Source organism: Halapricum hydrolyticum (assembly GCF_025517535.1).
In the GTDB taxonomy this organism is placed as follows: domain Archaea; phylum Halobacteriota; class Halobacteria; order Halobacteriales; family Haloarculaceae; genus Halapricum; species Halapricum hydrolyticum.
In genome coordinates, this window is record NZ_JAOPKC010000016.1 from 1 (window position 1) to 56,170 (window position 56,170).

54 protein-coding genes (1 of these 54 cut by a window edge) are annotated in these 56,170 nt (G+C 64.0%); 23 read left to right on the forward strand and 31 right to left on the reverse strand.

What is annotated here, in order from left to right:
* Nucleotides 1–105: 105 nt before the first annotated feature.
* From OB916_RS12295 to OB916_RS12310, 5 genes are all read right to left on the reverse strand, one after another.
* The gene (locus OB916_RS12295; RefSeq protein ID WP_315909590.1) at nt 106–882 is read right to left on the reverse strand and encodes a DUF7089 family protein; all 777 of its coding nucleotides are present in this window, start codon (nt 880–882) and stop codon (nt 106–108) included.
* Entirely contained in the window at nt 882–974 is a 93-nt protein-coding gene (locus OB916_RS17110) for a hypothetical protein (RefSeq protein ID WP_449267326.1), read from the reverse strand. The genes OB916_RS12295 and OB916_RS17110 overlap by 1 nt, the downstream gene beginning before the upstream one ends.
* A gap of 86 nt (nt 975–1,060) precedes the next feature.
* Complete coding sequence (locus OB916_RS12300; RefSeq protein WP_315909591.1) at nt 1,061–1,915, reverse strand: transcription initiation factor IIB; 855 nt, start codon at nt 1,913–1,915, stop codon at nt 1,061–1,063.
* Between the two features lie 68 nt (nt 1,916–1,983).
* The gene (locus OB916_RS12305; RefSeq protein ID WP_315909592.1) at nt 1,984–2,409 is read right to left on the reverse strand and encodes an HIT family protein; all 426 of its coding nucleotides are present in this window, start codon (nt 2,407–2,409) and stop codon (nt 1,984–1,986) included.
* 368 nt (nt 2,410–2,777) lie between these two features.
* Nucleotides 2,778–3,005, reverse strand: a complete 228-nt coding sequence (locus OB916_RS12310) for a DUF7860 family protein (protein ID WP_315909593.1) — start codon at nt 3,003–3,005, stop codon at nt 2,778–2,780.
* A gap of 93 nt (nt 3,006–3,098) precedes the next feature.
* Between OB916_RS12310 and OB916_RS12315 the strand changes: the two genes are divergently transcribed.
* On the forward strand, nt 3,099–3,311 hold the full coding sequence (locus tag OB916_RS12315) for a hypothetical protein (RefSeq protein WP_315909594.1): 213 nt from the start codon (nt 3,099–3,101) through the stop codon (nt 3,309–3,311).
* A gap of 156 nt (nt 3,312–3,467) precedes the next feature.
* On the opposite strand, the gene tatC is transcribed toward OB916_RS12315, so the two are convergent.
* The gene (gene tatC / locus OB916_RS12320; RefSeq protein ID WP_315909595.1) at nt 3,468–4,793 is read right to left on the reverse strand and encodes a twin-arginine translocase subunit TatC; all 1,326 of its coding nucleotides are present in this window, start codon (nt 4,791–4,793) and stop codon (nt 3,468–3,470) included.
* A gap of 149 nt (nt 4,794–4,942) precedes the next feature.
* Here tatC and OB916_RS12325 point away from each other — a divergent pair, with 149 nt between their 5' ends.
* The 3 genes from OB916_RS12325 (at nt 4,943) to OB916_RS12335 (ending at nt 8,114) form a co-directional block, all read left to right on the forward strand.
* Nucleotides 4,943–7,150: a twin-arginine translocase subunit TatC gene (locus OB916_RS12325; RefSeq protein ID WP_315909596.1), complete on the forward strand. Its 2,208-nt coding sequence runs from the start codon at nt 4,943–4,945 to the stop codon at nt 7,148–7,150.
* 96 nt (nt 7,151–7,246) lie between these two features.
* Nucleotides 7,247–7,426: a ribbon-helix-helix domain-containing protein gene (locus OB916_RS12330; protein ID WP_315909597.1), complete on the forward strand. Its 180-nt coding sequence runs from the start codon at nt 7,247–7,249 to the stop codon at nt 7,424–7,426.
* On the forward strand, nt 7,413–8,114 hold the full coding sequence (locus tag OB916_RS12335; protein WP_315909598.1) for a queuosine precursor transporter: 702 nt from the start codon (nt 7,413–7,415) through the stop codon (nt 8,112–8,114). Before OB916_RS12330 ends, OB916_RS12335 begins: the two co-directional genes overlap by 14 nt.
* A gap of 202 nt (nt 8,115–8,316) precedes the next feature.
* Here OB916_RS12335 and ileS read toward each other — a convergent pair whose 3' ends face one another.
* The 3 genes from ileS to OB916_RS12350 form a co-directional block, all read right to left on the reverse strand.
* Entirely contained in the window at nt 8,317–11,577 is a 3,261-nt protein-coding gene (gene ileS, locus OB916_RS12340) for an isoleucine--tRNA ligase (RefSeq protein WP_315909599.1), read from the reverse strand.
* 78 nt (nt 11,578–11,655) lie between these two features.
* Nucleotides 11,656–11,991, reverse strand: coding sequence for a cupin domain-containing protein (locus OB916_RS12345; protein WP_315909600.1), 336 nt, complete (start codon nt 11,989–11,991; stop codon nt 11,656–11,658).
* Entirely contained in the window at nt 11,991–12,389 is a 399-nt protein-coding gene (locus OB916_RS12350; protein WP_315909601.1) for an Hsp20/alpha crystallin family protein, read from the reverse strand. Before OB916_RS12350 ends, OB916_RS12345 begins: the two co-directional genes overlap by 1 nt.
* A gap of 357 nt (nt 12,390–12,746) precedes the next feature.
* On the opposite strand from OB916_RS12350, the gene gap reads away from it, so the two are divergent.
* Nucleotides 12,747–13,757 (forward strand): type I glyceraldehyde-3-phosphate dehydrogenase, encoded by a 1,011-nt coding sequence (gene gap / locus OB916_RS12355; protein WP_315909602.1) that lies wholly within the window; start codon nt 12,747–12,749, stop codon nt 13,755–13,757.
* Between the two features lie 60 nt (nt 13,758–13,817).
* Nucleotides 13,818–15,032, forward strand: a complete 1,215-nt coding sequence (locus OB916_RS12360) for a phosphoglycerate kinase (protein ID WP_315909603.1) — start codon at nt 13,818–13,820, stop codon at nt 15,030–15,032.
* A gap of 43 nt (nt 15,033–15,075) precedes the next feature.
* Here the strand turns inward: OB916_RS12360 and OB916_RS12365 are convergent, their stop codons facing one another.
* From OB916_RS12365 to OB916_RS12400, 8 genes are all read right to left on the reverse strand, one after another.
* A complete protein-coding gene (locus OB916_RS12365) occupies nt 15,076–16,137 on the reverse strand; it encodes a methionine synthase (RefSeq protein ID WP_315909604.1) in 1,062 nt (353 codons plus the stop codon).
* On the reverse strand, nt 16,134–17,129 hold the full coding sequence (locus tag OB916_RS12370) for a 5-methyltetrahydropteroyltriglutamate--homocysteine methyltransferase (protein ID WP_315909605.1): 996 nt from the start codon (nt 17,127–17,129) through the stop codon (nt 16,134–16,136). Before OB916_RS12370 ends, OB916_RS12365 begins: the two co-directional genes overlap by 4 nt.
* Before the next feature lie 55 nt (nt 17,130–17,184).
* Complete coding sequence (locus OB916_RS12375) at nt 17,185–19,125, reverse strand: restriction endonuclease (RefSeq protein ID WP_315909606.1); 1,941 nt, start codon at nt 19,123–19,125, stop codon at nt 17,185–17,187.
* Between the two features lie 94 nt (nt 19,126–19,219).
* Nucleotides 19,220–19,810 carry a HemK2/MTQ2 family protein methyltransferase gene (locus OB916_RS12380; RefSeq protein ID WP_315909607.1) on the reverse strand — a complete coding sequence of 197 codons (591 nt, stop codon included), beginning with the start codon at nt 19,808–19,810 and terminating at the stop codon, nt 19,220–19,222.
* Nucleotides 19,807–20,988, reverse strand: a complete 1,182-nt coding sequence (locus OB916_RS12385; protein WP_315909608.1) for a mechanosensitive ion channel family protein — start codon at nt 20,986–20,988, stop codon at nt 19,807–19,809. The genes OB916_RS12380 and OB916_RS12385 overlap by 4 nt, the downstream gene beginning before the upstream one ends.
* Nucleotides 20,985–21,830 (reverse strand): 16S ribosomal RNA methyltransferase A, encoded by an 846-nt coding sequence (locus OB916_RS12390; protein ID WP_315909609.1) that lies wholly within the window; start codon nt 21,828–21,830, stop codon nt 20,985–20,987. The genes OB916_RS12385 and OB916_RS12390 overlap by 4 nt, the downstream gene beginning before the upstream one ends.
* Nucleotide 21,831: 1 nt before the next feature.
* Nucleotides 21,832–22,407 (reverse strand): DUF655 domain-containing protein, encoded by a 576-nt coding sequence (locus tag OB916_RS12395; RefSeq protein WP_315909610.1) that lies wholly within the window; start codon nt 22,405–22,407, stop codon nt 21,832–21,834.
* A 41-nt stretch (nt 22,408–22,448) separates the two neighbouring features.
* Nucleotides 22,449–23,453, reverse strand: coding sequence for a succinylglutamate desuccinylase/aspartoacylase family protein (locus tag OB916_RS12400; RefSeq protein ID WP_315909611.1), 1,005 nt, complete (start codon nt 23,451–23,453; stop codon nt 22,449–22,451).
* Between the two features lie 158 nt (nt 23,454–23,611).
* On the opposite strand from OB916_RS12400, the gene OB916_RS12405 reads away from it, so the two are divergent.
* The gene (locus OB916_RS12405) at nt 23,612–24,973 is read left to right on the forward strand and encodes a putative ATP-dependent zinc protease (RefSeq protein WP_315909612.1); all 1,362 of its coding nucleotides are present in this window, start codon (nt 23,612–23,614) and stop codon (nt 24,971–24,973) included.
* Between the two features lie 30 nt (nt 24,974–25,003).
* Here OB916_RS12405 and OB916_RS12410 read toward each other — a convergent pair whose 3' ends face one another.
* From OB916_RS12410 to OB916_RS12425, 4 genes are all read right to left on the reverse strand, one after another.
* Complete coding sequence (locus OB916_RS12410) at nt 25,004–25,360, reverse strand: RNA polymerase Rpb4 family protein (protein WP_315909613.1); 357 nt, start codon at nt 25,358–25,360, stop codon at nt 25,004–25,006.
* A gap of 3 nt (nt 25,361–25,363) precedes the next feature.
* The gene (locus OB916_RS12415) at nt 25,364–25,654 is read right to left on the reverse strand and encodes a 50S ribosomal protein L21e (protein ID WP_315909614.1); all 291 of its coding nucleotides are present in this window, start codon (nt 25,652–25,654) and stop codon (nt 25,364–25,366) included.
* 93 nt (nt 25,655–25,747) lie between these two features.
* A complete protein-coding gene (locus tag OB916_RS12420; protein ID WP_315909615.1) occupies nt 25,748–26,014 on the reverse strand; it encodes an elongation factor 1-beta in 267 nt (88 codons plus the stop codon).
* Between the two features lie 2 nt (nt 26,015–26,016).
* On the reverse strand, nt 26,017–26,196 hold the full coding sequence (locus tag OB916_RS12425; protein ID WP_315909616.1) for an HVO_2753 family zinc finger protein: 180 nt from the start codon (nt 26,194–26,196) through the stop codon (nt 26,017–26,019).
* Nucleotides 26,197–26,398: 202 nt separating this feature from the next.
* Here OB916_RS12425 and OB916_RS12430 point away from each other — a divergent pair, with 202 nt between their 5' ends.
* Nucleotides 26,399–26,839 carry a metal-dependent transcriptional regulator gene (locus tag OB916_RS12430; RefSeq protein WP_315909617.1) on the forward strand — a complete coding sequence of 147 codons (441 nt, stop codon included), beginning with the start codon at nt 26,399–26,401 and terminating at the stop codon, nt 26,837–26,839.
* Between the two features lie 51 nt (nt 26,840–26,890).
* Here the strand turns inward: OB916_RS12430 and OB916_RS12435 are convergent, their stop codons facing one another.
* From OB916_RS12435 to OB916_RS12445, 3 genes are all read right to left on the reverse strand, one after another.
* Nucleotides 26,891–27,892 (reverse strand): cytochrome d ubiquinol oxidase subunit II, encoded by a 1,002-nt coding sequence (locus OB916_RS12435; RefSeq protein WP_315909618.1) that lies wholly within the window; start codon nt 27,890–27,892, stop codon nt 26,891–26,893.
* The gene (locus tag OB916_RS12440) at nt 27,885–29,306 is read right to left on the reverse strand and encodes a cytochrome ubiquinol oxidase subunit I (RefSeq protein WP_390884084.1); all 1,422 of its coding nucleotides are present in this window, start codon (nt 29,304–29,306) and stop codon (nt 27,885–27,887) included. Before OB916_RS12440 ends, OB916_RS12435 begins: the two co-directional genes overlap by 8 nt.
* A gap of 211 nt (nt 29,307–29,517) precedes the next feature.
* Nucleotides 29,518–30,015, reverse strand: a complete 498-nt coding sequence (locus OB916_RS12445) for a DUF367 family protein (RefSeq protein WP_315909620.1) — start codon at nt 30,013–30,015, stop codon at nt 29,518–29,520.
* A 203-nt stretch (nt 30,016–30,218) separates the two neighbouring features.
* Here OB916_RS12445 and OB916_RS12450 point away from each other — a divergent pair, with 203 nt between their 5' ends.
* The 5 genes from OB916_RS12450 (at nt 30,219) to OB916_RS12470 (ending at nt 34,383) form a co-directional block, all read left to right on the forward strand.
* On the forward strand, nt 30,219–31,244 hold the full coding sequence (locus OB916_RS12450; protein ID WP_315909621.1) for an NAD(P)/FAD-dependent oxidoreductase: 1,026 nt from the start codon (nt 30,219–30,221) through the stop codon (nt 31,242–31,244).
* 12 nt (nt 31,245–31,256) lie between these two features.
* Nucleotides 31,257–31,718 (forward strand): nucleoside deaminase, encoded by a 462-nt coding sequence (locus OB916_RS12455; RefSeq protein WP_315909622.1) that lies wholly within the window; start codon nt 31,257–31,259, stop codon nt 31,716–31,718.
* A 90-nt stretch (nt 31,719–31,808) separates the two neighbouring features.
* The gene (locus tag OB916_RS12460) at nt 31,809–33,065 is read left to right on the forward strand and encodes a peroxiredoxin family protein (protein WP_315909623.1); all 1,257 of its coding nucleotides are present in this window, start codon (nt 31,809–31,811) and stop codon (nt 33,063–33,065) included.
* A gap of 55 nt (nt 33,066–33,120) precedes the next feature.
* Entirely contained in the window at nt 33,121–33,450 is a 330-nt protein-coding gene (locus tag OB916_RS12465; protein WP_315909624.1) for a nuclear transport factor 2 family protein, read from the forward strand.
* 60 nt (nt 33,451–33,510) lie between these two features.
* Nucleotides 33,511–34,383, forward strand: coding sequence for a universal stress protein (locus OB916_RS12470; protein ID WP_315909625.1), 873 nt, complete (start codon nt 33,511–33,513; stop codon nt 34,381–34,383).
* 36 nt (nt 34,384–34,419) lie between these two features.
* On the opposite strand, the gene glgP is transcribed toward OB916_RS12470, so the two are convergent.
* Nucleotides 34,420–36,123 carry an alpha-glucan family phosphorylase gene (gene glgP / locus OB916_RS12475; protein WP_315909626.1) on the reverse strand — a complete coding sequence of 568 codons (1,704 nt, stop codon included), beginning with the start codon at nt 36,121–36,123 and terminating at the stop codon, nt 34,420–34,422.
* Nucleotides 36,124–36,278: 155 nt separating this feature from the next.
* Between glgP and OB916_RS12480 the strand changes: the two genes are divergently transcribed.
* Nucleotides 36,279–36,770 (forward strand): metallophosphoesterase, encoded by a 492-nt coding sequence (locus OB916_RS12480; RefSeq protein ID WP_315909627.1) that lies wholly within the window; start codon nt 36,279–36,281, stop codon nt 36,768–36,770.
* Nucleotides 36,771–37,115: 345 nt separating this feature from the next.
* The gene (locus OB916_RS12485) at nt 37,116–38,066 is read left to right on the forward strand and encodes an aminopeptidase (protein WP_315909628.1); all 951 of its coding nucleotides are present in this window, start codon (nt 37,116–37,118) and stop codon (nt 38,064–38,066) included.
* Here OB916_RS12485 and OB916_RS12490 read toward each other — a convergent pair.
* Nucleotides 38,063–39,133 carry a TrmB family transcriptional regulator gene (locus OB916_RS12490; RefSeq protein WP_315909629.1) on the reverse strand — a complete coding sequence of 357 codons (1,071 nt, stop codon included), beginning with the start codon at nt 39,131–39,133 and terminating at the stop codon, nt 38,063–38,065. The two genes, OB916_RS12485 and OB916_RS12490, sit on opposite strands and share 4 nt — an antisense overlap.
* A 444-nt stretch (nt 39,134–39,577) precedes the next feature.
* Here OB916_RS12490 and OB916_RS12495 point away from each other — a divergent pair, with 444 nt between their 5' ends.
* On the forward strand, nt 39,578–40,081 hold the full coding sequence (locus OB916_RS12495) for a LabA-like NYN domain-containing protein (protein WP_315909630.1): 504 nt from the start codon (nt 39,578–39,580) through the stop codon (nt 40,079–40,081).
* Nucleotides 40,082–40,102: 21 nt separating this feature from the next.
* Here the strand turns inward: OB916_RS12495 and OB916_RS12500 are convergent, their stop codons facing one another.
* Nucleotides 40,103–40,279, reverse strand: a complete 177-nt coding sequence (locus OB916_RS12500; RefSeq protein ID WP_315909631.1) for a hypothetical protein — start codon at nt 40,277–40,279, stop codon at nt 40,103–40,105.
* 105 nt (nt 40,280–40,384) lie between these two features.
* Here OB916_RS12500 and OB916_RS12505 point away from each other — a divergent pair, with 105 nt between their 5' ends.
* The gene (locus tag OB916_RS12505; RefSeq protein WP_390884083.1) at nt 40,385–40,858 is read left to right on the forward strand and encodes a PUA domain-containing protein; all 474 of its coding nucleotides are present in this window, start codon (nt 40,385–40,387) and stop codon (nt 40,856–40,858) included.
* Nucleotides 40,859–40,909: 51 nt separating this feature from the next.
* On the opposite strand, the gene OB916_RS12510 is transcribed toward OB916_RS12505, so the two are convergent.
* Nucleotides 40,910–42,205, reverse strand: a complete 1,296-nt coding sequence (locus tag OB916_RS12510) for an O-acetylhomoserine aminocarboxypropyltransferase/cysteine synthase family protein (protein WP_315909632.1) — start codon at nt 42,203–42,205, stop codon at nt 40,910–40,912.
* A gap of 124 nt (nt 42,206–42,329) precedes the next feature.
* Nucleotides 42,330–44,045 carry a DNA-directed DNA polymerase II small subunit gene (locus tag OB916_RS12515; RefSeq protein ID WP_315909633.1) on the reverse strand — a complete coding sequence of 572 codons (1,716 nt, stop codon included), beginning with the start codon at nt 44,043–44,045 and terminating at the stop codon, nt 42,330–42,332.
* Between the two features lie 104 nt (nt 44,046–44,149).
* On the opposite strand from OB916_RS12515, the gene OB916_RS12520 reads away from it, so the two are divergent.
* Nucleotides 44,150–45,007: a S26 family signal peptidase gene (locus tag OB916_RS12520; protein WP_315909634.1), complete on the forward strand. Its 858-nt coding sequence runs from the start codon at nt 44,150–44,152 to the stop codon at nt 45,005–45,007.
* A 57-nt stretch (nt 45,008–45,064) separates the two neighbouring features.
* Here the strand turns inward: OB916_RS12520 and OB916_RS12525 are convergent, their stop codons facing one another.
* A complete protein-coding gene (locus OB916_RS12525; protein WP_315909635.1) occupies nt 45,065–46,639 on the reverse strand; it encodes a Cdc6/Cdc18 family protein in 1,575 nt (524 codons plus the stop codon).
* A 1,390-nt stretch (nt 46,640–48,029) separates the two neighbouring features.
* Here OB916_RS12525 and OB916_RS12530 point away from each other — a divergent pair.
* The 5 genes from OB916_RS12530 to OB916_RS12550 all read left to right on the forward strand — a co-directional run bounded on the left by OB916_RS12530 (nt 48,030) and on the right by OB916_RS12550 (nt 54,548).
* Complete coding sequence (locus tag OB916_RS12530) at nt 48,030–48,677, forward strand: Era-like GTP-binding protein (RefSeq protein ID WP_315909636.1); 648 nt, start codon at nt 48,030–48,032, stop codon at nt 48,675–48,677.
* A 5-nt stretch (nt 48,678–48,682) separates the two neighbouring features.
* Nucleotides 48,683–49,075 carry a DUF2073 domain-containing protein gene (locus OB916_RS12535; RefSeq protein WP_315909637.1) on the forward strand — a complete coding sequence of 131 codons (393 nt, stop codon included), beginning with the start codon at nt 48,683–48,685 and terminating at the stop codon, nt 49,073–49,075.
* Nucleotides 49,075–49,839 carry an OapC/ArvC family zinc-ribbon domain-containing protein gene (locus tag OB916_RS12540; RefSeq protein ID WP_315909638.1) on the forward strand — a complete coding sequence of 255 codons (765 nt, stop codon included), beginning with the start codon at nt 49,075–49,077 and terminating at the stop codon, nt 49,837–49,839. The genes OB916_RS12535 and OB916_RS12540 overlap by 1 nt, the downstream gene beginning before the upstream one ends.
* Before the next feature lie 81 nt (nt 49,840–49,920).
* Nucleotides 49,921–50,343 carry a PPC domain-containing DNA-binding protein gene (locus OB916_RS12545; protein ID WP_315909639.1) on the forward strand — a complete coding sequence of 141 codons (423 nt, stop codon included), beginning with the start codon at nt 49,921–49,923 and terminating at the stop codon, nt 50,341–50,343.
* Entirely contained in the window at nt 50,340–54,548 is a 4,209-nt protein-coding gene (locus tag OB916_RS12550) for a DNA-directed DNA polymerase II large subunit (protein ID WP_315909640.1), read from the forward strand. Before OB916_RS12545 ends, OB916_RS12550 begins: the two co-directional genes overlap by 4 nt.
* A gap of 510 nt (nt 54,549–55,058) precedes the next feature.
* Here OB916_RS12550 and OB916_RS12555 read toward each other — a convergent pair.
* On the reverse strand, nt 55,059–56,170 hold the 3' portion of the coding sequence (locus OB916_RS12555) for a tyrosine-type recombinase/integrase (RefSeq protein ID WP_315909641.1). 193 nt of this gene lie beyond the right edge of the window; the window shows 1,112 of its 1,305 coding nt (coding positions 194–1,305); its start codon lies off the right edge, out of view; it ends in the stop codon at nt 55,059–55,061.

Here is a 56,170-nt window from a genome sequence, read left to right on the forward strand (position 1 = left end):
TGTCGAACACGCGCGTGCACGACAGAAAGTCCGTAATCGGCATCATCTGTCCTTGCTACCGCCTACGTCACGCTCCTACTTCAACGTGCAAAGCTGAGCGTAACGTCATTCCAGCGTCTTTTCCGCCCATTTCAGCGCGTAGTCGGCCCCATGTTCGCGGTAGGCGTCGGCGTTCAACGCCCCGAACGGCGTCGGTAGCTCGAGATCGTGTTTGATCGCGCTGCAGGCCAGTTCGGCGGCGTCGCCGAACGCCGTCCGGCCGCTGGCGACGTCCTCGGAAAGCGAGGACAGGCGCGGCTGGAGACGCTGGCCGGCGTCGACCCAGGCGTCGTACAGCGGTGGCTGCTCGTCGGCCCAGTCGGCGAACACGGGCCGGGTGTGCAAACCGAGGTACCCCTCGTAGAGTGCGGCCGCGAGCTGGTACGTGTCGGCAGGGTCGAGCCGTCCGGAGACGGCCCCGGCGAACTTCCGGTAGCGGTCTTCGAAAAAGCCGAGGAACTGCTCGGGGACGCCGAGTCCGACCTGCACCAGCGCCTCAGCGAGCAGGAACTGGACGAACGCGTCGGGCAAGCCCGACAGCCGCGGCTTGACCAGCACGATCGGCGGGTCCGTCTGGCGCGTCCAGGCGACGCCGCCATCACCGGGTGCGCCGACGGTGAAGGTGTCGCTCGCGTATTCGGCGAGCACCTCCGGGGCGTCGGCCGGCACCCACGACCGCGGATAGCTCGCCGGGTCGAGCGACTCGACGAACAGCCCGAGTTGTTCGGCACTCGCCGGCGGGAGCGTCTCGAAGTCCCGCTGGACGTCCAGCACGAGCGCTTCGGGCGCGTGGACAGCGCGCACCTGTTCGACGGCGTCGGACAGGGGTCGCTCGGCGAACATCAGGCTGCAAGCGCGGTGTTGACGATCAGGGCGACGGCCAACAACGCCGACAGCCCGATCGTCCCCAGAACGATTTTGGTCGCTGTACTCATGCCCCGTTCTTCCGGGGCAGGCGAGTTAAATACACCGCAGTGACTGGTGTCCGGAGACCGCACTCACCGCAGCCGGTGGGCCACACTCACCGCAGCCGATGGTACGTCTCTCTGAGCGTCGCCGCCGCGACGTCTGCCACGTCGGCAGCCTCACGCTGAGTGAGTGACGCGTCGGATTCGCGCGCAGCCGTGTACAGGCAGGCCGCGGCCACGCCGGCCGGGTTGCGCCCGCTCGCGATCCCCTCGTCTCCGGCCCGGGCGGCCAGTTCCCGAGCACGGCGTTCGACCGCAGTGTCGAGACCGAGTTCGGTCGCGAACCGGGGCAGGTACTCCGCGGGATCGACCGGCCCGGTTTCGAGGTCGAACGCGCGATTGAGCACCCCATAGCAGTTCTTGAGTCGGCCACGGTCGATCCGCGAGACCGCTGCGACCTCCGACAGCGTGCGAGAGATCCCCGCGATCCGACAGATGGCATACAGTGCCGCCGTCGCGATCCCTTCGATCGAGCGACCGCGGAGGAGGTCGTCCTCCTGTGCACTGGCAAAGAGGACACACGCCCGATCGCGGATCGCGTCCGGAAGCGACAGTCGGCCCGCCATCCGCCGGATCTCGATGAACGCCTCCCGCCGGTTGCGCGCGACTTTCGAGGGTGCGTTCGCCCGGTGGTGTTGTGTGCGAAGCCGCGCGAGTCGGCGTCGTTTTTCCGCGGGCACGCTGCGGTCGCGACCGATCTCGGTCGAAAGCCCCATGTCGTGGCGGGCGGGCGTCAACGGCGCGCCCGTACGCTCACGCTCGTCCTCGTCGAACGAACGCCACTCCGGCCCGCGGTCGATCCGGTCCGTCTCGACGACGAGACCGCAGTCGGTACAGACCGTTTCCTGTTCCCCCATCCGGAGCGTCCCCCGACACTCCGGACACAGCTGCTCGCCGCTCGCTTGCATCAGTCCGATTCGATCGAAGGGTCTACTTAAGTCTCGGTAGAGGTGTGTCGACAAGGGACACGTCCCGATCAGAGCCGGTCGGCGATCGCGTCAGCGACGTCGTCGAGTTCCGAGTCGGACGGATCGGGACGGGACTCGAAGAGAGCGTGGATCGGGGTGGCCCCGTCGTCTGGAGAGCGCGGGATCACGTGGGCGTGGACGTGTGGGACCTCCTGGCCGGCGGCCTCGCCGTTGTTGAACGCGACGGTCGTGGCGGGCGCGCCCACGGCGTCCTCGACCGCGGGGACGACCTCGTGCAGCGCGGCGTAGAGGTCGGTCGCTTGCTCGGCGGGCACGTCCTCGAGCCGCTCGTAGTGGTCTTTCGGGATGACCAGCGTGTGCCCCATCGTCAGCGGGTTTGCGTCGAGAAACGCCAGCGCGGCGTCGTCTTCGTAGACGGTTCGGCTCGGAATCTCGCCGTCGACGATTCGACAGAAGATGCAGTCCTCGCTCATGTGCGTATCTGTGACGGCGAACCAGATAATGGTTCGGCGTGCTCTGTGGCTACGAGGACCGCTGCGGCAACGACGATCACTGTGATCGCGACTGGAAACATGTATCTTCCGCTGGTAAATGGAATATTTTAAGTGACGCGGGAGAGCACAGCCGATGCGTTCAGTGGTGGGGGTATCCGTTGTGCGCCGCGGAGGCAATCGCGCAACAGTCCCCGCAACGCCGCTGTACGCACGAATGTCGCTTCCCGACACCACCTGCCAACCGCTGCCCTCCAAGACCCATCGTCCGCGACTACCGTCGGTCCCCGCGTTCCGCTTTTATCGCGAATACAAGCCGACGGATACGTGTTGCAGGTCGAGCGCGCCGATCACTCAGTCAGCGGGAGCGCGATGCCGAACACGAGCGGCGCGAACAGGCCGACGAGGATCCCGAGCATTTCGAGATCGAGAAACAGCGTGTGCCCCCACGTTGGCAGCGAACCGACGACGGCGGGGCCGAGCACTTCTCCGAGCAGGCCGACGACGAGCAGGCCGACGCCGAGGGCGAATCCGCGCCGGGTCAGTTTCGGATAGTCCAGATCTCCGTATCGTCCCATACCCACTTGGCGACGAGAGAACGAAATAAGCCTTTCTACTTCGTCGACGGCGAAATGAAAAGAGTCATAATGACGCCTGGGAGAGGACTGGATATGATCGAAGGACTCACAGAGGTGCTACCGGAGCTATTTTATACGGTTCTCGCAGGTGGACTGACCGGGCTGGGCGTGCTCGCCGAGACCGCGAGTATGCAGACGATCACGGGCGGAGAAACGACGGTCGGCCTATGGATGGCCGCGATCGGGCTCGTGGCCCTGTATGCCGGGTTCAAGCTGGCCCGAGAGAAAGGAATGCTGACCGCCTGAGGAACTCGACACAGCTATCTCGCCTGGTTTTCCCGAGCATATGGCATAGCAGGGTCTTGATATCGGCGCCCAGCAGAGTGATCGACCGACTTCTCTGGAGACATCGAACCATCGTTTCCGATCGGCACTGAGAGGGGTGCCGACCGGCACCGACGATCACTGCCCGGGTCGTCGCCAGCGCCAGATCGCCAGCCCGAGTTCGTACAGCACGATCACGGAAACGACGATCGCCGCGACCTCGCCGGTGGGAAGCCCGATCGCTTCGGCTTCACTGACCAGCGGCGGGTCGGGATTCGCGAAGTAGCCGATCACGATCGCGCCGAGCAGGACCGGGATCCGGGCGCGGCGGAGTCGCAGGAACGCCTGGTAACTGCGTCGCGTGGCCCGCCCTTTGAGCGCCAGCAGCGTTCCCTGGAAGAGGCCGACGATCAGGAGCGCGACGAGCACGGGAAGGTATCCGAGTACCCCGACGCTCTCAAGCGCGTCGACGACCGGGGCCGGGATCGCGCCGAAGTAGCTGCCGGGCATCGGGAGCCGGCTGAGCACGTAGCCGACGAGTGCAGTCGTCCCCCAGACGTACGGACGGGCCGCAGTGGCGTTCGAAAGCGTCGGCGCGAGCGACCCCTCACCAGTCCAGTACAGCAGGGCGAGCGTCCCCTCGAACAGGGCGATCATCGTCGCCGTGACGATGAACGGCGCCATCCCGGTCGGGTCGGGGTTGAAGATGAACGCCACTGTCGCGAAGCCGGCCCAGAAGTACAGCCGCCGGTCGGCCAGCCAGCGCCGGGAGGTGACGCCCATCATGATCGCAAGCATGATGAAAAGCGGAATCTGGAAGACGAAGGCGAAGAAGCCGAGCATCAACACCATCAGCTCGAACGTCTGGCCGAGGCTGAACGCGATCTCGGCGGCGCCTTCCGAGTAGAACAGGAAGTACGTGAAGATCGCCGGCAACACGATGACGTGCGCGAACAGGAGGCCGACGACAGCCAGGATCAGACTCGTCGGCACGGAGGCCAGGTAGTACCGCCGTTCGTGGGGGTATAGCCCGGGTCGCATGAACAGGTAGCTCTCGTAGACCAGCACCGGAAGCGCGATGACGAAGCCCGCGAGCGTCGCGACTTTCAGACGTGCCAGGATGAGTCCGAGCGGATGGTACACCCTGGGACAGGCGCTGCCCTTGGCCACGTCGGCGGCCTGGGCGCACGCCTCCGCCGAGGCCGGCTGGAGGTACGAGTACCAGAGGAAGTTGATGATCCACTCCGAGAACGGGAAGACGACGCCGCTGACGACCGCCATCACGAGGAGCACCCGCAGCAACCGGCTGAACATCTCCTCGATGTGTTCGGTCAGCGGGAGTTCCTCGTCGTCAGGTGCGCCTTCGAGGCCGCCCGGTGGGCCGGGCTCGGGGTCGTAGGGCTCGGCCGGTGGCGTCGGCTCCTCGCCGGGCACGTCGGCACCGCCGGTCTCACCCTCGCCCATAGTGGACGGCGGTTTGTTCCCACCTATTGTAAGCCTTCTTTTCTCTGGGAAGCCGAGATGAGACGGGTCGGGATGGATCGAGCGGGGCGAGCGGCCGTCGTCGATGAATAAATTGATAATAGCGAGTCGGTAAATGCCCCCGAAGAGCTATGGCCGGCGCAATCGACGAGGACACCCGTCGCACTATCGCTGGCGGTCGAGAGGCACTCGGTGCAGCACTCAAGACCGTCCAGCGACACCTCCAGGTCGTCTTTGTCGTCTTCGTCGTCACGCTCGTCGGCACGATCGTCGCACTGCAGAACTACATCTGGGAAGCGCTCAAGCAGGACCTGCTGACAGAGGGGGCCGAAGTCGTCACGATCACGCCCTTCGAGGTGATCCTCCTGCAGTTCAAGATCGGGTTGATCGTCGGCGCGATCGTCTCCGTGCCCGTACTCCTGTATCTCTCCCGGGACGAACTCCGGCAACGGGGGTGGCTGCCACAGGTGCCACTGGCCAAATGGAAGTTCGCCCTGCTACTCGGCGGCGTGCTGACGCTGTTCGTGCTGGGCATCGCGTACGCCTACCTGTTCTTCTTCCCGCTGATGTTCGACTTCCTCATCAGCACGGCCACGAATTCGGGGTTCAATCCCACCTACTCGATCACCAAGTGGATGGAGTTCATCGTGCTGCTGGCGCTGTCGTTCGGGATCGCAGCCCAGCTACCGCTGGTGATGAGCACCCTCGCGTACGCCGAGATCGTCCCCTACGAGACCTTTCGAGACTACTGGAAACACGCGATCGTCGGGCTGTATGCCGGTGGGGCACTGTTCACCCCGCCCGACCCACTGACCCAGCTAATGTGGGCGACACCGCTGGTGGCGCTGTACGCGGGCAGCCTGAAGTTTACCCGGATCGTCGTGACTGTCAAGCGAAGCAGCGAACAGTTCGATTTCCGTGATATCGCCAGACAGAACTGGAACCGGATCGCCGGCATGGCGCTGCTGTCGTTCGTGATCATCTACGTCTTTTTCACCACGGGCGGGCTGACGACGCTGAACGATCTGTTCGGGTCGTCGTCGCTGTGGCCGACGCTGACGCCGCTGCCGGAATCGACCGGGCTCTCCCGTCGAGCGATCGGCGTCCTCTCGGGTGCAGGGGTCGCAATCCTGGTCGCAGTGGTCGTCTTCTATCGGATCATCGCCCGCGAGCTGACGACACTTGACCCGGCGGCGGCCGCGAGCGTCGGCGATCCGGCTGAACTAGACGTCAGCGAACTCGACGCCGCGGGCGTCCGTGCGGCACCCCTGGAACCGTTCGAGGAGATGGACGAGGACGAGCTGATGTCGATCGCCTCCGACGCGCTCGAAAACGACGATCCCGAGCGCGCAGAGGCGCTGCTGGATAAGTTCGACGAGGCCAACGAGGAGACGAGCCAGCCACAGGCGGAATCCACGGGCGAGGGCACACCGGAAGCAGCCGGCGAGAGTGGCGGTGCCCCACCGGAGGCGGGTGACGAGGATTCGAACGTGGTCTCCGAGACGACGGCGGGCATGGTCGACGCGTTCACCGAAGACGAAACCACGGAGGACGACATCGGCGGGTACTACTACGACATCGCGTTCATCCTGGAGTCGCTGACCTCGAAGGCGTTCCGGATCGTCGGGCTGTTCATGGTCGTGCTCGGCGGGCTGTTCTTCTATCTCTACCAGCGCGGGATCAGGGACATCAACGCCGACTTCCTCTCGCGGCTGCCGGCCGGGATGAGTGCCGAGGAGGTTCAACCCGTCGCGTTACACCCCGTCGAGCACCTGATCTTCGAGATCAAGTTCAGCGCGCTGGTCGCCGCGCTCGTGACGCTGCCGCTGGTCCTGTATTACGCCTGGCCGGCGCTGCGCGAGCGCGGGCTGGTCACGGGCGACAAGCGCGTGTTGCTGGTGTGGGGCGGCACGCTGTTCGTCGGCATCGGGATCGGCAGCGCTATCGGCTACTCGATAGTCGCCCCCGCGGTGATATCCTGGCTCGCCCAGGACGCGCTGGGCGCGAACATGATCATCGCCTACCGGATCAAATACTACGCCTGGATGGTCGTCTACACGACGATCGGAATCGGCCTGCTGGCGGAGGTCCCGGTGTCGATGTTCCTGTTTCACTTCGGCGGGCTCGTCTCCTTCAAGACGATGTGGGGCCGCTGGCGCGAGGTGACGATCGGGATCTTCACCTTCGCCATGTTCATCACCCCGAGCGGGATGTTCACGATGCTGATGATCGCGATCCCGCTCGCGCTGGCGTTCTACTTCGGGCTGGCCGTGCTGTGGCTCGCCACGCTGGGCGGCCGTCGCGGCGGTGGTGGTACCATGGTCGAGGAGCCGGCGTGACCGAACCGGCGACCGTTTCAGTGACGATCGGACCGTCCGAGAGGTGCGTGATGGTGCTCCGATAGCGTTTTAGTATTCGCTGAAGAAGATCCAGATATGCCCAAGATAAGCGTCGAAGTGCCGGAAGAGCTCCTGGAGGACCTGGACAGACACGTCGGGGAGGACGGGAAGTTCGTCAACCGAAGCGAGGCGATCCGCGCCTCGGTCCGGAAGACGCTGGACATGCTCGACGAGATAGACGCCCGCCACGATCGGCTGGACGATGTCGAGGAATAGCTCGTCTCTCGCGGTTCCGCAGGTCGCACTGCTCGCGCTGTTCGTCACGGCGCTGATCACGGCGCAGGTGACCGCCGCGAAGGTGCTGGCGTTCGACCTGCCGGTGTCGATCCCGGTCGCCGGCGATACGCTGCTGTTGCCGGGCGCGGCGCTGGCCTACGCGCTGACCTTCTTCGCCTCCGATTGTTACGCCGAGTTGTACGGCCGCCGTGCGGCCCAGGTGATGGTCAACGTCGCGTTCGCGATGAACTTCGTGTTGCTGGCGCTGGTCTGGTCGACGATCGCCGCGCCGATCTCGGGCGCGTCGTCGGTCTCGCAGGCGCAGTTCGCGGACGTGTTGGGGGCCTCGACGGGCATCGTCGTCGGGAGCCTCGCAGCCTACGTCGTCAGCCAGAACTGGGACGTGATCGTCTTCCACCGGATCCGCGACGCCACCGACGGCGAGCACCTCTGGCTACGAAACCTCGGCTCGACCGCCACGAGCCAGCTCATCGACACGGTGATCTTCGTCGGGATCGCATTCTTCGTGTTTCAGGGGCTCCCGCTGGAGGCCGTCGTCTCGCTGATCGTCGGTCAGTACCTCCTCAAGCTCGGAATCGCCGCGCTGGACACGCCCTTCGTCTATCTCGTCGTCGGGCTCGTCCGCTCGCGCGAGCAGGATTCGACGGCACTGGCGTTCGGGGATTGAGCAACCACTTTTCCTCCTCGGGTGTCCTCGGGCCTTCGGCCCTGCGGGAGCCGCTCAGTCAGAAAAACGTGGGGAAAAACACCTCGACCTCACTGCCTCGCGGCTTCACCGCTCGGCTTTTCGCGGTCGCGAGGCGACCGCGCTACCGTTCGGTCGAGCGAAACGGCGCTCGCTCCGCTCGCGCCGTATGCTGGTCCTCTGCTTACGCTTCCGCCTCAGCCACCGACACAACCGCTATCTCCATCTCGGTTCCTTCCACGTCCCAGGTCTTGCGGTGACCGTCCTCGACGCGTCCGAGTTCGTCGGCACGGACCTCTTCTTTGATCAGGTCCTCGTGCTCGGCCACGAGATCGGCCACGCGGTCGTCCGCGATGTCCAGATCGACTCGGATCCGCGCTTCGAGATCGAGATCGAGATCCTTGCGCATCTCCTGGACGCGCCGGATGACCTCCCGGGCGTAGCCCTCGCTCTCGATGTCTTCGGTGAGTGTCGTGTCGACGTAGACGACACCCTCGCCGGAAAGCGCTTCGAAGGACGTGCCTGCAACACCGTCGGGCAGCTGGCGGACGAACTCGACCATGTCTTCCTTGAGGTCGACGCCACGCCCGAGGTCGTCGGCGACTGCCGCCTCCAGCGCCTCGATAGTGGGTTCGGCGATCCGGGCGTCGTTGCAGGCCTGCATGACCTCCTGGGCGTCGCCGCCGAACGCGGGGCCGAGCTTGCTCATGTCGGCCTCGGCGCTATAAGCGAGTTCGCCCCAGTCTGCCTCCGGTTCGATGACCTCGACGTCGCGAGCGTTGAGCCGGTCGGCGATCAGCTCCGAACGGAGGTCGACCGTCCCCGGCAGGTCGCCAGTCTCGTCCGTCTCGACGTCGACGACGACGCGTTTGACCGGCCAGCGGAGCTTGCGTTCTGCCTGCTGGCGGGCGTTCGAGCCCGCCTCCTCGACGGCGCGGACGACCGCGATGTCATCCTCGAGGCCGACGTTCTGCCACTCTCCGTCGCGCTCGGGGAAGTCACACATGTGGACCGTCGGATGGCCGGCGTCGCCGGTCAGATGCTGGTAGACCTGCTCGCTGATGAACGGTGCGTAGGGCGCCAGCAGCGCGACGATCTCCTCCAGGACGCGATAGAGCGTGGCGTAGGCGGCCAGCTTGCTCGGGCTGTTCTCCTCTTCCCACATGCGCTCCCGGACTTCCTGGATGTAGAACCGGGAAACGTCCTCGACGACGAAATCCAGCAGCGTGGTCAGGCCCTTGTCGTGTTCGAAGGCCTCGAAGGCCGCGTCCATCTCGGCTTTCACGGTCTGGAGCCGGGAGAGCAGCCACTCGTCGATGAGTTCGAGGTCATCCTCGACGGACTCGACAGTCGTCTCTTCAGGGTCGAAGCCGTCGGCCCGCATGTAGGGAAGCGGGAAGCGGAAGACGTTCCAGAGGATGTTGAGCCGGCGTTGCATCTCCTGGGTCTCCTCCCAGGAGAAGTTCATGTCCTCACCCTGAGCGGTGACAGAGAGGAGGAACAGCCGCATCGGATCGCGGCCGTGTTCGTCGATGACCTCGTGCGGATCGACGAAGATCCCCTTCGATTTGGACATTCCGCGGCCGTCGGGCATATTGGCGTAGCCGTGCATCAGCACCTCCTCGTAGGGAATCTCGCCCATCGACGCCCCGCCCATGCCGAGCTGCGACCAGAACCACCCGCGGGTCTGGTCGTGGGCCTCGATGATGAGGTCGGCGGGCCACAGCTGCTCGAAGTCTTCGGTCTGCTCGGGGTAATCCAGCGTCCCCCACGTCGCGACCGAGGAGTCGAGCCAGACGTCGAAGACGTCCTCGACGCGAGTGTAGGTGGTGCCGTCTTCGGTGATCGTCAGCTCGTCGACGGTGTCCTTGTGGAGATCGACGTTCTCGGGATCGACGTCCTGGTCGACCCGCTCGGCGAGTTCCTCGCGGTCGCCGACGACGATGGCGTTGCTCATCTCCCCATTCCAGTCTTCCGGCGTCCAGATCGGGATCGGGATGCCCCAGTAGCGCTGGCGGGAGACGTTCCAGTCGGGGGCTTCCTCGACGAAGTCACGGAACCGATTATCGCGGGCCCACTCGGGGTGCCACTCGCTGTCCTCGATGAGCTCCAGTAGTTCGTCTTTGATGTCGGTGATCGTGATGAACCACTGGTCGGTGACGATCCGGACGATGTCGGTGTCACACCGCCAGCAGTGTCCCTCGCGGACGCTGGTCGTATCGTGTGCGAGCAGCAGGTCCTTAGCGTCCAGATCGGCGATGATCTCCTCGTTTGCGTCCCGGACGAACGTGCCCGCGTATTTCCCCGCCTGCTCGGTGTAGTCCCCGTTCGGACCGACCGGACAGAAGATCTCCAGATCGAGTTCCTGGCCGCGCTCGAAGTCCTCCTCACCGTGGCCGGGCGCGGAGTGGACGAGCCCGGTGCGGTCGGCCTCGACGTACTCGGTAGTGTAGACCTGCCCGGATCCCTCAGCCTGGGCGTGATCGGGCACCTCTTCCGCGAGGGGGTGGTCGTACTTCCAGCCGACCAGCTCCTCGCCGTCGAGGTGCTCGACGACCTCGTAGTCCTCGTAGCGCCCCTCCTTGAGCACGTCCTCGACGACTGCCTCGGCGACGTAGAGACGCTCCGTTTCTCCGTCCTTTTCGGCGTCGACGCCGACGTATTCGAGGTCGCCATCGACCGCGACGAAGGTGTTTGCGACGATGGTCCAGGGCGTCGTCGTCCAGATGACGAGGTATTCGTCGCTCGCGGCTTCGCCGCTCGCGCGTTCCGAGGACTCGCTTCGCTCGTCCTCGCGCTCCCGCTCGCTCAATGGGAACTTCACGTAGATCGAGGGCTTCCCGACCTGGTCGTACTCGACCTCGTTGTTGGCGATGGCTGTCTCACACCGGGGACACTGATTGATCGAGCGTTTGCCCTGTTCGACGAGGCCGCGCTGGTGGGCCTGCTCGAAGCCCCACCAGGCCGCCTCCATGTACTCGGGCTCGACCGTCTTGTAGGGGTTATCCCAGTCCATCCAGACGCCGAAGTCCTGGAAGTCGCTCTGCAAGCCTTCGAGTTGCTCGTTGGCGAAGGCCTTGCACTCCTCGATGAAGGCGTCCTCGCCGAACTCCTCGATGTCTTTCTTGTTCTGGAAGTCCAGCCGTTCCTCGACTTTCGTCTCGATGGGCAGCCCGTGCATGTCATAGCCCGGGCGATCGGTCACGTCGTAGCCCTGCATCCGGAGATAGCGGACGTAGATGTCCTTCAACGTCTTGTTCCAGGTCGTCCCCATGTGGGCCGCGCCCGAGGTGTAGGGCGGCCCGTCGACGAAGAAGAAGTCCTCGCCGTCGGCGCGATGCTCGACCGTCTTCTCGTAGGCGTCGACCTCCTCCCAGTACTCGAAGACACGCTCTTCGACGGCGTGTGGATCGTACTGGTCGTCGACGTCGGCGAACCGGTCCATACTGGAAGGAATCGTCGCCGGGATTAAAGGACAATCGGTTGTGTGCCACCGCTTCGGCAGACGCGGACTCGACGTGCGTTACCGGACCATTGTGAGAAACATCTTGAACTGCGAGGCGGCCTCGACGGCGTGGGGCTCGTCCGCCGGCAGGACGATCGCCTCGCCGGCCGCGACCTCGTGTTCGGTCCCTGAAACGGTGACGAGCGCGGTGCCGTCGACGACTTGCAAGATGGCATCGTGCGGTGCCGTGTGTTCGCTGAGACGCTCGCCCTCGTCGAACGCGAAGACGGTGACCGTGACTGCCTCCTCGTCGACGAGCGTCTGACTGACGACGGCATCGGACTGATAGTCGAGTAGATCTCCGATCCCGAACGGCGAGCCGACCAGGTCGAGCAGTTTCTCGCGGTCGGACATCAGGAGAGATCGATGTCGGCGGAGTTATCCTGCCGCTGGAAGGACACTTCTAGGATTCCGTTGTTGTAGGTCGCACTGGCGGAGTGTTCGTCGACGGCGACCGGCAGTCGGACGCGCTCGAAGTACTCGCGTTCGGGGCCGGAAGCGTCAATCGTCAGCTCCTCGCCGTCGCATTTCAGGTCGATAGCGTCTTTCTCGACGCCGGGGATGTCGGCGACGACGCGGATGTGACCGTCCTCTTCGTAGACGTCGAGGTGGATGTCGCGACCGGGGTTCTGGCCGCCGTCGCCGTGGCGCTCGACGTGCATATCGAACTCGCCGCCGGTCATCTCGTTCATCATCCGTTCGAGTTCGCGGAAGAAATCGTCGAAGGGATCGTCGCGATCGTCACGTCTCATACCCGCCGGTAGGGCTGTCCGTCCCAAAAGCCTTCGCCTCGGGGCCCAACAGGCCGGCAGACAGAAGCGAGACGGCTCCGACCGAAGCTATCGACAGCTTCGGAACTCGAGTCCCGATCGACCACAAGAGAACTCGTACTGCCGGCGATACCATTTCGAACTGATTTGACACGACGAGGTGCCGAATATCGTTACAAACGTATAGCGGGCAGTGTTACCGATCGGAACCGAATGGAGGACTTCATTCAGCACGCGTCTAAATCTGCCTTATTGTTTAGGTAATTCAGTTACACGCGCGCGACAATAACCGAAAAACATTTACTCGCTACCGTAGCAATTTCAGACGGAGTAGTAATCATGAGTGCAAGCGACACGGTCAGGATCGGGATCAACGGCTTCGGCCGTATCGGACGGTGTACATTCCGCGCAGCGCTGAACAACGACGACGTCGAGATCGTCGGGATCAACGACGTGATGAGCTTCGAGCAGATGGAGTATCTGTCGAAGTACGACACGACGCTGGGCAACCTTCCCTACGACGTCTCGCTCGACGGTGACACGCTGAGCGTCGGCGAGAACGACATCTCACTGTACAACATCCAGAGTCCCGAGGAGCTGCCGTGGGACGACCTGGACGTCGACGTCGCCATCGAGTCGACGGGGATCTTCCGGACGAAAGACGAGGCCTCGGCGCACCTCGATGCCGGTGCCGACAAGGCGCTGATCTCCGCGCCGCCGAAGGGTGACAAACCGGTGCCGCAGTTCGTCTACGGCGTCAACCACGACGAATACGACGGCGAAGACATCGTCTCCGGCGCCTCCTGTACGACCAACAGTGTCTCCCCGCCGATGTACGTCCTGCTCGAGGAGTTCGGCGTCAACGCCGCCGAGATGACGACCATCCACGCCTACACGGGTTCGCAGAACATCGTCGACGGTCCCAAGAGCAAGACCCGCCGTGGCCGCGCAGCCGCGGAGAACATCGTCCCGACGACGACCGGCGCGTCGACGGCGACGACGGACATCCTGCCCGACCTGAAAGGGAAGTTCGAGGCCATGGCGATCCGCGTGCCGACCCCCAGCGGGTCGATCACCGAGATCGTCGCCGACCTGGAGGGCAACCCCAGCGCCGAGGAGATCAACGACGCCATGCGCGAGTACGCCAACGGCGAACTCGAGGGCGCGATGGGTGCCACCGACGACGAGATCGTCTCCCGTGACATCCTCGGCTGGGAGTATGGCTCCTGTGTCGACCTGAAACAGACGAGCACGGTCGAGGGCGGCGACCTCGCGAAGATCTTCGCCTGGTACGACAACGAGATGGGCTACACGGCCCAGATGATGCGCCTCGCCGAGTACATCGCGTAAGCCGTTCTCCCCAACTGCACCGTTTTTTCAGACACACGCCACCGAACCAGATACGACACCATGCCCGAATACAACACGCTCGACGACCTCGAGCCCGGCCAGCGCGTCCTCGTCAGGGTCGACCTCAACTCCCCTGTCGAGGACGGCGTGGTACAGGACAACAACCGATTCGACCGATACTCCGAGACCGTTGCTGCACTCGCAGAAGCCGACCACAAGGTCGTGCTGATGGCCCACCAGGGCCGACCCGGCCGTGACGACTTCGTCTCGCTCGACCAGCACGCGGAGATCCTCGAAGAGTACGTCGGCAAGCCGATCAAGTTCGTCGACGACATCTACGGTGACGACGCCATCGACGCCATCGAGGCCCTCGAAGCGGGCGAGATCCTGCTGCTGGAGAACACCCGGATGGCCGACGACGAACTGCCCGAGAAGCCCGCCGAGGAACACGCCGAGAGCGACTTCGTCCAGACGCTCGCGCCGCTCTTCGACGCCTTCGTCAACGACGCTTACTCGGCGGCCCACCGCGCCCACGCCTCGACGGTCGGCTTCGCCGTCGAACTGCCGACCTACGCCGGCCTCGTGATGGACAAGGAGTACCAGTACAACACCTCGGTCGCCGAGAAGGAGTTCGACGGCCAGGTGACGATGCTCTGCGGTGGCAACAAGTCCGAGGACGTCATCAGCGTCGTCAACAACCTCGAAGAGAAGGTCGACACGTTCCTCGTCGGCGGTCTGCCGGGCGAGCTGTTCCTCCGCGCGGAGGGCGAGCCCGTCGGGATGGACGTCGGCGACATGGACCTGCTGGACGATCAGTGGGAAGAAACGAAAGGCACTCTCGAAGATCTCGTCGAGAACCGCCGCGACGAGTTCGAGCTGCCCGTCGACTTCGCCTACGAGGACGACGACGGCGAGCGCGCCGAAATCGCCCTCGAGGACATCGAGGAGAAGGACACCGGCTACCTCGACATCGGCCACGAGACGATCGAGGCCTACGAGCCGATCATCCGCGAGTCCGAGGCCGTCTTCGTCAAGGGCGCAGTCGGCGTCTTCGAGGACGAGCGCTTCGCAGACGGCACGGTCGAACTCATCAAGGCCATCGGCGAGACCGACTGCTTCTCGGTCGTCGGCGGCGGTGACACCGCCCGGACGCTGTCGCTGTACGGCCTCGACGAAGACGACTACGACCACGTCTCCATCGCCGGCGGCGCGTACCTCAACGCCCTCACCGGTCAGGAACTGGTCGTCGTCGACGTGCTGAAGAAGTACGCCTGATCGTCGAGACGTCGGAAAATAGCTCGTTTTTTCGGTAGCCCGATCAGTCCGCGGAGCCGACGGCTCCGATCTCGATCTCGCCGGCGTCCAGTTCTGCTTCGACTTCGCGGGCCGCCTCGACCATGTTGGCCATCTTCTGGTAGGCGACCTCGCGGGGCAGCAGCTTCACGCCGCAGTCCGGCGAGACAGTCAGTCGCTCTGGCGGGACGACCTCCAGGCCGCGCTTGATGTTCTCTTTGATCTCCGCGACGGACTCGACCTCGGCGTCGTGGACGTCGACGACGCCCATCGCGAAGTCCTTGGTGAACTCGTGCTCTTTGAAGACCTCGACCTGCTCGAAGTCGCCGTTGGCCAGCTCGAGGTCGAACTCCTCGACGGGGAACTCGAGGATCTCGGGGTAGATCCGCGAGTAATCACCGTAGCAGACGTGCAGTCCCAGGCGGACGTCCTCGGGAACGTCGTCGACGATCCGTTCGAGCGCCTCGCCGACGATGGCGTGGTCGTCCGGCGTCGTCGCCAGCGCGGGCTCGTCGATCTGGATGTAGCGCGCGCCGGCTTCGACCAGCGACTCGATCTCCTGGTTGACCAGGTCCGCGAGCGCGTAGGTCAACTGCTCTTCGTCGTCGTAGACCTCGTTGAAGCTCCAGGAGGCGAGGGTGTACGGTCCGGTGATCGGGACCTTGACGGGTGCGTCGGCCACCTCGTCGGTGAACTCGAACTCCTCGACCAGCCACTGCTCGTCGTATTCGACCTCGTCAACCACGGAGGGCTTGTCGAAGTAGTTGTGGCCCCACACTTTGACGCGGCCGTTGAACTCGTAGCCGTCGATCCGGTGAGCGAAGTACTCGACCATCTCGTTGCGCCGCATCTCGCCGTCGGTGACGACGTCGATTCCGGCCCGTTCGTGCTCGTCGGTGATCAGCCGGGCGGCGTCGTCCTTGGATTCTTCCCAGTCCTCGATATCGAAGTCCGAGTCGGGGTCCTCGAAGAGTTCCCGGGCCGTGTCGTGCCACTCGGGCTTGGGATAGGAGCCGACGACGGTCGTCAGCAGGAAGTGGTCGTTGGAGTGGTCCTCGGGTCGGAACTGCTCGCGCGTGTCCGTCATGCTGTCACCTCCTCGGCGTCGGCCACCGCAGCCAGCGCTTCGAGTTTCTCCTCGAACTTGTTCACCGGCAGGTAGAACAGTTCGGTGTTGGCCGTCGCGTAGATCGTCTCGAAGTCGGTCGCGGTCTGGTCGTCGACCCACTCGATCCGCTCGCGGATCTCGCCGGGCGTCTCGACCAGGGTGTTCTGGCCGTCGACGACGCCCAGCGCGATCGAGTCCTTCGTGCCGTACTCGTTGATGTTGTAGAGGTTCGCCTCGTGGTCGGTCACGAAGTCGTAGCCAACGGCGTCGACGTCGGCGTCCAGCAGGTGAGCGTGGACCTTCTCCTCGAGTGCGCCCCAGTAGGTCTGGACGATCACGTCGGTATCGAGCGCCGAGGCGACGGTGTCGATGGCCGCACTGGCGCGTTCGTCCTCGCCGTCTCCGGGCGAGTTGGTCACGAGCGACGGTTCGAGCAACAGCAGCGTCTCGACGTCGGGGAACTGCTCGGCCTCGCCGGCCAGGAAGTCCGCGATAGCGTCGAGAAACGCCGCGTCGTCGCCGTAGTACTCGTCGGTCGCCAGCTCCGAAAGCGAGTACGGTCCCGGGAGGACGGCCTGCAGTCCCGCGTCGACCTGCTCGTCCGCGGCGGTCAGTTCCGCCGCGACGTCGCCGTCGGCCGTTAGCTCGCCGGTGACGACGGGTTCGCGGTAGAAGTTGTTGTTATCGTAGTATCGGACGATGCCCCGCGTGTCCACGCTATCGTGGACGGCCAGCGGATGCGCGAGCATGTCGTCCCAGCGCAATTGCCCCTCGATGATCCGGTCGAGCCCGGCCGATTGCTGGGCCCCGATGACCTCGGCTCGTGCCTCCTCGTAAACGGAAACGATCTCCCCACTCTCGTCGCCGCTGATCAGGTCGCCCTTCTGATGGCCCTTGAGCCTCGACAACTCGTCTTTTGTCCAGTCCGGTAACGGATACAGTCCCGGTGTCGTTGATACGATCTCTGCCATTGCCCACGAATATGGAATGACGCGCTTTAATATTTACTACTTCGATGAATGTCTGTCAGTTATCTTCGCCGAGGACGAGATCGGTCAGTCCCTCGTCTTCGAGGAGATCGAGCAGATTCTGGAGATCGAGCAGTTTGATGTCGTGGCTGGCCGCTCGGTCCCGGACCGAGTCGGGAACGTTCGCGGTCGTGACGACTGCAGCGGCGTCGGCCCGGTCGACGTTGTCGCGGTCGGTCACACAGCGGTCGATGGTCGACGCGTCGAGATCCCCGTCAGGACGGTGGACCGTCCAGATCAGCACGCGGAGGTCGATCAGCTGTCTGCGGATGGCCATCACGTCGTACTGGCCTCGCGACTGGGCGAAGATCGTCGTCTCCCAGCCGAGTTCGCTCCAGCACGCAGCGACGAACGTCCGGAACTCCCCGTCGTCCATCGCCCGGAGGTCCGCCTCGGCCGAGACTCGCCGGTCCGCGCCTCGATCCGGCGCTGTGTCGAGACGCTCCCACGCCTCACCGAAGCCACCGTCGTCGTGACGGCTCTCGCGCTCGGGTGTCGTCCGGTCGGCCGTCTTCGTGGTTACACCCGCGACGACGCCCCCGTTGTCTGTCGACGCACTGGCGTCAGTGCTCTCCGGCGGGCCTTCGCCCGGTCCGTCGTGGCCGCTCGACCCGGAATCGGGGTCGTTCCCGTCGTCGACTCCGACTGCCTCGCGTTCGATCAGCGCGCGCCGGTGGTCGATCTCGACGCGCCACGTCCGGAGCGTCTCTTCGCGGTCGGGGGCCAGTTCGGTGACGACGGTCAGGGCTTGCTGGAGGTGGTCGTCGGCCTGCGAGCAGGCTGACAGTGCCTGTTCGGTTCGGCCCCCCGCGTGGAGGCGCTCGGCGGCCGCGAGCAGCCGGTCGATGACGGCCGTCCGCGCGTCGACGATCTCGTCGACGACGTCCAGGATCCGCGCCCGGATCGAATCGGGATCGCCCGCGAACGGTGCGCTCGGTCCCCAGGAAAGACCGATCCAGTCGCGATGCGCCGCCAGAGCGTCGGCCAGTCGCTCGGCGCGCCGTTCGGGATCGTCGATCGACCTGGCGTCCTCGAGTGTGGCAGTCGCGCGTTCGCGAGGTAGCCCTTCGAGTCGTGCTCGCTCGCGCTCGGCGGTTCCGATCTGTGCCTCGAGTTGCTCGTCCGGAGGCTGTTCGGCATCGATCGCCAGGGCCTGCTCGGCGGTATCCCGGGCGTCTTCGTGTGCCTCGCAGGCTGCCCGGAGTCGGCCTGCGGCCTCGTGGCGGTCGGCGCGACCGGCGTGTGCCTCGGCCAGCGCCGCGAGTGCGCGGCGCTGGATCGACCGGACGTCCGCGCGATACTCGTCGAACCCGGCGTGGACGAGCACTCGATCGCCGAGATCGAACGCGCGAACCCCCTCGCGTCCGGCAGCGATCATCGAGACGGCTTCCTCGGCCGCTTCGCGTGCGGCGTCCGGGTCGTCCTCGAGGTGTGCTCGCGCGGTCGTGAGTTGCTCTTCGATCCGGGCTGCGGACCGATCCGCCTGCGACCATGCCTCCCGTGCTTCTTCCAGATACGCGACGACCGGATCGAGGTCGCCGCCGGCAGGCATCGACCACTGCTCGCCCGCCTCGGTGCGCACGACCAGCCGCTCGCGCAACAGGCCGCGATCGGTCGCGACCCGCGTAACGGTCGAGAACGGGATCGGGACGACCCGATCGCCGCCCTCGTCCGCGCCGCCAATCGCGATCACGACACGCAGATCGGTGATCGCGACGACCGTCCGACACCCCCTGGCCGGCTTGTACGTCTCGCTGACCCCGTCACGCTCGACTGTCACGCCACCCCGCTTTGCGTGCATGACGAACGCGACTTCCTCCCGCTCGCCGAGGTACGACGACAGCGGCCCCTCCGCGAGGTATTGCGGACCCAGTCGCTCGTCGACCCGCTCGTTCGAGCCCGGGTGTTCTCCTCCCTCCAGTTCGATGATCTCGGCCATCGTCGGCCCGTACCTGTACTAGCCGGCCGACGTATTATCTAACAATTGTAAAATATCAAAAATATATATGTAGAAAAATACAAAGGCAGGGGTGTCACTGTTCGGTCGGTCGAAGTTCCAGTACGACGAGCCGCTCGAAGGGGTGGGATTCGTCGGCGACCTCTCTGGCCGACAGTCCGCCGGCCGCAGCACGCTTTCGTACGGCCTCGATGTCCGTGAGCGAGCTCACGAGCAAGAGCACGACGCCGTCCGCGGCGAGGACGCGGCGGACGGTCTCGAGGAACGGATCGACCACGGCGCGACCGTCCTCGCCGCCGGAGAGCGCCCGTTCCATCCAGTCGTCGAACTCGTGTTCCGGTGGCGTCGGGAGATACGGCGGATTGAACGCCACGAGGTCGAAGACACCGTCCCGAAACGGCTCGACGAGATTCGCCCGGACGACCGGGAGTCCGGCCTCGTGCGCCTCGCGGCAGGCCATCGGGTTGATGTCCGTCGTGACGACGTCGGCCCCCGTCTTCGCGAGCGCGGTCGCAACGTAGCCCGACCCCGTTCCCACTTCGAGTACCAGGTCGCCTTCGCCGACGTACTCGCGGGCCGTCTCGGCGAGCAGGTGGGAATCCTCGGCCGGTTCGTACACCTGGTCGAGATCGCGCTGTCTGGCCAGTTCGGGCCGGTCGTCGCTCATCGATCCTGGTCTTCGTCCGGAGATCCCCTCGGCGTTTCGCTTTGGACCTGCAGGCCGGGCGGTCGTCCGCCGAGCGTCCGCTGGGGGAAGGGGATGGTGATCCCCTCTCGTTCGAACGCCTGCTTGACCGCCGCGACGACGGCCGTCTGTGCCGCCCAGCGTCGCCGTGCCGTCGGTTCGTCGATCCAGAACCGCAACTCCAGGACGACCGCCGAGTCGCCGAACCCGGTCAGGAGCGCCCGGGGCTGTGGATGCGTGCGGATCTCCTCGCGGCCGAGGTCACGCATCGTCTCGGTGGCCAGTTCGCGGGCGCGTTCGACGTCGTCGTCGTAGTCGACGCCGACTTCCACGTCGACGCGCAACCGCCCGCGCCGGGAGCGGTTGACCAGTCCCGTCGCCGTCACCACGTCGTTGGGGATCGTGACGAATTCGCCGCTGAACGTGCGTATCTCGGTGTTGAACACCGACACGTCGGTGACGATCCCTTCCCGATCGTCGATCGCGACCCAGTCGCCGATGTCGAACGGTCGACCGAACAGCAGAACGAACCCCGCCAGAACCGACGACAGCGTCTGGCGGGCTGCCAGGCCGATCACGACGCTCAGGAACCCGGCCCCGAGCAGGATGTCCGAGGGATCGATCCCCCAGACTGCCAGCCCGACGACGATCGCCAGCGAGTACAGGACCAGCTGCAGGACGTGGTAGGTCACCTCGTGCTGGTGGCGCGAGAAGGCGTCGTGTTCCTCGAAGAGCAGTCCGGTCACGCGCTTGGCGAACACCGTCGCACCCCAGGCCCCGACCAGCAGAAACACCGACACCAGCCCGCGGACGATCGTCATGGGAGCCGGATCGAGGACCTCGGAGATGGCTGTCGCTTCCGCGGTTGCCTCCCAGATCGTGAGCACGGCGACGATCGCACTTCCGGAGAGGGCGACGATCAGTGCCGCCTGCACCGCTTCCAGCAGGGTCCCGCGAGGATCGTAGTGCGTCCGGAGCCAGCGACCAGTCTGGCGGATCGCCCAGCTGCCCGCGAGCACACCAACGAGCACCGCGAGCGTCCCCAGCCATCGCCCGGTCGGCGTCGCGAACAGCTGGCCGACGATCGGAAGTTCGATAACTAATACCGACCGGCTGACTGAAGGAGCAGTCGCTGAGAGCGTGACGACCGCACCGGTCACGGATCGCCCACCTCGACCGCGAGCCGCGCCAGCTTCGCGAACTCCGCCGGGGTCACGTCCCCGGCTCGCTTGCTCATGAGGTCCTCGTCGGCGGCGTCGACGACCGCCTCTGGATCCCCCAGCCCGGAGATGTGCGCCGTGTTTCGGATCGCATTGCGCATCGTCTTGCGACGCTGGGTGAAGATCGCCTTCACGAGATCCATGAACACCGCGTCACTTGGCACTTCGTACTCCGGCTCGCGCGGCGTCGTCCGGACGATCGCGCTCTCGACGGCCGGCGGTGGCCTGAACGCCTCCTTCGGCACGGGTTCGACCACCTCGACGTCGGCGTAGTGGCCTGCCGTCACTGACAGTCGGCCGTAGTCGTCGGATCCCGGCTCGGCGGCCATCCGGTCGGCGAACTCCCGCTGGAACATCAACACGAGGGGCACACCCCGTGGCAGCAGCCGGAACGTGATCTCGCTGGAGATCCCGTAGGGGAGATTCGATATCGACGCGGTGAACTCGGGCAACTCGACCTCGAGGGCGTCGCCCTCCAGGACGGTCAGCCGTCCGGCGTCGATCTCGTCGGCAAACTCCTCGCGGAGAAAGGCCGCCAGACCGGGGTCGCGCTCGACAGCCGTGACGTGGTCGGCAACCGCGAGCAGCCGGTCCGTGAGTGCGCCGGTTCCGGCCCCGACCTCCAGGACGTGGCGCAGATCCGCGCCGGCCTCGGTCGCGTAGGTCGGGACGCGATCGAGCACGCGGTCGTCGATCAGGAAGTGCTGATCGCGTCCCGGATTCCCTCCGACACCGGCACGGGCTAACAGTGTGTCGGGATCGCGGAAGTCAGTGTCGTCCATCTTACTCGTCGCGCCGGGCGAATATCCGGTACTTGAGGTCACTCTCTTCGATCTCTTCGAGAATACGTTCGACGAGTACGTCTTTCGGATCGTGGAGACCGTTGACCCGCGCCTCGATGTCCTCGAAGTTCGCGAACGGGCGGCGCTTGCGCGCTTCGAGGACGTTGTTTCGCAGTTTCTTGCCGATCCCGGGCAGGAGATTCAGCGCGTGCAGCCGCGTCGTGATCGGCTGCGCCTCGTTGTAGAACTCGACGAAACGGTCTTCGTCCGCGTCGACGATGTCCTCGATCGCGTACTCCAGCTCGGACCGCGCGCCGCCCGAGAGGTCCTCGTAGTCGATCCCTCGGGCGCGCTCGACATCGTCGCCGCGCTCGACCGACACGCGATCGCCGATCGAAACGTCGGCGTCCTCGGTGAGCACGAGCTCGAACAGACGGAACTCCTCGACGGAGACGGCGTACGCCAGCGGCTCTTTCTCGTACTGGGGCCGCTCGTCGTCCGAGCGCCCGTGGGGCAGGAAATCGAGGACGACTGCCGTGGGGGCACTCGACTCGTCGTCGCGGTGGCCGGTAGTCATATCCAGTCTGTACGGTGACAGTGTACTTAAAAGCCAGCGAGTCACGTCTCGCCGTACTCGATGGCCCCCCTGGTTCGCTCGTCGACTTTCACGATGTGACACAGCGGATTTCCGGGGTAGACGACGGGGTTCTCCAGGACGCCGATCAGCACCCCGTCGAACGGTGCGTCTACCGCCGTCGTGGTCGTCTTGAAGGGGTTGGCGATGGTCGCGATGCGCTCGCCTTCCTCGACGAAGGCCCCGCGTTCGACGTGGACGTCTACCAGCCCGCCCGCGTCGGCCCGCAGCCAGGTCTTCTCGTCGGCTGCTTCGACGACCGTCCGCCAGCCCGGCCAGTCGACGTGTTCGCTTTGCAGGAGGCCGAACTCCGCGAAGACCGATCGAATGCCGTCGAGCGCCCGGTCGATGAGCGATCGCTGGAAGCGGTGTGCCTCGCCCATCTCGACGGTGACCGTCGACGTCCCGGCAGCCGTCGCCTCGCGGCGGAGCGTCCCCTCGGCACCCTCGCTGTCGATGACGACGTTCGAGGCGAAGGCCCTGGCGACCCGCTCGACAGTCTCGTCGCTCATGTCTGCCCGGACGTGCAGCATGTTCGACCGCCCGCGAGTCGAGGTGTGCAGGTCGATCCCCAGGTCGGCGGGCGCGACGAAGTTCTCGAAGATCCGCGCAGCCATCCGCTGGGCACCCGTCCCGGTCCGGTCGCCGGGAAACGCCCGGTTGAGGTCGCGGTCGTAGACCGGCAGGTATCGCTGCTGAGCGATGAAACCAGGAACGTTGAGGATCGGCAGGCAAACGAGCCGGCCACAGAGGTCGGAGTGGTCCCACTCGTGGGCGACCTCGCGGACGACCTCGATGCCGTTGAGTTCGTCGCCGTGCGTGGCCGCCGTGATGACGACCGTCGGTCCCGTCCGCTCGCCGACCACGACCGTCACGGGCATCTTGACCGGATCGCCGAGGTAGGTCTCGGTGACCGTGTACCGGACGTTCTGGGTCTCCCCGGGATCGACCCGCCCACCGTCGTAGGTGAACGGCGCTGGCTGCTCCATACTGCTCGGACGTGTGGGACGGTAAAACGTGTGACGGCCAGCTGACTGCGACGGTCGGCAGTGCTCCGTGCCGCCGTCGACTGTCGACGCGAGCCGCGTGTCCGCACCGGAAGACAGTCGCCCGAGAGTTCTTCACCGTCGACCTCGCATCTCCGTCTATGACCACGTCGACACCCGTCACCGTCGGGGTTCTCAGCCTGCATAACAGCAAGGAGACCAAGGCGATCTGCAACGCCATCGAGGCACTGGGTCACGAACCTGCGTGGCTCCGCCGGGAGAACCTGGTGATCGACGTCACGGACGGCGACATGACGCTCCAGCCGGACGTCGACGTCGTCGTCAACCGCCTGCTGCTCTCGAAGTCGACCGAGCCCTGCGAGGAACTCGGCCTGGCCCGCACGCTCGCACACCTTCGCCCGACGCTGAACGGCCCCGCTGCGACGCTGACCGCGGTGCACAAGGTCGCGACGGCCGCGGCACTGGTGGAGGCGGACGTGCCCGTCCCGGACGCGCTGATGGCGCTGGAATCGGAGCGACTCAACGCCTGGCTGACCGCCGGCGACACCGAGGCCGTCTACAAGACCGCCATCGGGACGAACGGCGGCGGGACCTGGAAGGTCGGGCCCGGTGAACGCGTCAACGCCCGCGTCGGCAACCGTTACGCGTTCCTCCAGTCACTGATCGAACGCGAGGGCGAGCGAGCGCGCGACCTCCGGGTGTACATCGTCGGCGACCAGATCGTCGGTTCGATGTTCCGGTACGCGCCCGACAACGACTGGCGCACCAACGTCGCCCTCGGCGGCGACGTCGCCGACGCCAGCGACGAGGTCCCGGAGTCGGCTCTCGACATCGCCCGCCGGGCCACCGACGCTGTCGGCCTGGATTACGCCGGCGTCGATCTCGTCGAGAGCGACGACGGCTGGCTGGTGCTGGAAGTCAACCCGACCGCAGGGTTCAAGGGCCTCTACGAGGCGACCGGGCGCAGCCCCGCACCGTACATCGCCGCCCACGCCATCGAGTCGGCCGGCGGCACCGTCGACGCCGACCGCGTCGCCGAGCTGGCGACGGTCCTCGACGACTCGGTGCCGACGTGTCGGCCCAGCACTGCCCCGACCAGTGCTCCCGAGCGAGAGACTATCGGCTACATCGAGGAGGTCATCGTCAGCGGGACCAGCGGCTCGACGGCCGCCCTCGCCAAGTCCGACACTGGCGCCACCCGGACCAGCATCGATACCGGTCTCGCGGCCGACATCGGGGCCGGCCCGATCAAGTCCATCACGAAGGTCAAGTCCGGCAGCCAGAAAGTATCGAAGAGCCGGCCGGTCATCGACCTCGTCGTCGCCGTCGGCGGGAGCCGCCACACCGTCACCGCCAGCGTCGAGGACCGCAGCCACATGCAGTATCCCGTGTTGCTCGGCCGTGACATCCTCCAGCACTACCGCGTCGACGTCTCTCGCCGGACCGACGCGGACGGCGAAGACGAGGACAACGAAGAAGAAGAGGCGGGCGCCGAGGAGTGACAGTCGACGCTCGCGAGAGCCGAATCCGTATCAGGCGTACTTGGCGACGACGTTGAGAATGTCGTCGAGTTCCTCGCCCGACAGCGAATACCGTTCCTGAGCGAAGACGGCCCGCAGTTCGTCCCGGTCCTGGGGCAGAAGGTTAGCGATCTTGTAGGCGGTGGCCTCGTCGACTTTCTCCAAGTCCTGCAGTTCGGCGACGAACTCCTCGGACTCCTCGACGTCCAGGACCGCAAAGCGGTTGACGTGCTCGACGGCGCGCGTGAGTTCGTAGCGCATCTCCCGGTCCTCGTCGAGCGCGCGCTCGCGTTCGATGTCCTCGAGGATGTCCTTGGCCTCGGCGAGAGTCAGGTACTCCTCCTCGAGCTTCTCCTTGAATATGGTCATCGCTTACTCCTGTCGCCGGAGGTGCGCGGCCTTGACGATCAGCGTCTTCTCGACGCCGCCGTCTTCGATCTGGACCTTGTAGGCTTTCCCCTGCGTGCCGACGACCGTGCCGGTGTGGCCGTTGAAGCGCGGGTGGAACCGGCCGTCGTCGACGCTGGGATCGATCGCCAGGTGGACAGTGTCGCCGTCCTCGAACTGCTGGACGGCGCGCTGTGGCGGCGACGCTCCCCGATCCCGCGGGTCGTTCTTGAGCTTGTTCCGTGTTCCCTTGAGTGGACCGTTCGAACTGGGCATTCTTGCCGTCCGGTAGTCCGGTCGGGCATATAAAACGTGCGTTCCGCTACCGTCGTGGCTCGGCGTGACACGCGAGCCGCGACCCAAAACAGCCTAGACGCGACCGACGTTCTCGACGGAGACGCTCTCGACGTCCTCGACCTCGCTGAAGGCCTCTTCGACGGACTCGGTGCCGCCGGACTCGTCGGGAACGATCACAGTCGGCAGTAGCGCAACCAGGCCAAAGGCGACCTCGTCACGCTCGAAGCCGTTGATCTTCGCACCCTCGGGGAGGGCCTGTTCGAGACGGTCCTGGAGCGCGTCCAGGTCGACGTCCGGACTGTTCGGCATGACCTTGATCTTGGCAGCGACTTTTCCCATGGTTATGGTCCCGTGAACCCGCAATCGGGGCACTCATAGAGGTTGCTCTGCTTGCGGCACTTCGCGCAGCGGTAGATCTGGTGTCCGCATTCGGGACACTTGAACGCGGCGGCGTTCGTGCCGGAGACGTTGATCCCACACGAGATGCACTTTTGACGCCGCTTTTGGTGGCTCTCGCTCATCCGTACACGTTCTTTCACATCGCGGCTTTTAACGGTTGCTAATACTGTCGGCTGTAACATTTCGGCAGGATTTCGGCACACGGGATGCCGAAAATCTCCACGAGCTTACAGCCGACAGTATAAGCGTGCTTGCTCCCAGCCGGCCGACCGGCTCCAGCGCGGGCCCGCTAGGCTTTTGCTCGCCGGGCAGTGATGTCCGACAATGAGTCACAGTCGCGACGCCCCGATCAGCGAAAGCGTCCAGATGTACCTCAAGGAGATCTACCTGCTCTCCCGTGACGGCGAGTACGCAAAGACGGGCGAGCTGGCCGAGCGACTCGACGTCTCCCCGCCGAGCGTCACCGAGATGTTCGGCCGGCTGGAGGAAGCCGGACTGCTGGAGTACGAGAAACGTCGCGGGGCGGTCCTGACCGACGACGGCGAATCCCGCGCGCGACGGCTCCTGCGCAAGCACTGCCGGATCGAGCGGTTTCTCGTCGAGCATCTCGGCGTCGAGGAAGGGTTTCACGAGGAGGCCTGCCGGCTCGAACACGTCATGAGCGACGACATCGCCGAGCGGCTCGATCGATACGTCGACCTCGAAGCGGACTGTCCGGACTGTTACGACCCCGACAGGCAACACTGCTCGAAGCTGAACATCTAAACATCTGAGAATCGAGACTGGATGGCGATTCGAGAATCGTCGCTGTACCGATCAGGCCCCGTATCCTTCGCCCTCGATCGGACCGCTGAACACGCCGTAGAGGAACTTGAAGTACCACAGGACCAGCAGCAGGACCGGTACTCCAAGGACCGTGGTGAGATTTAGCGCAAGCGGCGAGACGACCGCGTCCTGGACGGTCAGGCCGGTCGGCGGGTAGATCGTCGGGTACAGCAGCAGAGCGACCAGCGCGCTCAACAGGACCGGCAGCGCCAGCGCGCTCGCCAGCCAGGCGCGATACTCGCCACGCCCTGCCAGGACGATCCCGCCGAGTCCCGCGGCGACCGAGAGGACGACGATCACGGCCGCAGGTATCGAGAGGATCGTGTCGGCAGCGCCGCCAGCGTCGGTAAAGACGACTGTCGCCAGCAGGACGACGACGCCGCCCAGATACGCAAGCGTCGCGATGATCCCGTAATCGCGCATCTCGCTGGCGAGCGCGGGGCCGGTCTTGGCTGCCAGGAACGCTGCACCGGTGACGACCGAAACCGCGACCAGGCCGATCCCGGTCAGTAGCGTCGGGGCCGACAGCGTCGCCGCGTCGAACACCCAGCGGCCGGCGATCATCCCGAACAGCAGCGGCGCGAAGAGGCTGCCGCCGATGAACGAGTAGTCACAGTAGCGCATCCAGCGCTCGTCGTCGCGCTGTTCGCGCAGTTCCGGGCCGAGTCCACGGAACAGCAGCGCCAGCACGAACCCGAGCGCGAGCAGGTAGTGATCGGCCAGCAACCGGGAGTACACGTCGGGGAACGCCGCCAGCGTCATCGTCCCGAAGGCGATCACCCACACCTCGTTGGCGTCCCAGACCGGACCGAACGCCGACAGGAGCGTCTCGCGGTCGTGGTCGTTGTCACGGGTCGCGTACAGCATTCCGATCCCGAAGTCGAACCCGTCGAGGACGATGTACATCGTCAGCGCGAACATGACCAGCCCGAACCAGATCTCCGGGAGCGGCTCGACGAGGTAAGAGTCGACGGGCAACAGCAGTTCAGTCATCGTCGCTCACCCCCGGGATCGGACCGTACCAGCGATCACCGGACGTTTCTTGCACGCCCAGTTCTCGCAGCTCGTCCTGGATGAGCCACCGGAGGATGTACAGGGCGACCAGGACCAGCGCCCCGTAGATGACGAGGAACCCGACCAGCGTGAGCGTCGCTTCCGTCGCTGTCAGCGTCGTGGAAACGGCCTCGCTGGTCGTGAGCTGATCCTGAATGACCCAGGGCTGGCGGCCGATCTCGGTGACGTACCAGCCGGTGAGCAGGGCGGCGTATCCGAACGGCGACGCCATGATCATCGCCTTCAGGTAGCGGTCGCTGTCGGACAGTCGACCCCGGTAGAGGAGGTAGCCACCCCACAGCGCAAGCGCGATGAACAGGAACCCGAGTCCGACCATGAACCGGAACGACCAGAACACCATCGCCACGGGCGGGTTCTCCTCGTACTCGTTCAGCCCGAGCACTTCGGCGTTGAAATCACCCCCGCTGGCGAGGAACGAGCCGACGCGCGGGAGGCTGATCGTGAAGAGGTTTTCCGCCCGCGGATCGGTCAGCGCGGAGGGATCCGTTGGGAACGCGAGCAGGTGCAAGTCAGCCGTGCCGGTCTCGTAGTGGGCCTCCATGGCCGCGAACTTCTGGGGCTGGGTGTCCTCGACGTGACGACCGTAGGCGTCACCGTGGATCGCCTGCAGCGGTGCCGAGACGAGCAGGATCAACACGGCGATCTTCAGCGCCGTGCCCCAGGCTTCCGAGTCGCGTTTCTTCCAGACGATGTACGCGGAGACGCCGGCGACCAGCAGCGCGACCGAGATCACCGCCGCGTTGATCATGTGGACGTACATCCAGGTCATCCGCGGGTTGAAGAAGGCGGCAATGGGATCGGTCAGCTTGGCGACTTCCATCCCGTTGCGGGTAATCATCTCGTAGCCCTGGGGCGTCTGCATCCAGGAGTTGACGACCAGGATCCAGAAACCCGACAGCCAGGCACCGAACCCGACCAGCACCGACGAGAGGATGAAGGTCCGGTCGCTGACCCGCTCGCGGCCGAACAGCAACACGCCGAGGAACACGGCCTCTAGGAAGAAGGCCATCTTCGCCTCGAAGGCCAGCGGACCGCCGATCATCTCGCCGGCGACAGAGGAGAACTGCGGGAAGTTCGTCCCGAACTGGAAGCTCATCGGGATGCCGGTGACCGTCCCCATGACGAACCCGGCAGCGAACACTTTCACCCAGAACGACCGAAGGCGTGTGAACCGCTCGTCGTCGGTCCGAACCTCCTTCCAGGTGAAGTAGATGATGAACGGTGCGAGGCCGATCGACAGGGCCGCAAACAGGATGTGGACGCTGATCGTCCACCCGAACTGCGCCCGGCTCGCGATCTCGGGCGACAGCTGTAACGCGGACCCGTCGAGCATCGGCAGGGCAATCCCTCCGTCGACGAGTAGCTGGGAAAGTACAGACATCCGTTTTCCTACGCCTCAGACCCTCAAAACGATAAACCGGTGTTGCGCTCCCGAGCCCTGAGAATTGGCGAAAGGAATTTACGTATAGATTAAAATCTCTTTTCGGTTTCGGCAATATGCGCAGCCTTTCAGATTCGTTCTGCCCCTTCGAAATTATGCCAATTTAGTTTTCGTCAGCAAGATAATCGTCCTGAACGTCGAGTACCTCGGTCGAATCGTCACACTCGCTGTACCGGGCCAGCGGTTCCTCGTTGAGTTCCAGGAAGGTGTGGCCCCAGGAGAACTTCGAGAGGATCCGTTCGGCGTGCTCGCGGTCGCCGAGGATGGTCAGCGCACCGGCGAAGGCCTCGACGGTGTTGAGCTGGAAAGCGGTCCCGTAGTTGATCGGATTGGCAGTGACGAGAAACGGGAGCGCCCGGTGGACGCCGTCCAGGTCGAACGCCTCCCGCTGGGCGGTCTCCCAGGAGCAGTCGAGCGCGACCAACCGGTCGTGGTCGGCGTCGGCGGGCGAGAGCGCCTGCTCGGCGAAGGGGTTGAGGACGATCCCCGGCGGGGTCGCCCGCGTCGAGCGGTGCAACTCCGCGAGGTCGAAGCGAGCGAGTTTCCGGGCGCTGCACTTCTCGGGATCGTCGTCGCCCTCGTAGCGGACGTGTAACTCCACGTGCGAGCGTACTCGGCGAGCGTTGATAGGGGTTGCTGATACCGGTGGCTACACCGTTTCGAAATGACATAGCCACCAGTACATGGTTCCGGACGTATCGCCCCCAGCACGACGACCGGCGTCGGGAGTTACCTCGCTAGGCCGACCGCGGCAGTACCTGTCCCTACGTGGGGGTTTTTGTTCGTGGTCGCCGAAGCGAGGACATGACAGACGAAGAGATCTGTATCGTCGGCGGGGGCATCGCTGGGGCCGGAGCAGCCTACGCGCTAGACGACGCGGACGTGACCGTCTACGAGATGGACACCGTCGGCGGTCGGATGGCGAGTCGTCGCCGGGAGGGCTGCGTGTTCGACTTCGGCGCGAACTACCTCGAACTGGGTGACAGCGATCTGGAGTCCGTGATCGAAGACGGCGCTGGCGAGGTCGCCGTCGAGATCGAACCGCCGGTCAAGCAATTCACCGCCAGTGGCGAGATCCGAACGGGTGAGGTGCCCCAGAACACTCGCTGGACGACCCCCGACGGTCTCGACGGCATCGTGCGGGCGCTGTTCGAGAACAGCGGGGCCGACCTGCACGTCGGCGTCGGCGTCACCCGCCTCGAACGACGCGAGGACGACTGGCTGGTCACCACGGACGAGGGCGACCGCGCGTTCGACGCGGTCGTGCTGGCCGTCCCCGGGGCATCGGCGTCAGTGCTGTTCGAGACAGCCGTGTGGGACAACCCGGTCAGAGAGGAACTCGCCCGGGCCGTCGAGGGGATTCCCTACCGGACGATGGACACCGTCGCACTGGGCTATCCCTTCGAGATAGAGACGGACTTTTTCGGACTCGTCAGCGAGGAAGACGTCTACGACGTCGCCTGGGTGTCGAACGAGGGACACAAGCCCGGGCACGTCCCCGATGGCAGGGGCGTCCTCATCGTCCAGTTCGGTCCCAGCTGGGCCGTCACTCACCCACAGACGTCCCCCGCTGCCGCCTCGGAAGCGGCGACCGACCGCGTCGTCGAACTACTCGAGGACGACCGTCTCGCCGAGCCGGCCTGGTGGGAGTACCAGCGGTGGGGCGACGCCATCCCCACCCGCGGTCCCGACGAATCGCTGCGCGAGGCGACACTGGAGGACGATCTGGCGCTTGCCGGCGACTGGGTCGAAGGTATCGGCCGGACGCGGGCCGCCCTCCGCAGCGGACTCCGTGCGGGCCGTGAACTGCTCCAGGCCGAAGGCAACTGACTACCGGAAACGATGCCTGTGAGCGAAGACGAACGGTACATCGAGGAAGCGATCGATCTGGCACGCGAGGCGGTCGCGAACGGCAACACCCCGTTCGGGTCGCTGCTCGTCGTCGACGGGACGGTCGTCAGGCGGTCGACGAATACGACGGTGACAGAAAAGGACATCACGGCCCATCCGGAGCTCAAACTCGCGCGCTGGGCGGCCCGCGAGCTCGACGCTGCAGAGCTGGCGGAGTGCACCATGTTCACTAGCACCGAACCATGCGAGATGTGCGCGGCGGCGATCCACTACGCCGGGATGGATCGCGTCGTCTACAGCGTCTCCGGCGCGTCCCTGGCGACCGTCCGGGGCGACGAACAGCACGGCGTCCCGTGCGCGGAAGTGATCGAACGCAAGGGCGGTGCCACCGACGTCGACGGCCCCATCCTCGAATCCGAGGGACTGGACGTTCACCGGGGGTTCGACTGGTAGCGAACGTCGTGGGTCCGATCCACGGACGAGTAGTTAATCCGCGAGAGAACGCCCGGCAGTCTTAACTGGATACGTCGATTGCTCGCAGACATGGTGACGCTGGGGGAGCGAGCGCCATCGTTCGAACTGCCGGCAGTAGCGGGTGGGGACCTCGACACCCGGTCACTCTCGGATCTGCTGGGCGAGGACGTGATCGTGCTCATGTTCTACCCGGCGGATTTCAACCCGGCCTGTGACGAGAGGGGGTCGGACGTCGGCGAGCTCGACGTATTCACGATGCAAAAGGACGTGACGATCCTGGCGGTGTCGCCCGACAGCGTCTACAGCCACCGGGCGTTCGCCGATCGGTACGACCTGAAAGTGCCGCTGTTGAGCGACACGCGTCGCGAGGTCGCCGAGCGCTACGGCGTCGTCGACGACCGCGAGGAGGGCTATCTGGTGCAGCGTGCGGTGTTCGTGATCGATCTCAACGGTCGGATCCAGTATCGCTGGGCCACCAGCGACCCCCACGAGTTGCCGGAGGTCGAGCCGATCCGCGTGACGATCGAGGCCATCGGGGGCGACTCGACGGCGCTCTCGCGGTATCGGGTCGGACACGCCCACTACGTCGAAGGGCGACGCGCGTTCACCAGTGCAATGGACGCCTTCAGCGACCGCGAGTGGATGCTCGCCAGAAGCGACTTCGAACGGGCTCGCGAGGAGTTCGAAGAAGCCGCCGAGGAGTTCGACACGGCCTATCGGTTCAGCGAGACGGCCGTGCTAGACGAGCCGTTCGATCGCGCGAAGAGCAAGGCAAACGCACTGTGGCAGGCGGCCGACTGGCTGGCATCCGCCGCCGACGAGTTCTCCAGCGGAAACGGACAGGAGGGGACGGCCTACCGGGAAGACGCCGAAGCGCCGCTCGAGACCGCGCGGGACCTCGAAGAGCCGATCGACCCGGACGACATCGTCGACGAGGGCGGCGAGATCGTCCTCCAGCCGGAAGAAGACACGTCAGTCATGGACGAGATCCGCGACGAGCAGGCGAGTGACGACGAGCCCGCGGGTGGGATCGATCTCGAAGTCGAAGAGGTAGAGATCGACGACGGAGACGAGGTCGAAGCGCGCGGACTGGAGACCGACGCCGGGCGTCGGGCCCGCGAGTACGGCGGGAAAGGCGTCGAGATGGGCGAGGCGGATGGGGCCGGAGAGGACCAGATCGCCGAGGCCGTCGGCGACCTCGACGGGGAAGCGGCAGACGACGAGCAGGCTGAATCGGACACCAAGCAGTCCGACGAATCCGATAGCTCGGACATCACCGACGAAGAGGTCGCCGAGATCGCCGCTGAACTCGAAGACGACGAGTGAGAGAGAAGCACCGCGACGGCGAGAGGTTCTAGTGGCTCGGGTTCCCACCACCGGTATGGACGACCGTGTCGGAACAGCCCGAACGTACTATCGGTCACTCGACAGGCACGACTACGAGACGTTGCGGTCGGTGTTGACGCCGTCGTTCGTCCAGCGACGACCCGACATGACGCTCGAGGGTCGCGACCGGTTCGTCACGTTCATGCGCGAGGAGCGGCCCCAGACCGAGACAACGCACCCGATCGACGCGATCTACGAGAGCGACGCGGGCCTCGCGGTCGAAGGACGGTTGCTCGCCGCCGACGGCGAACAGATCACGGCGTTCGTCGACGTGCTGACGTTCGATCGCGGCCGTATCGGTGGGATTCGGACGTACACGGCGTGATCGATCCGCTGTCTGGATAGCGCACGCAGTACTATGGGTTCGGGCGTCGTACTACCGAGTATGTACGATCGGATACTCGTTCCCGTCGACGGGAGTCAGTGCGGCCGAGACGCGGCGGCGTACGGATTCGCGTTCGCGGCGGCGACGGGCGCATCGATCGATCTCGTTCACGTCGTCGACACGACGCTCCAGACGGTTGGGGGGCGTCTGAGCGTCGCCGAGCGTCGCGAGCACGGCGAATCGATCCTGGAGTCGACGCTCGAGCTGGCAGACGAACGAGACGACGTCGAAACGCATCTGCGGGAGGGGACGCCCGGCGAAGAGATCGTCTCGGCTGCAAGCGAGATCGACGCCGATCTGATCGTGATGGGACGACAGGGTCATCACAATCTCCGCGATCGATTGCTGGGGGGCGTCACCGAGACGGTCGTCCACCGCGCCGACCCACCGGTACTGGTCGTACCGCTCGGGACCGACGGAGCGGCCGCGAACCCCTCGCGACTGGTGGTGCCGACCGACGGGAGCGAGAACGCAGCGGCCGCCGTACCAGAAGCGACCGATCTCGCACGAGCGTTCGACGCCGAACTCGCAGTTCTCACCGTGGTCGACGTGCAGGCCGCCGGTGGGAGCTTCAGTGCCGGCGGCGTCACACAGGAGTTCCTAGAACGCCTGGAAAAGGAGGGCGAGACGATCGTCACCGAACTCGCGGCGACGATCGAGCGACGGGCCCCCGACATCCCCGTCGAGACGGCCGTCGAGCGTGGAATCGCACACGAGGTGATCGGGTCCTTCGCCAGCGAGACCGGAGCCGGCCTGATCGTCATGGCTTCTCACGGCCGGACGGGGCTGCGCCGACAGCTCATCGGGAACGTCGCCGATCGGGTGCTGCGCGTCGCCGAAACGCCGGTGTTGATCGTTTCGGCCGAAAAGTGACGTCGAAGTTTGACTGTGTCCGCCCAGCAGTAGCGACTACTCCGGCGCGTACGCGTCGGCCAGATACTCCTCCATCATCCGTCGGGCGTGATAGCGCGAGCCGTTGAAGGCGATGGCGTTGCGCATGATGTCGACCCACTTCTCGCGGTCGTCGTAGTAGGTCGGCAAGACTTTCCCTTCGAGCTTGTCGTACAGGGCAGTCGAGTCGACCAGCGTCTCCTTTGCGTCGGTCATCCGCTCTTCGCGCGGGCTGTGGGGCTCGGGGCCGATCGACCAGCCGGTCTCGCCCTCGATGTGGCCTTCGACCCACCAGCCGTCGATCGTCGAGAACTGCGGGACGCCGTTGAACGCGGCTTTCATCCCGGAGGTACCCGAAGCCTCCCGCGGTCGACGGGGGTTGTTCAGCCAGACGTCGACGCCGGAGGTGAGTTTCGCCCCCATCTCCATGTCGTAGTCTTCGAGATACGTGATGGTGATCTCCTCGGAGAGCTGATCGGCGTACCCGTAGATCTCCTGGATGATCTCCCGGCCGCGGGGGTCACCGGGGAACGCCTTGCCGGCGTAGACGACCTGAATGTCGCCCGAGCGGGCGATGACCTCGCGCAGGCGTTCGACGTTCTCGAACAGCAAGGGAGCGCGCTTGTACGGGACGGCGCGGCGGGCGAACCCGAGCGTCAGCACGTCCGGGTCGAGTTCGACGCCCTGGCGCTCGGCGACGTAGTCGATGAGTTCCTGCTTCTGGGCCTGGTGGGCCTCCCAGAGGGGCTCGTCGTCGATGAGCGTGGCGTGCTGGAGTTTTCCGGGGAAGCGCCGCCAGTTCCGCATGTTCTCGTCGAAGACCTCGGCGACGTGGTCACCGACCCACGTCGGCACGTGAGCGCCGTTGGTGACGGCGTCGATATTCTCGGCGTGCTCGGGGAACATCTCCCGGGAGACTTCCTGGTGGCGCTTGGCGACGCCGTTGACGTATCGCGAGAGGTTCAGCGCGAGCCGCGTCGTGTGGACCTTCCCGCGGGGACTGTATTCGCGAATGGCGTACATCGGGACGAGGTCGTCGGCGAGCAGGTCGTAGAGCATGTCGATCGGATACTCGTCGTGCGCGGCCGCGACCGGAGTGTGGGTCGTGAAGACGCACTGCTCGCGGACCGCATCGGCGTCGAGATCGTGGCGATCGAGCAACTCGAGCGTGAGGAAGCTCGCGTGACCCTCGTTCATGTGGTAGGTCGCGACGTCGTAGCCCAGCTCGTCGAGCATCCGGACGCCGCCGATACCCAAGACGAGGTAGACGGCGAGTTTGAACCGGTCGTCCTTCCCGGGGGCGTAGACGCGGCGAGTCAGTTCGCGGACCCAGTGGGGGTTCTCCTCGCGGTCGGTATCGAGCATGATGACCGGAACAGTGCCACCGTGCTCGGATTCGACGTCGTAGCGCCAGGCACCGATCGTGATCTCCTGATCGTCGAGCGTCATCGATACCGTCGCATCGAGCGGCTCACAGAACTCTTCGACCGGCCACGGAGCCGGCTCGATATGCTGGGCGCCGTGCTCGTCGATGTACTGTTTCCCGAGCCCGTGATCGTTGAGCAACGTGAGACCGACGGCGTCGACGTTCAGATCGGCGAAGCCGCGGACGACGTCGCCCGCGAGGATCCCCAACCCGCCGTTGTAAGTGTTCATTCCGTTCTCCAGACCATACTCCATGCTGAAGTACGCGATCGTACCGTCAGGCTGCGTTGCCGGCATACGCTGACGTTCACGGAGGGGTCGTTTAGCCCCTGCGATGCGGGTTCCAGCTATTCTCAAGCGATTAGAGAGGGTATAATCGATTCTGCGCCAGTGAGGGGCGATCCGAGGGTAGGGAAACGACCTTTTTGCTACTGGGGGTCGAACCACCCGTTATGAAAGTCGGTATCGTCTCGGATACCCACGACAACGGTGGTATCGTCGAGCGGGCGGTCGGGACGTTCGAACAGGAAGACGTCGACGCGGTGATCCACTGTGGCGACATCGTCGCCCCGTTCTCGGCGACGCCGTTCGAGTCGGGGTTCGACTTCTACGCCGTGCGGGGGAACAACGACGGCGAATGGGCGCTCGAACGCACCGTCGGGGGGTTCGGCACGTATCTCGGGGAGATGGGCGAACTCACGCTCGGCGACGTAGAATTCGCTGTCTATCACGGCACGAGCGAACCGATCGTCGACGCGTTGCTCGAGTGTGGTACCTACGATTACGTCTGCCGGGGCCACACCCACGAACGCATCAACGAACGCCGTGGGGAGACGGTCCATCTCAATCCAGGCGGGATCCCGATCCCCGATGCACCCGAAGACCCGGCAGCGATCGTCCTCGACACCGAGACCGGCGACGTCGAGTTCCACGATCTCGGATGACGCGGTAGTGTGATACTGGTGGCTATAACATTTCGAAGTGATCCGGCACGACGGCGTGCCGGATATCTTTACGAACTTATAGCCACCAGTATGAGTGTTCGATCAGGTCTCGCGGCTGTCGGTCGCCGACGCAATCCTCGTCGCAGGCACCCGCCACAGCGAGGTTCGCTACGTGTACAGTTTCGGCACCGAATTCAACCGGCTCTCGACTGATACGGGTGATTGTACCGATGTGCCGCTCCGACCGCCCCGCGGTCGATGCGGAAGGGACAATCCCCATGATGACGACTCGTTCGCCTCGGATTTCTCGTAACGCCTATCCTCGTCCCGCCCGCAGATCAGTCTATGACCGACGACCTCCGCGTCGCGGCCGAGACGGCGCTGAACCAGTGCATGGGACTGCAAGCGGGAGAGTCCTGCGGGATCGTGACTGACGACAAACGCTGGAAGATCGGCAAGGTGCTGTACGACGTCGCGAGCGAGATCACCGACGACGTGACCATCGTCCGGTATCCGCCGGGCGACCAGCACGGCGAGGAACCTCCGGCGACGGTCGCGGCGGCCATGCGCGAACCGGACGTGTTGCTCGCGCCGACGACCAAGAGCCTCAGCCACACCCGGGCACGCTCGGCGGCCACCGAGGGCGGTGCCCGGGTGGCGACGCTCCCGGGAATCACCGACGAGGTGTTCACGCAAGGGCTGGACGCCGACTACGAATCGATCCGCCAGCACTGCGAAGAGATGCTCACAGCGGTCGGCGACGCGACGGAGATCCGCGTGACCGCACCGTCGGGGACGGACATCACGCTCGAACCCGGCGGTCGAGAGTGGCGGGAAGACACCGGAATCGTCCACGAACCCGGTTCGTTCTCGAACCTGCCCGCCGGCGAGGTGTTCGTCAGTCCCGAGACCGCCGACGGACGCGTCGTCGTCGACGGGACGATGCGCCCTCACGGATTGCTCGAAGACGGCCAGACGGTCGCGTTCGACGTCGAGGACGGGCAGGTCACCGCGATCGAGGACAACGCGATCCGAGGGCAGGTCGAAGAGGCGGCCGAGGAAGTCGGTGACGCCGCGTACAACCTCGCCGAACTGGGGATCGGGACGAACGTCGCCGTCGAGCAGTTGCTCGGCTCGGTGTTGCTCGACGAGAAAGCGGGGGGGACAGTCCACTTCGCGATCGGCGACGACGCCTCAATCGGGGGAGACACCGAAGCGCCGCTGCACCTGGACGGGATCGTCCGCGAGCCGACGGTGTACGCCGACGGCGAGGAAGTCGAGTTGCCGACGCTCTAGAGTGCGATCTCCTCGACGACGATCTGGTCGATCTCGACGTCCTCCAGGTGCGTGCCCATACCACCGACAGAGAACGCACCGCCGTCGGTATCGACGACGAGACTGGCCTTGCCGACGAGGTCCCTGAGCGTGATCGGCCCTTCGTCGAGGTGCTTGCCCTCGTAGGTGACCTCGGAGACGGTGCCGACGAGCTGGCAGGGACGGCGACTGTCGACCCACTGGCCCGTGATCCGGACGTGGACAGTCGCACCCTCTTCGAGCAGCGGTTCGATCTCGGGGATAGCCCGCCTGATCTCGAAGTATCGCAACGGAGGGTCGCTCGAACGGCCGTCGTAGTGAGTGTCCCACAGCTCCCACAGCATCGTCGAGAAGAACCACGAGAAGACGTAGGCGAGACCCCGATCGTCGATGAGCATGCCGTACTCGCTGGGCGAATCGACGTAAAGCGCGTAGCCGACCTGCTGCTGGTCGATCAGCGCCAGGAACGCCGCCGGTCGCTCACGGACGCGTGCCTCGGTACAGAGCCCTGCGAGGTACTCCTCGTCGGGTAAGTCGTCCTCGCTGAACGAGTGGATCGCAAGCTGGACGTGGATACCATCCTCGTGGGCCGACCGAAGCGTGGACTCGAGCTGTTCGATCTGATCTGGCGTGACCGACAGCTGGACGTGGTTGTTGGCGTCCTCGATGAACGCGATCGTTCGCGTGAGTACGGTCTCGAACTGAGCGACGATCGCCGCTTCCTGACCGGTCGGCTCCGGCTCCGTCCAGCGGTGTTCGATCTCGTCAGTGGCCGACTGGAACTGGGCGATCCGGGTACTCAGATCCGAGACGAGCGCGCCCGGATCGTGGACCCGGGCCTGCAAGGTCTCGCCCTCGTACGTCTCGACGTACCCGTCGGCCTCGAGGTCCCGCAAGACGTCGTATATCCGGGGCTGGGGAACGCCGCTGGCGTCCGCGAGGTCGCCGGCCGAGACGGTCCCGAGTTCGAGCAACGCGACGTACGCCTGAGCCTGATAGCGCGAGAGCCCGCCGATCTGGAGGACCGAAACCAGTCGCTCGCTGTCCATACAGGGCCGAAAACGTCCGTCAGCAAAACAGTTTGGTCGTCACACGCCGGTGGTGACCGCCATCAGCCACACTTCGATGGAGGGGGCGTTGTTCTGGGTGGACTGTTCGTCGTCAGCAGCGGTTATCTTTTGAGCTATCATACAATTCTACGTTGAGCCCGACCACGTATAAGACTTATCAATTTTCTTAACTACTGTCGTTGTTGTAGTTCGAATACCGTCGAGATATTCACTACAACGACAGTGGTTGTGGATTCTCAGCCCATGAGGCCCTCACTTTCGATCTACATAGGTATCCGGGATGTTCATGACATATTTTATATTTTTACAATATCCTATATGTTTATTGCTGCGCTGCGACAGCCGTGCGTGTCCGATCACAGCAATACAATTCACGTGGATGAGTCACAAGCGCTTTCAGGATGGCCCGAGGAACGCCACGCAATGACCAGAAACGAAACCCACGAGACACAGCGGGTCGCGGTCCTCGCGGATTCTCAGAACCTCTATCACACCGCCAGGAGCCTCCACGAGCGCAACATCGACTACGCGGAGTTGCTCGACGCGGCGGTCGACGGCCGGTCGCTGACCCGGGCGATCGCCTACGTGATCAAGGCAAACGCGCCCGAAGAGGAGTCGTTTTTCGACGCGCTGGTCGACATCGGCTTCGAGACCCGCATCAAGGAGATCCGGACGTTCGGCGACGGCTCGAAGAAGGCCGACTGGGACGTCGGGATGAGCCTCGACGCCGTCTCGCTGGCCAACCACGTCGACGCCGTCGCACTGTGCACCGGCGACGGTGACTTCACCAGGCTCTGCAGACACCTCCAGCACGAGGGCGTCCGGGTGGACGTCATCGCGTTCGAGGAGTCGACCGCCGAGGACCTCATCGCGGCGGCTGACGGGTTTATCGATCTCGGGTCCGATCCCGACCGGTACCTGCTCTAGGCGGATCTGGCGTCTTCGACCCTAGACGGGGCGACCACCTTCGGATGTGCCGACCAGCAGTGCACCCGCCGCCAGGCCGAGCGCGGCGACGGCCCCGACGACGACCGGGAAGTCGATAACGCCCAGCATGATGATCACGACGCTGCAGATGAAAAGCAGACCGCCGCCGACAGCGAGCTTGCGCGTATCCGTTGCCATACAACGCGATTCGGGCAGTCGATAAATAAACGCCAGCGTAGCGGCGATTCCCGCAGGGAGGATCGGGTCGAAAGGCGTTTGCCCGCCCGTGTCCGACCAGCAGGCATGACAGAGGCCGCCTCTGAGATGGATCTCGACACGTTGGCCCGGGTCGTGACTTACCAGTTTGGGCCGGACAGTGCGGCGCTGTTCGACGATCCCGACCTGGAGATCACTCGTTCGAGTTCCGGCCGGCCGCGACAGATAATCGCGCCCGACGGCCGACTCGCGACCTACAGCACGACGGGGCGGTTCACGCTCGGACTGGCTGGCGGCCGTCGACTCCACGAATCGCTCCCTCACCCCGATTACCGGGTCGTTGTCGGCGACGAGAGCGAGCCGTTCGTTCGGGACGGGAAGAACGTCTTCGCGAAGTTCGTCCGCGAGGTCGATCCGGACGTGCGACCCGGCGACGAGGTCCTCGTGACCCATCACGAGGGGGAGTTGCTGGCGGTCGGTCGCGCGGAGCTACCGGCCGGGGACATGCTGGATTTCGAGACCGGGATGGCGGTTGCCGTTCGCGACGGTGCAGAAAACTGATCGAGATTGCCGTGTGGGAGGACTGAGCTGCCAGGACGAGGCGACCGACCGTTACCGCGTCGCCTGCGCGATCGCCTGGTCCAGATCGTCGATGATGTCCTGTGGATCCTCGACGCCGACGGAGAGCCGGACCATGTCGTCGGTGACGCCGGCAGCGGTCTTCTCCTCGTCGGTGAGTTGCTGGTGTGTCGTCGAGGCGGGGTGGATGATCAGGGTTTTGGCGTCGCCGACGTTCGCCAGGAGGCTGGCAAGCTCCGTCGACTCGACGGTCTCGCGGGCGGCATCGTAGCCCGCCTCGAGTCCGAAAGTGATCATCCCACCGTAGCCGCCGTCGAGGTACTTCGAGGCGTTGTCGTGAGTCTCGTGGCTTTCCAGTCCGGGGTAGTTGACCCAGGCGACCTCGTCGTGGTCGTCCAGGTACTCGGCGACGAGCTGGGCGTTCTCGGAGTGGCGTTTCATCCGCATCGGCAGCGACTCCAGCCCCTGGATCGTCTGCCAGGCGTCGAACGGCGACTGCTGGTTGCCCAGGTCCCGAAGCCCGCGAGCGATCGCGGCGTAGGTGAACGCGGCCTCGCCGAACCGGTCGGCGAAGTTGACGCCGTGATAGGCGGGATTGTCGCCGGCGATCTCGGGGTAGTCCTCGGCGTACTCTGCCCAGGGGAAGGTGCCGCCGTCGACGACGACGCCGCCGACGGTCGTCCCCGAGCCGTGGATCCACTTCGTCGTGGACTCCCAGACCAGGTCCGCGCCGTGTTCGATCGGGTTCGACAGGTACGGCGTCGCGAACGTGTTGTCGACGAACAGGGGGACGCCGTGGTCGTGAGCGATGTCGGCGATGCGTTCGATATCCGGCGTCACCAGCGCGGGGTTGCCGATGGTTTCGAGGTGGACGTAGGCCGTGTCCTCGTCGATCGCTTCCTCGTAGGCGTCGTAATCGAGGGTATCGACGAAGCGCGCCTCGACGCCGTTTCGCGGCGCGGTGTGGGTGAAGTAGGTATAGGTGCCGCCGTACAGTGCCGAAGCAGTGACGACGTTGTCGCCGACGTCCGCGAGCAGGAACGTCGTGAGGTTGAGTGCACTCATCCCGGACGCCGTCGCGACGGCACCGACCCCACCCTCGAGAGCGGCGAGTCGTTCCTGGAGCAGTCCCGTGGTCGGGTTCATGAGCCGAGAGTAGATGTGGCCCGGCTTCTCGAGGGCGAACTGCTGGGCGGCGTCTTCGGCGTCTTCGAAGACGTAGCTAGTGGTCTGATAGATCGGCGGTGCGCGTGCGCCCGTGGCAGGGTCGGGTTCTTCCTGCCCGACGTGCAGGGCGTTCGTTTCGAATCCGCGGTCGTCGTCAGTCATCGTTCGTCCGGTCGTTGGCGCGTCGTGCCCGTATAACCATCCCCTCGCGTCCGGTATCGCCGTGAGGAGTGACAGACGGCAATACTCGCCAGGATCCAGTTTCAGGCATCTTCCAGTGGGGGAACTAGCCGAAACTCCGGACAGTGAGCTCCAGCGTCTCCAGATCGACGATCGGGGCGAACCCGGCGTCGGGGTCGATGTTGACGCTCTTCTGGAAGTCCGTCTGCGCCTGCCAGCAGCCCGAGTTGATCGTCAACACGTTGTGGTACTTGCCGTAGCCCAGTTTGTGGACGTGGCCGGCGTGGAAGACGTCCGGCACCTCGTCGATAATTAGGTAGTCCTGTTTTTCGGGTGCAAGCCGCGTGTGCCCGCCGTACTGGGGGGCGACGTGGCGCTTCTTGAGGAGGTGATACATCGCCTTGTGGGGCTCGTCGTAGCTGGCTTTCTCATCGGGCAGTTCGGCGATCACTTCGTCGAGACTGACCCCGTGGTACATCAGCACCGAGACGCCCTCGATAGTGACCATAGAGGGGTTCGAGGTGAAGCGGGCGTCGTGGGCGGACATCGTCTGTCGGAGCTCGGAATCGAATGCCGGCTGGGGTTCGGCCAGGCGGACGGCGTCGTGGTTGCCCGGGATCATGACGATCTCCATGTCGCCGGGCACTTCCTTGAGGTACTCCGAGAAGCGCTCGTACTGGTCGTAGACGTCGATGACGTCCAGTTCCTCGTCCTGGTCGGGGTAGACGCCGACGCCCTCGACCATGTCGCCCGCGATCAGCAGATACTCGACGCCCTCGGCGTCGTCGGTGTGGAGCCAGTCGGCGAAGCGATGCCAGGCGTCGGCCTTGAACTCCTGACTGCCGACGTGGACGTCACTGATGAGGGCAGCTTTTACCGGCCGATCCGCCGTCGAGGGTTCGTGGGTGCGGGGTATGTCCGGGAAGTGCAACGAGTCGACGAAGAGGATTCCGCCGTCGTCGGCGAGTGTCCCCTCGACGGCGATCACCTCGTCAAGCAACAGTTCGGCGACGAGATCGGCGATCGGACGGTCTTTCATCACCAGGGTCGGGAAGGTTCCATTGGTGTCTTCGAGTTCGATCAACCAGTGGCCACTGGCTGTCGATCGGATGTCCGAAACCATCCCGACGATAGCTGCCTCTTCGTTTCCGGGGAGCGACTCCAGTGCGTCCGTCGGTCGATGGTTGACCCGTCCACGGAGCTGTTTCGAGAGGCGTTCGTAGCGATCGCGAAAGACGGCGACGAAATCGTTGTACTCGCCCGTTCCGGTCGATTGGCCGGTCATATCGCCGTCGATCTCGACAGACAACTGGTCGGAATCTATCTCCCGACTCGTGGCCCGGCGTTCGAAATCGACGCCATCGCTCACTTCTTCGATGTCTCCGTCTTCCCCCGCTGCATCCGCCCCAACCCCCTTCGTTTCGGCTGGAGAGTCAGTAGCATTGTCCGACGATTCCGTCGGCTCGTTTCCAGTTGAAACAGTGGGGTCGGGGTCGGTATTCGCCGAACCGTTCGCGCGGTCAGGGGCGGTGGCGGAGTCAGCGACGGACGTATCAGAGGTCGGCGACGCGGTCGATTCAGGTTCGGCCGGATCGGCGAGCGAGCGATCACCGAGCGAGCGCTCGGAGCCGTCCGTTTCGAGTGCGTCCCGGACGTGTGTCGCCCGCAGTTTGAGCGCGTCGTCGGGAAGCGTTTCGAGAGCCCGGTCGAGAGCGGCGTCAGTGTCCGGCGCGTCGGCGAGCAGCGTCACAGCTTCGCGTTCGGCGTTGTAGCCACGGGCTGTGAGTTCACTGACGATCCGAGCGGGCGTCTCGAGAGGCACACCGCGAGGATTCGCGCCGCCGAGCAAAAGGGTGACGGTAGGCGAGGGCGCGAGACACCGACCAAGCGAAAGATTGGTGGCCGTCCGTCGGGTTGACAACGATAATGGAAGACGACGTCCCGGAGTCGGGACCGGAAACGGCGGACGGCTCTCGATCCGATGGAGCCGACACCTCACAGCCGCGGGAGCTGCCGGATCGTTCGACCCGTGGTTATGGCGGACCACCGGAGCGAGGTCCGGGAATCCATCACGGAGACAACCCCGAAGAAAGCGGGTCGAACTGGGTGATGTATCTCTACGACCTGCTCAGCAGCGTCGGGATCGTCGTTTTGATCGGCGTATTGCTCTTTACTGCGAGTGGAGTCTGGCCGCCGATGGTCGCCATCGAAAGCGGAAGTATGGAGCCGGTGATGGAGCGCGGCGATCTGGTGTTCGTCATGGAAGCCGATCGGTTCCCCGGTCCCGGCGCCCACGAGAGCGGTGTCGTTACCGAGAGAACAGGACAGACAACCGGCTACGAGAAGTTCGGCAAGTACGGGGACGTGATCGTCTTCAAACCCGACGGAAGTGACCATAGGACACCGGTCATTCACCGCGCGATGTTCTGGGTCGAGGCGGGCGAAAACTGGGTCGACAAGGCCAACCCGGACTATCTCCCCGAAGACGCTGTCTGTGAGGGCGATGGGGCGACTCCCGGAGGAACGGACGTCCGTGCCTGCCCCGCCCCTCACTCGGGGTTCATCACCAAAGGAGACGATAACGACGCCTACGATCAGGTGAAGGGGATCGCGGACGGACCAGTCAAGCCGGAGTGGGTCATCGGAACTGCCGAGTACTCACTCCCGTATCTCGGAAACATCCGGCTCAGCGCGGAGGCGGGCGCGACGAACACGACGTGGCACGGGACAGCAGCGACGAACGCGTGGAACGGAACGGTGGCGACGAACGCGACGAGCGGCTGATCGCTGTCACTTCGTACGACTGACGGACCGGAAGACGTCAGAGGCGAGCGAATCCGATCACTGATCGAATCGAGCCTGGACGAACGGCTGGACGTCCTCGATGTCGCCGAGCCGGGAGTCGCTCAGGAGGACGGCTTCCGTCTCGTCGATCGGGACCGACAGCGAGATTTCCTTCGTGCGGCCGTACCGCCCCTTCGAGACGACGACGGCGTTGACGATGCCGAGCATGTCGAGTTCGGAGATGAGGTCGGTGACGCGGCGCTGGGTGAGGACGTCGGCGTCGATCTCCTCGCAGAGACTCTTGTAGATGTTGTAGACCTCACCCGTGTTGATGTTGTGGACGCCGTTCTTCTCCAGCAGGATGATCGCAAAGAGGACGAGTTTCGACTGGGTCGGAAGCGTTCGGACGACCTCGACGACGCGGTCGAGTTCGATCTTCTCCTGGGCCTGTCGGACGTGGTCTTCCTCGACGCGATCGGTATTGTCCCGTTCGGCGAGTTCGCCGGCCGTCCGGAGCAGATCGAGCGCGCGTCGGGCGTCGCCGTGTTCCTGGGCGGCAAAAGCGGCACACAGCGGGATGACGTCCTCGGAGAGCGAATCGTCTTCGAAGGCGACTTCGGCACGCGCCTGCAGGATGTCCCGGAGCTGGTTGGCGTCGTATGGCGGGAAGACGATTTCTTCCTCGCCGAGGCTGGATTTGACGCGGGGGTCGAGAAAGTCGGTGAACTTCAGATCGTTCGAGATACCCATGATCGAGACCTTGGAGTTCTCCAGTTCGGAGTTCATCCGTGAGAGGTTGTACAGGGTGTCGTCGCCGCTCTTTTCGACGAGTTTGTCGATCTCGTCGAGCATGATAACGACGACGCGCTCGGTGTAGTCGACCGCCTCGAAGAACGTGCTGTAGACGCGGTCGGTCGGCCAGCCGGTCATCGGAACCTCTTCGAAGTTCTCGCGTTCCTCGCGAAGTGATTCGAGTGTTGATTCGATCTTCTCGATCGACTCGAAGTCGGTTTGGGCAAGCGACGACCCACCATCGCGCACGTCGTCGCGAAGGGATTCGAGTCGGTCGATCCGTTCGGAGATGTGCTCGCGATTCTTCTCGATGAACTTGTTCGCGAGTTGCGCGAGGACGCGGTACTGGGTGTCGGTAACCTCGCAGTTGATGTACTCGACCTCACAGGCGACGGCGTACTTCTCGGAGGTCGCCTCGAGTTCCTCGCTGACGAACTTGGCGCTGGCGGTCTTGCCGGTTCCCGTCTTGCCGTAGATGAGGATGTTCGACGGTGTGTCACCCCGGAGTGCACTGACGAGGATGGTCGCCATGTTGTTGATCTGATCCTCGCGATGCGGGAGTTTGCGGGGCGTGTAGGAGGGGCGGAGTACTTCCTTCTTTTCGAAGATCGGCTCGCCGCTCAGCAGGTCGTCGAACAGACCGCGTGACGCTTCGCCAGCGTCGTCTTCACCGTCGACATCGTCGAGGACGATATCGTCTAGCGACGACGTGCCGACTGATTCGGTATCGTCAGCGCCACTCCGGTCAGCAACGAACCCCGGCCCGGCACCGCCGCTCCCGGAGTCAAGTCCCGCCCCGGAGTCGATCCCTGAATCGGTGTCGTTGTCTTCATCTGTCATGAGGTAACCCCTGACTTTCAGGTGGAAATGGCACGGCGCGCAGAGAGATATGGCGGGAGAGAGCAGAGAGCAGAGGTGTTCCGCCGTTTCCCGAGTCTGGCCGTGTCCAGTTGAACTAACAGGTACCCGTGGTTGACAGCATATTAAATATTACGGTGGAACGCCAGCTGGGTCCTGTCGATGTCCGTCGTAACCATGGAAAAGTTGCGACGTTGATATTCGGTAGGACTGTGGAAGATTCGTCACAGACACACGGCTACGGCATACAGTAGATCAGTCGTGATCGACCGAGAGGTACGATCCGGATCGGGAACGAGTGTCGGATGAATCCGATAGAACGAGAACCCAGTGAAGAGTGGACGAATGGCACATAGACGATAATATCTACTATGTGTTATATGTGCTCCGGGTGGACCGAAAGACGATAGAGACGGGATCCGAGATGACAAGACATCCCATGAGACCCCCCCACCCCTTCGTTTCGACTGGAACAGCAGAAAGGAGGGAGGGGGTGAGAACAGGGCTTGTAGAAAGCGAATGATTTAAGATACTACCATGGATACCAAACCCGTAGTAGAGAAGAACGAGACTGTTATTGATCTGCTTCTAGCTTCCTAGAGTACTAGTTTCCTAGAGTGAAAGATAGACTGTTCTCTCTCCAACTCTTTTCCTAGCGCTCTTCCTTCCTAACGCTCTTCCTGAGTTGAGAGCTCCTAGCACTTTTCCTGGATTGTGAGTGTAAGTAGCCACATTCTTTGAGCCATTCTTTGAGCCATTCTTTGAGCCTATCATTCTGTGGGCGTAGCTATCTCCCTGAAGTGAAGCTATCTTCCTAGAGTAGCGCCATCTTCATGAAATATAGAGTGACGCCATCCTCATGAAATAGAGTGCAGACCTACTCACTTTCCGTCCTCAAGTCACCCTCCAGTTAACACCTCTCTTCGAGTCTGCTCCTAGTGTTTTAACCGTTCTCTAGAGACTCTGATATACTGCGCCCGACTCTACCCGGTGGTGTTTCTCCCGATCGTCACCGTTTCACCGCTCTCTCCACTCGAACCCACTCCGTGTCTCTGGCTGTTCCAGTCGAAACGAAGGGGTGGGGGAGGGAGAGGACCGACAATCTAGGACACGGGAAGTGACGTAACATTCGCGAACGATACCCATGACATATTATCTCGTATCCCTCATCGGCCGAAATGGACGTTTTTGTTATACTTCCCTTCCAAAAGTATGATATCTTATGAAAATCGGTCGGAGGAAGGTCGCCGTGGTTGGCTGGCTCGACTGCTCGTCGTGTATAGTTGTTTATGGATGTCTGACGTATACTTAAGTGAATACGGGTAGCTTGTACGTTCAGACGCCCGGTATCGGGCGCGGGAGGACACCGAGGATGGGACTGCTCACAGGACTCAGGGACAGCATTTCCCGTGCAGCTGCGTCGCTGTTCTCTGAACAGGACCCGAAACGTATCGGCATCTACGGGCCGCCGAACGCTGGCAAGACGACGCTGGCAAACCGGATTGCTCGTGACTGGACGGAACACGGCGACGCCGTCGGACCGGAGAGTCACATACCCCATGAGACGCGACGCGCCCGTCGGAAAGAAAACGTCGAGATCGAACGGAACGGTAAGTCCGTCTCGATCGACATCGTCGACACGCCCGGTGTGACGACGAAAGTCGATTACACGGAGTTTCTCGATCACGACATGGACAAGGAGGACGCTGTCCGTCGTTCCCGGGAGGCTACCGAAGGCGTTGCCGAGGCTATGCACTGGCTTCGCGAGGACGTCGACGGCGTGATCTACGTCCTCGACAGCGCCGAGGATCCGTTCACGCAGGTCAACACGATGTTGATCGGCATCATCGAGAGTCAGGACTTGCCCGTGTTGATCTTCGCGAACAAGATCGACCTCGAGGAATCCTCTGTCAAGCGGATCCGAAATGCCTTCCCACAGCACGAGACGGTGCCCCTCTCTGCGCTGGAAGGCGACAACATGGACGAAGTCTACGGCAAGATCGCGGAGTACTTCGGGTGATCACGATGGCAGAAGTCAAGACACCAGACGACACTGACGGCGTCCAGATCGACATGATCAGCGCCCAGCGTATGGAGGGGCTGACCAGCATGGAGAAGATCCGGATGATCCTCGACGGCGTCCGCGAGGGTAACATCGTGATCCTCGAAGAGGGACTCACCCCTGACGAAGAATCGCGCCTGATCGAAGTCACGATGACCGAGATCAGCCCCGACGAGTTCAACGGGATCGAGATCGAGAGCTATCCCCAGTCCGACGACGACGGGGGGAGCTTCCTCGGTCGGTTGATGGGCAAAGACTCGGCGCCCAACAAGCTGACCGTGATCGGCCCGGCAGATCAAATCGAGACGCTACACAAAGACGAGACACTCATCAGCGCACTCGTTTCCCGGAACTGATGCCACACCAGTGTACCTCCTGCGGGCACGTGTTCGAGGACGGCTCCAAGGAGATGCTCTCGGGCTGTCCGGACTGTGGCGGGACGAAGTTCCAGTTTCACCCGGAGGGTGCGGACATTCCCGAGCGGCCGCCCGGCGACGTCGACCCCCCTGACCGGCCGGAGCCCGACGATTCGGTCGCCGGCGCGGTCGGCAACGCTGCGGCGACCGTCAGGGATCTCGTCGGTGGTACCTCCACCGGAAACGGGGGGGTTTCCCCGACTGAAAACCCTCCTGTTTCCGGGAACGAGGGCGTCTCCACCGGAAACAAGGGGGATCGATCTATCGCTACCGAGTCCGAAAACGTCGGGGGAGTCGCTCTCGACGACGGCGGTTCGACTCCGGCTGATACCTCGGCCGATAGATCCCAGGGTACGTCGGCCGGCGGCTTCGAAAACACCTCGGACGGCGAGTCCGAAAACGCCGCTCAGGCCAGTGCTCGGTCGGACGTCGTCAGCCGGGACGAACTACCGGATTCCCCCGCCGAATCGCCGGACTCAGACAGGGACAACGGCACAGTCGTCCAGGAGCCCGACGAGGCGGATCGCCCGGACCTCTCGGAGCTCCGGGAGGAACTCAACGATCAGTTCGAGTCGATCAAAGTCGTCGAACCCGGCCAGTACGAACTCAATCTCATGGAACTGTACGACCGCGAGGAGTACATCATCGCCCTACAGGAAGACGGCAAGTACTCCATCCAGGTGCCCGATCGCTGGCAGGACTAGTTTGACTGTCTTTCTGTTTCACTCGAAGTAATGGTTCTCTGCTCGCAACTATTTTGTCGGAGCCTCCCCTGTGATTCGGGTATGGATTATCGCGAAGTCGAGGGAACCCGCGAGTTCGTCGCGCGTCTCGCACACGGCGAGGACTGGCGCGCTCAGATCGAGGACTTCGCACGCGCGGAGAAAATAGAGGCCGCCTTTTTCCTCGGCCTCGGTGCCGTCCAGGACGCCGAACTGTGGTACTACGATCAGACCGATCAGGAGTACGCCCCGATCGAGTTCGACGAACCGCTGGAGGTCGCCTCGTGTGTGGGCAACGTCTCCCTGCTTGAGGACGAACCGTTCGCGCACACGCACGCCGTCCTCTCGCGGGCGGACGGGTCGACTGTCAGCGGTCACCTCGATAGCGCGACGGTCTTCGCGGGTGAACTGTACGTCCGGGCCTTCGAAGAGCCACTCGAACGCGCTCACGACGAGACGACCGATCTCGACCTCTGGCCGCTATGAGAGAGGTCGACGAGCGATACTTCGAGACGCTCGAAGACGGCCTTGAGGAGGCGATGGCGGTCGCAAACGAGGCCCGCGAGCGCGGCGGCGATCCCGAACCAGAGGTCGAGATCCCGACCGCCCGGGACATGGCCGATCGCGTCGAGAACATCCTCGGGATCGAGGGTGTCGCCGAGCGAGTCCGCGAACTCGAAGGCGAGATGTCCCGCGAGGAGGCCGCCCTGGAACTGGTCGAGGACTTCGTCGACGGCAGCGTCGGCAACTACGACTCCAATGCGGGCAAGATCGAGGGCGCGGTTCGGACGGCAGTCGCCCTGCTCACCGAAGGCGTCGTCGCCGCACCCATCGAGGGGATCGACCGCGTGGAGATCCTCGAAAACGACGACGGCTCTGAGTTCATCAACATCTACTACGCCGGGCCGATCCGCTCTGCCGGCGGGACCGCCCAGGCACTGTCGGTACTCGTGGCGGACTACGCACGCGCGCTGCTGGGAATCGACCAGTACAAGCCCCGCGAGGAAGAGATCAACCGCTACGCCGAGGAGGTCGCCCTCTACGACAAGGAGACTGGGCTGCAGTACTCGCCCAAGGAAAAGGAGAGCACGTTCATCGCCGAGCACATCCCGATCATGCTTGACGGCGAGGCGACCGGCGACGAGGAAGTTTCGGGCTTTCGCGACCTCGAACGGGTCGACACCAACTCCTCGCGCGGCGGGATGTGTCTGGTCTTCGCCGAGGGGATCGCGCTCAAGGCACCGAAGATCCAGCGCTACACGCGCAACCTCGAGGAGGTCGAGTGGCCCTGGCTCCAGGACCTGATCGACGGCACGATCGGGAAAGACGACGGCGAGGACGACACGGACGCGGAGGATAGCGACACCGAGGCCGACGCTGACGACGCGGACACAGACGACGGGGACGGCGAACCGGACGACGAACCGGCGGGACCGCCACGCGCTGACCCCTCCGAGAAGTTCTTGCGGGACCTTATCGCCGGGCGGCCGGTGTTCACCCATCCGAGCGAGCCGGGCGGGTTCCGGCTCCGGTACGGCCGGGCGCGCAACCACGGGAACGCGACGGCGGGCGTCCATCCGGCGACGATGCATCTGGTCGACGACTTCCTGGCGGCCGGGACCCAGCTCAAGACCGAGCGCCCGGGCAAGGCCGCGGGCGTCGTTCCCGTCGACTCCATCGAGGGACCGATGGTCAAACTCGCGAACGGCGAGGTCCGCCGGATCGACGACCCCGAGGAGGCCATCGAGGTCCGCAACGGCGTCGAGGAAGTCCTCGACATCGGGGAGTACCTGGTCAACTACGGCGAGTTCGTCGAAAACAACCACCCGCTCGTCCCCGCCTCCTACACCGTCGAGTGGTGGGTCAAGGACTTCGGATCGGCGGGTGCCGACGTCCAGGCTATGCGAGATACCGTTACGGTCGATCTCGAGGACCCCTCTCCCGAGGAAGCCCTTGAGTGGGCCAGCGCATACGACGCCCCCCTCCACCCGAAATACACCTATTGCTGGCACGACATTACCGTCGAGGAGATGTGTGAACTAGCCTCAACCGTTGAGCGTGCCGATGTGGCCGTAACAGACGGCGCAACTGCCGAAAACGAAGACCCCTCTGTTTCCGATGGAAACGCAGATCTCATCATCCCGCGGACCGAGACCGTGCGGGACGCACTGGAGACGCTACTGGTCACACACGTCCAGACCGAGGAGTCGTTGATCGTTTCCGAGTGGCGACCGCTGGTTCGATCGCTGGGATTCGACGACGACCTCGACCGGGAGTGGTCCCAGGAGGACCTCTCCGCACGCGCCCGGACCTACGGCGAGACGAGCGACGCGGACCGGTCGCCGTCCGGCGACGCGAGCGACCCGCCGTCCGACGGTACGGATACGGCCGAGTCCTCCCGAGACAGTGTGGCTTTGACGGGGGAGAACGCGATCGTCGCGATCAACGAGGTCGCACCGTTTCAGGTGCGCGAGCGTGCGCCGACCCGGATCGGAAACCGCATGGGTCGACCCGAGAAATCCGAGGAGCGAGAGCTCTCACCCGCCGTTCACACACTCTTTCCCATCGGTGAGGCCGGTGGGCCCCAGCGCGACGTTTCGAAGGCGGGCTCTCACGCCGAGTCGATGCGGGATCAACCGGGGCTGGTCGACGCCGAGGTCAGCCGGCGGCGGTGTGTCGACTGTGGAACCGAGACCCACGAAGCGCGCTGCCCCGACTGTGGCGGGGCCGCGGAGGCAGTCTACGTCTGCCCGGACTGCGGCCAGGAGATCGAACCCGACGAGTCCGGGCGTGCGGAGTGCCCGCGCTGTGAGACGCTGGCTCGCCCCACCCAGACGAAGACTATCGACATTCACGAGGCATACCGGTCGGCACTCGACGCCGTCGGCGAGCGCGAGGCGGCCTTCGACGTGCTGAAAGGCGTCAAGGGACTGTCCTCGAAGGAGAAAGTCCCCGAACCGATGGAGAAGGGGGTCCTGCGGGCGAAACACGACGTCAGCGCGTTCAAGGACGGCACGGTCCGGTATGACATGACCGACCTGCCCGTCACGTCCGTCCGACCGGCGGAACTGGACGTCACTGCTGACCAGTTCCGAGGGCTCGGCTACGAGGAGGACGTCAACGGCGATCCGCTCCGACACGACGACCAACTCGTCGAGCTTCGCGTCCAGGACGTCGTTCTCTCGGACGGCGCGGCCGAGCACATGCTCAAGACGGCCGACTTCGTCGACGACCTCCTCACTCAGTATTACGGACTCGACCCCTTCTACGAGTTCGAGGATCGACAGGACCTGGTCGGCGAGCTCGTCTTCGGGATGGCGCCTCACACCAGCGCCGCGACGGTCGGCCGCGTCGTCGGGTTTACGACTGCGGCCGTCGGCTACGCTCATCCGTACTTCCACGCCGCAAAGCGCCGCAACTGCTTCCATCCCGACACGCGCCTGTGGTACGGCGAGGACGGCGACTGGCGACTGGGGACGATCGAGACCCTCGTCGAGGACCATCTCACCGACCCGGAGGAGACGGACTTCGGGGACCTCGTTGACGAACCCGACGTCGAGGTGCTGGTCCCCTCCGTCGACGGGGACGGCCAGCCCTGCCGCAAACCCCTCGAAGCCGTCTCGAAACACCCCGCACCGGAACACATGATCCGCGTCGAAACCGACGAGGAGTCTCTCACTGTCACGCCCGGCCACTCGATGCTCCGGCGCGAGGGCGACGCACTCGCGGAAGTCGAGGCCTCGGAACTCGCGGTCGGCGACGAACTCCCGGCGTTCGACGGCGGCGAGACCACCATGGGGACTGACGCAGCCAAGGCGGGTGTCCCCGTCGAGACGGTGAGGGCCGTCGAGTACGTCCGGACTGACCTCGAATACGTATATAACCTGACTGTTTCGGATACTCATAACGTCGCTGTTGAAAATATCTACACTGCACAATGCGACGGTGACGAGGACTGCGTGATGCTTCTGATGGATGGATTATTGAATTTCAGTAAATATTATTTACCTGATAAGAGGGGTGGCAGGATGGACGCGCCTTTGGTCATGTCCTCCCGTATCGATCCCTCCGAGATCGACGACGAGGCCCACAACATCGACATCATGCGGGAGTATCCCCGTGAGTTCTACGAGGCCACCCGGGAGATGGTCGACCCCGAGGACGTCGAGGACATCATGACCATCGCCGAGGAGACGCTGGGGACCGACCACGAGTACACCGGTTTTGATCACACCCACGACACGACCGACATCGCCATGGGGCCGGACCTCTCGGCGTACAAGACGCTGGGGTCGATGGAGGAGAAGATGGACGCCCAGCTCGAGCTCTCCCGGAAACTGCGGGCCGTCGACGAGACCGACGTCGCCGAGCGGATCATCGAGTATCACTTTCTACCCGACCTGATCGGCAACCTCCGGGCGTTCTCTCGCCAGGAATACCGGTGTCTCGACTGCGGGGAATCGTATCGTCGGGCTCCGCTGTCGGGGGAGTGTCGCGAATGTGGCGGTCGGGTCAACCTGACTGTCCACGAGGGATCTGTCAACAAGTACATCGACACCGCCACGGAGGTCGCCGAGGAGTTCGATTGCCGACCCTACACGAAACAGCGCCTGGAGATCCTGGAACGATCGATCGAGCGAATCTTCGAGAATGACAAGAATAGGCCCACAAGTCTTGCGGAATTCATGTAGTCACCGAACAAGAGAACGGGGGAAAGGATCGCTTCGTGGCTTTCTGTCCGACTGTAAGCGTCAGATTCAGCCTTGTCTTTGACTTCCTTGCCCTTCCGAAGTGTTTCGTGCGATACATCAGCGTCTATCTTTTCGGCCGCTTTTCCCTACTCTCTCCAGTCTCGCCTTCCGCAAACTTTTGCGTATGCCCAGTCGCTTCGGCTTTCCGTTCTTTCGCCCGTTCCTGCTCTATCGCAAGCATTTCCTCGAACTCGTTCACAATCTGCCCCGGTGTCTTCCAAGGGTTTGGAAACGTTTCCAGATCCTTCTTCGGTGTGTAATAATGGCATTGGTGCCACAATTGAACTTCTGCAAATGCCTGATTTACCCCGATTACTCTCAGAGGCGCGCATTTGCCTCAGAATCGATTTCTTGCCCGAGACGAACCCCTTCACCACTTCCGAGAAATAGCCGGTTCTGGCTAGATTTCGGTGGGGTTCGGCACAGATAGGGTGACCCACCAACTATGCGCTAGTCGTCTTCGGACAGTTCCCCGAGTTTATCCATCAACTCTGCCGCGAGCTTCGGATCATCGTCAATCGCCTGTGCTATCTTATCGGCGTCTTTGTACTCTTCGAGGGTGTCCGCCCGTTCCTTCGCTTCCTGGGCTTGCTCTTCCATCTGGTTCTGTGCTTCATTCGCGTCCGGCGTATAGACTGTGCCACACCGGGAACACGCTTTCGCGTTCGGTTCTAGCGGGTTACCACAGACTTTGCACACGTCCGGCGTGAGTATGGATTCTTCCTCTGGCTCTCGAATCCCCCATGCCTCTTCCGCGCGCTTCACGTGGTCGTCGCCGGACAGGTGCGAATACGTCGTTTCCATCACTGTGCTGTCGGCAGAGTGGCCGATGAGGTATTTGATCGTATCGTCCGCCAGGTCGTAATCACGCTTCGCTATCGTCACGAAATTGTGCCGTAAGGCGTGCGGGTGCATCGGTTTCTCAATGCTGGTATTCTTCTTGATTTCCGCCATAACCCGGCGGATTGTCTCGCCAGTCACCGGCTCACTTGGGTCAACGGCAGAGTACCCTGGTCGTGCCGTGATGAGGTAGTTATCTGGATCGGATGTGTCGGGGTGATACTCTAGCCAGTTCTGCACTGCACCCCTCGCGCCAAGAAGCGGGCGGTTCCCGTTCCGTTTCGTCGCACCTTTGAGTCCTTCCACAGTCGGATTAAGCCGATACGTTCCGTCTTCGGCGTCTACGTCTTTCAACCGGAGTGTGCGAAGTGCTTCACGCCGCTGGCCGGTGTAGAGTAGCAAATCAAAGATCAACCGGTCACGCGGGTTGCCTGCCGCTTCGCGTGCCTCTTGGATTTCCTCTTTCGTGAGCATATCGTTCGGATCGACCGGGCTTGCTTCTTGGTCAAACATCGGAATATCGTCCGGATCAACCTCGAACCCGTCGTGATAGGTGTAGAACTTGCGTAGTGCCGCCTGATATGACCGGAGTGTTGATTTCTGAATCCCGCCGTCCTTCACTTGCGGGTGGCTGCCGTCGTGCATATCCTGAATATCACGCTTTAACTCGTCTGCCGTGGCCGTCGTCAAGTCGCGCTCTTGAGCAAACGCCATGAGTCGAT

Coding starts and splice junctions, on each gene's coding strand:
- OB916_RS12465 (WP_315909624.1), top strand. CDS start 33,121: ATGGACGACCGTGTCGGAACAGCCCGAACGTACTATCGGTCACTCGAC.
- OB916_RS12330 (WP_315909597.1), top strand. CDS start 7,247: ATGCCCAAGATAAGCGTCGAAGTGCCGGAAGAGCTCCTGGAGGACCTG.
- gap (WP_315909602.1), top strand. CDS start 12,747: ATGAGTGCAAGCGACACGGTCAGGATCGGGATCAACGGCTTCGGCCGT.
- OB916_RS12495 (WP_315909630.1), top strand. CDS start 39,578: ATGACCAGAAACGAAACCCACGAGACACAGCGGGTCGCGGTCCTCGCG.
- OB916_RS12510 (WP_315909632.1), bottom strand. CDS start 42,205: ATGACTGACGACGACCGCGGATTCGAAACGAACGCCCTGCACGTCGGG.
- OB916_RS12525 (WP_315909635.1), bottom strand. CDS start 46,639: ATGACAGATGAAGACAACGACACCGATTCAGGGATCGACTCCGGGGCG.
- OB916_RS12375 (WP_315909606.1), bottom strand. CDS start 19,125: ATGGCCGAGATCATCGAACTGGAGGGAGGAGAACACCCGGGCTCGAAC.
- OB916_RS12325 (WP_315909596.1), top strand. CDS start 4,943: ATGGCCGGCGCAATCGACGAGGACACCCGTCGCACTATCGCTGGCGGT.
- OB916_RS12310 (WP_315909593.1), bottom strand. CDS start 3,005: ATGGGACGATACGGAGATCTGGACTATCCGAAACTGACCCGGCGCGGA.
- OB916_RS12545 (WP_315909639.1), top strand. CDS start 49,921: ATGGATTATCGCGAAGTCGAGGGAACCCGCGAGTTCGTCGCGCGTCTC.
- OB916_RS12450 (WP_315909621.1), top strand. CDS start 30,219: ATGACAGACGAAGAGATCTGTATCGTCGGCGGGGGCATCGCTGGGGCC.
- OB916_RS12305 (WP_315909592.1), bottom strand. CDS start 2,409: ATGAGCGAGGACTGCATCTTCTGTCGAATCGTCGACGGCGAGATTCCG.
- OB916_RS12420 (WP_315909615.1), bottom strand. CDS start 26,014: ATGGGAAAAGTCGCTGCCAAGATCAAGGTCATGCCGAACAGTCCGGAC.
- OB916_RS12380 (WP_315909607.1), bottom strand. CDS start 19,810: ATGAGCGACGACCGGCCCGAACTGGCCAGACAGCGCGATCTCGACCAG.
- OB916_RS12505 (WP_390884083.1), top strand. CDS start 40,385: ATGACAGAGGCCGCCTCTGAGATGGATCTCGACACGTTGGCCCGGGTC.
- OB916_RS12485 (WP_315909628.1), top strand. CDS start 37,116: ATGACCGACGACCTCCGCGTCGCGGCCGAGACGGCGCTGAACCAGTGC.
- OB916_RS12500 (WP_315909631.1), bottom strand. CDS start 40,279: ATGGCAACGGATACGCGCAAGCTCGCTGTCGGCGGCGGTCTGCTTTTC.
- OB916_RS12405 (WP_315909612.1), top strand. CDS start 23,612: ATGACCACGTCGACACCCGTCACCGTCGGGGTTCTCAGCCTGCATAAC.
- OB916_RS12365 (WP_315909604.1), bottom strand. CDS start 16,137: ATGACGGACACGCGCGAGCAGTTCCGACCCGAGGACCACTCCAACGAC.
- OB916_RS12395 (WP_315909610.1), bottom strand. CDS start 22,407: ATGACTACCGGCCACCGCGACGACGAGTCGAGTGCCCCCACGGCAGTC.
- OB916_RS12345 (WP_315909600.1), bottom strand. CDS start 11,991: ATGTCCGACCGCGAGAAACTGCTCGACCTGGTCGGCTCGCCGTTCGGG.
- OB916_RS12520 (WP_315909634.1), top strand. CDS start 44,150: ATGGAAGACGACGTCCCGGAGTCGGGACCGGAAACGGCGGACGGCTCT.
- OB916_RS12425 (WP_315909616.1), bottom strand. CDS start 26,196: ATGAGCGAGAGCCACCAAAAGCGGCGTCAAAAGTGCATCTCGTGTGGG.
- OB916_RS12440 (WP_390884084.1), bottom strand. CDS start 29,306: ATGCTCGACGGGTCCGCGTTACAGCTGTCGCCCGAGATCGCGAGCCGG.
- OB916_RS12460 (WP_315909623.1), top strand. CDS start 31,809: ATGGTGACGCTGGGGGAGCGAGCGCCATCGTTCGAACTGCCGGCAGTA.
- tatC (WP_315909595.1), bottom strand. CDS start 4,793: ATGGGCGAGGGTGAGACCGGCGGTGCCGACGTGCCCGGCGAGGAGCCG.
- OB916_RS12370 (WP_315909605.1), bottom strand. CDS start 17,129: ATGGCAGAGATCGTATCAACGACACCGGGACTGTATCCGTTACCGGAC.
- OB916_RS12360 (WP_315909603.1), top strand. CDS start 13,818: ATGCCCGAATACAACACGCTCGACGACCTCGAGCCCGGCCAGCGCGTC.
- OB916_RS12480 (WP_315909627.1), top strand. CDS start 36,279: ATGAAAGTCGGTATCGTCTCGGATACCCACGACAACGGTGGTATCGTC.
- OB916_RS12540 (WP_315909638.1), top strand. CDS start 49,075: ATGCCACACCAGTGTACCTCCTGCGGGCACGTGTTCGAGGACGGCTCC.
- OB916_RS12295 (WP_315909590.1), bottom strand. CDS start 882: ATGTTCGCCGAGCGACCCCTGTCCGACGCCGTCGAACAGGTGCGCGCT.
- OB916_RS12530 (WP_315909636.1), top strand. CDS start 48,030: ATGGGACTGCTCACAGGACTCAGGGACAGCATTTCCCGTGCAGCTGCG.
- OB916_RS12490 (WP_315909629.1), bottom strand. CDS start 39,133: ATGGACAGCGAGCGACTGGTTTCGGTCCTCCAGATCGGCGGGCTCTCG.
- OB916_RS12415 (WP_315909614.1), bottom strand. CDS start 25,654: ATGCCCAGTTCGAACGGTCCACTCAAGGGAACACGGAACAAGCTCAAG.
- glgP (WP_315909626.1), bottom strand. CDS start 36,123: ATGCCGGCAACGCAGCCTGACGGTACGATCGCGTACTTCAGCATGGAG.
- OB916_RS12335 (WP_315909598.1), top strand. CDS start 7,413: ATGTCGAGGAATAGCTCGTCTCTCGCGGTTCCGCAGGTCGCACTGCTC.
- OB916_RS12470 (WP_315909625.1), top strand. CDS start 33,511: ATGTACGATCGGATACTCGTTCCCGTCGACGGGAGTCAGTGCGGCCGA.
- OB916_RS12550 (WP_315909640.1), top strand. CDS start 50,340: ATGAGAGAGGTCGACGAGCGATACTTCGAGACGCTCGAAGACGGCCTT.
- OB916_RS12400 (WP_315909611.1), bottom strand. CDS start 23,453: ATGGAGCAGCCAGCGCCGTTCACCTACGACGGTGGGCGGGTCGATCCC.
- OB916_RS12455 (WP_315909622.1), top strand. CDS start 31,257: ATGCCTGTGAGCGAAGACGAACGGTACATCGAGGAAGCGATCGATCTG.
- OB916_RS12430 (WP_315909617.1), top strand. CDS start 26,399: ATGAGTCACAGTCGCGACGCCCCGATCAGCGAAAGCGTCCAGATGTAC.
- OB916_RS12300 (WP_315909591.1), bottom strand. CDS start 1,915: ATGCAAGCGAGCGGCGAGCAGCTGTGTCCGGAGTGTCGGGGGACGCTC.
- OB916_RS17110 (WP_449267326.1), bottom strand. CDS start 974: ATGAGTACAGCGACCAAAATCGTTCTGGGGACGATCGGGCTGTCGGCG.
- OB916_RS12435 (WP_315909618.1), bottom strand. CDS start 27,892: ATGACTGAACTGCTGTTGCCCGTCGACTCTTACCTCGTCGAGCCGCTC.
- OB916_RS12315 (WP_315909594.1), top strand. CDS start 3,099: ATGATCGAAGGACTCACAGAGGTGCTACCGGAGCTATTTTATACGGTT.
- OB916_RS12535 (WP_315909637.1), top strand. CDS start 48,683: ATGGCAGAAGTCAAGACACCAGACGACACTGACGGCGTCCAGATCGAC.
- OB916_RS12390 (WP_315909609.1), bottom strand. CDS start 21,830: ATGGACGACACTGACTTCCGCGATCCCGACACACTGTTAGCCCGTGCC.
- OB916_RS12350 (WP_315909601.1), bottom strand. CDS start 12,389: ATGAGACGTGACGATCGCGACGATCCCTTCGACGATTTCTTCCGCGAA.
- OB916_RS12410 (WP_315909613.1), bottom strand. CDS start 25,360: ATGACCATATTCAAGGAGAAGCTCGAGGAGGAGTACCTGACTCTCGCC.
- ileS (WP_315909599.1), bottom strand. CDS start 11,577: ATGGACCGGTTCGCCGACGTCGACGACCAGTACGATCCACACGCCGTC.